This window comes from Mesorhizobium sp. ORM8.1 (assembly GCF_053005525.2).
This window is the reverse complement of the sequence record NZ_CM132600.1, coordinates 3,551,660-3,609,330: the sequence shown is the minus strand read 5'-3', so window position 1 is coordinate 3,609,330 and position 57,671 is coordinate 3,551,660. Positions and strand designations below refer to the sequence as shown.

Genomic DNA, 57,671 nt, shown 5'->3' with positions numbered 1-57,671 from the left:
CGCGGATTTCCTCCGGCTTCACCGCTTCCTTGGCAATCAGCGCTTCACCTTCGTTTAGGTGCCGTTCCAAGACGGAATGGATAAGGCTTTCGTCAAGCCCGCCCACCGGTTGGTTGATGGTGTTGACGAAGTCGTGCCGCAGATCGGCGACGACGCAGCCTAATGCGTTGGTGATGCCTGGCCGCGCCGGCACCAGCACTCTGGGCAGGCCGAGCTCGCGCGCAAGCGCTGTCGCATGCAGCGGTCCGGCGCCGCCGAAGGCAAACAGCGCGAAATCGCGCGGGTCATGGCCGCGCGACACCGAGACCATGCGGATGGCGCCGGCCATCTTCATATTGCCCAGCCTGAGCACCGCGCCTGCTGCCTCGACGCCGGAAAGGCCGGTGCGTTTGCCGATCTTGTCCTCGAAGATACCGGTGACGCGCTCCACGGTAACCGGATTGTCGACCGCGAGCAGCTTCTTCGGCGCCAGCCGCCCAAGCACCAGATTGGCGTCGGTGATGGTCGGCTGCGTGCCGCCGCGCCCGTAGCAGATCGGGCCGGGATTGGCGCCGGCGCTTTCCGGGCCGATCTGGATCAGTCCGGCCGCGTCGACGCGCGCGATCGAGCCGCCGCCGGCGCCGACCGTATGCACCGCCACCATCGGCACGTGGATCGGCATCGCATATTCGATCTCGATCTCATTCGACACGGCGGGCTCGGCGTTGCGGATCAGCGCCACGTCGGTCGAGGTGCCGCCCATGTCGTAGGTGACGAGGTCGCCGAAGCCGGCGCGTTTTCCGCTGTAGGCGGCGGCGATCACACCGGAAGCCGGGCCCGACATGACGGTCTTGGCCGATTCCAGCGTGACGAAGCGGGCCGAGATCATGCCGCCATTGCCGTTCATGATCAGGAAGTCGCGCGCATAGCCTTGTGCCGCGAGTTCCTTGCGCAGCCGCTCGACATAGCGTTCGAGGATCGGCTGCACCGAAGCGTTGACCGCCGCCGTCACGCCGCGCTCGAACTCACGTGCTTCCGAAAGCAGCGCATGTCCGGCGGTGATGTGGCCGTTCGGCCAAAGCTCGGCGGCGATCTCGACCGCGCGCCGCTCATGCGCCGGATTGGCGTAGGAATGCAGGAAATGGATGACCAGCGACTCGCAGCCGGCGGCAAGCAGCGTCCTCACCGCATCGCGCATCTCGGCTTCGTCGAGCGGAATGCGGACCGGGCCGGACGCCTCGACCCGCTCCGACACTTCCAGCCTGAGATCGCGCGGGATGATCGGCACGAAGGTTCCCGTCATGCCATAGGGTTGCGGCCGGGTGCGCCGTCCAAGTTCGATCACGTCGCGAAAACCGCGCGTGGTGATCATGCCGGTCCTAGCCAGACGCCGTTCCAGAACGGCGTTGGTGGTGGTCGTCGTGCCATGCACGATAAGGTCGATGCCGTCGATCGGGAAACCGGTCGCGCCAAGCGCCGAGACCACGCCGAATGCCTGATTTTCAACCGTCGTCGGCGTCTTGGCGATATGCACCTTGCCGCCCGCCTTGCCGTCGATCAGAAGCAGGTCGGTAAAAGTTCCGCCGACATCGATGCCGGCCACAACGCTTCCAGCCGCCGCTGAAAATTTCTCATTCATTGCCGAAACCCGAAATGCCAGGACTAAGGATATGCCTTGGATTGGAAAGCTGTTTTACGCCACGATCTTGACCTGAATATCATTTGTATACTAATAAGTTTCTGACACAAGAGCTTACCGCTTGGCAGTGTGTGAAGAGCACGTTGGGACCTGACCGTTCGGACGCGCAGGAGAGAATTTGGCGCCTGAGCGTTTCGCCGGCGTCGGAAAGTTGGGTTTGATGAACACCACATCCACGTTGAACGTCGCCGGCGCCCGGCCGCTGCAGTTCCCGATCCCGGCCAATGTCTATGCCGAAACCGTGGTGTCGGTGAAGCATTACACCGACCGGCTTTTCTCGTTCCGCATCACCCGGCCGCAGTCGCTGCGCTTCCGCTCCGGCGAATTCGTCATGATCGGCCTGCCCAATGCCGAGAAGCCGGTCTTCCGCGCCTATTCCGTCGCCAGCCCGGCCTGGGACGAAGAACTCGAATTCTTCTCGATCAAGGTGCCTGACGGTCCGCTCACTTCCGAGCTGCAGAAGATCCAGGTCGGCGACACCGTCATCATGCGCCAGAAGTCGACCGGCACGCTGGTGCTCGACGCGCTGACGCCAGCCAAACGTGTGATCATGATCTCGACCGGCACCGGCATCGCGCCCTTCGCCAGCCTGCTGCGCGATCCCGATACCTATGAGAAGTTCGACCAGGTCATCCTCACCCACACCTGCCGCGACAATGCCGAGCTCATCTACGGCCAGGAACTGGTGGCGGCGCTCGAGAGCGATCCGCTGATCGGCGAGCTGACCGGCGGCCGCGTCACGCTCTACAATTCGACGACCCGCGAGGAGTCGGCGCGCATGGGCCGCATCACCGCGCTGATCGGCTCCGGCAAGTTCTACGCCGATCTCGGCATCGAGAAGCTCAATCCGGAGACCGACCGCATCATGATCTGCGGCTCGATGCATATGCTGAAGGACGTCAAGGAACTCGCCGAGAGCCTTGGCTTCCAGGAGGGCTCGCTCAGCCATCCGGCAAGCTTCGTCGTCGAGCGCGCCTTCGTCGGCTGAGGCCTGCTCCTCACTTCGATAAATCGAGTTTTTGACCTTCCGGTCAAAAACTAGCTGCTTTCGCGGCCTTTTTCGGCTATCCCTTGCTTGAGGACTCGTGAAGCGTAACTTCGCGGGCTATCCTTGTGCGTGTCGCCCGCAAGTGTGGAGCGGGTTGCGACGCGCGTCAGGACATAAAGCGCACGTCGCTGAATGAAAGGGCAGGAGATGAGCACGATCCGCGAGGCTGGCGCAGGTGCCGGTGCGTCCAAGGTGATGCCGCTGCCGGCGCGCGCCGCCGCCAACACGCCTGTGCTGAGCGAGCATGGCATTGCCCGCAACCCCGGCATGAAACTCGACCTCGGTTTCCTGGAATCGGTGCGCAGCGTCAACCGTTCGGCGCTGGAGCGCCGTGTCGCCACGCTGACCAAGCGGCGCTCGATCAAGGCCGACAACCAGGCCGCCTGGCTGTTGCGCGCGATAGCCTGCATGGATCTCACCACGCTGAACTCCAACGACACCGACGAGCGCGTGCGTCGGCTCTGCGCCAAGGCGATCAACCCGTTGCGCCGCGATATCATGGAGGGTCTGGGCATATCAGGCGAAACCATCCGCCCGGCAGCCGTCTGCGTCTATCACCCTTTTGTCGCCACGGCGGTCGATGCGGTGCGCGGCACCGGCATCCATGTCGCCGCGGTCTCCACTGCCTTCCCGCACGGGCTTGCACCGCTTTCGACCCGCCTGCAGGAGATCGAGGCCTCGGTGAAGGACGGCGCCGACGAGATCGACGTCGTCATTCCGCGCGGCCTGGTCTACGGCGCCAAATGGCGCGAGTTGTTCAACGAGATCGTCGCCATGCGCGCCGCCTGCGGTGACGCGCATCTCAAGGTCATCCTCGGCACCGGCGACCTCGCCACGCTGCGCAATGTCATGCTCGCCTCGATGGTGGCGATGATGGCCGGCGCGGACTTCATCAAGACGTCGACCGGCAAGGAAAGCGTCAACGCCACGCTTCCCGTCGGTCTTGCCATGGTGCGCGCCATCCGCGCCTATTTCGAAGAGACCGGCTACCTCATCGGCTTCAAGCCGGCCGGCGGCATCTCGACCGCCAAGGTCTCGCTCGACTGGCTGGTGCTGATGAAGGAGGAACTTGGCCGGCCATGGCTGGAACCGGACCTGTTCCGCTTCGGCGCCTCCAGCCTGCTCACCGACATCGAACGCCAGCTCGAACACCATTTGACCGGCCACTATTCGGCCAACCACCGCCACGCGATGGCGTAGCTCCCACCCTCCCCCTTGTGGGGAGGGTCGCCGCGCAGCGGCGGGGTGGGGGTCGAAAGAACAAACGGCCTGTCCAATGAACGAAATCATCAGCCAGTTACCCCCACCCAGATCGGCTTTGCCGATCGACCCTCCCCGCAAGGGGAGGGTGAAGGAGGCACCACATGAACATCCTCGAACGCTATCACGCCATGGAATACGGCCCGGCGCCGGAAGCCCGCAACGAGGCGGACGCCTGGCTCGCCGCCCGCGATTTCTCCAAGGCGCTGTTCATCGACGGCGCCTGGAAGGCAGCCGCAAGCGGCAAGACTTTCGAGACCAGCGACCCGTCTTCCGGCAAGCTGCTGGCCAAAGTGTCCGACGCCGGTTCCGCCGACATCGACACGGCTGTCGCAGCGGCGGCCAAGGCGCTGCCGAAGTGGAGCGCCTCCTCGGGCTATGCCCGGGCAAAAGTGCTCTACGCCGTCGGCCGTGCCATGCAGCGCCACCAGCGCCTGTTCGCGGTGCTGGAATCGATCGACAACGGCAAGCCGATCCGCGAAAGTCGCGACATCGACGTGCCGCTGGCGATCCGCCATTTCATCCATCATGCCGGCTGGGCGCAGGCGCTCGAGAAGGATTTTCCCGATCACAGGCCGGTCGGCGTCGTCGGCCAGGTCATTCCGTGGAATTTCCCGCTGTTGATGCTGGCCTGGAAGATCGCGCCGGCTCTGGCCGCCGGTTGCACGGTGGTGCTGAAGCCGGCCGAGTTCACCCCGCTCACCGCCATCCTGTTCGCCGAAATCTGCGAGCGCGCCGGCGTGCCCAAGGGCGTCGTCAACATCGTCCAGGGCGGACCGGAAGCGGGCGCGGCCATCGTCAACCATCCCGGTGTCCAGAAGATCGCCTTCACCGGCTCGTCCGAGGTCGGCAAGATCATCCGCAAGGCGACGGCAGGATCGGGCAAGAAACTGTCGCTCGAACTTGGCGGCAAATCGGCCTTCATCGTCTTCGAGGATGCCGATCTCGACAGCGCCGTCGAAGGTCTCGTCGACGGCATCTGGTTCAACCAAGGCCAGGTCTGCTGCGCCGGCTCGCGCCTGCTGGTGCAGGAAGGCATTGCCGAGGCCCTGATCGCCAAGGTCAAGGTCAGGATGAGCCGGCTGCGCGTCGGCAGCCCGCTCGACAAGAACACCGATATCGGCCCGCTGGTCGACCGCACCCAGCTCGATCGCGTCAAGGGCCTGATCGCCGAGGGCGCCAGGCAGGGCGCCGACTGCTGGCAACCGGACGCCACGCTGCCGGCCACCGGCTATTATCATCTGCCGACGCTCGCCACAGGTGTCTCGCCGGCTAACATTCTCGCGCAGGAGGAAGTCTTCGGACCGGTGCTCGCCACCATGACCTTCCGCAACACCGAGGAAGCGATCGAACTCGCCAACAACACGCGCTATGGGCTGGCTGCTTCCGTTTGGAGCGAGAACGTCAACCTCGCCCTGCATGTCGCGCCGCAATTGAAGGCCGGCGTGGTGTGGGTCAACGGCACCAACATGTTCGATGCAGCCTGCGGCTTCGGCGGCTACCGCGAAAGCGGCTATGGCCGCGAGGGTGGCCGCGAAGGCATGTTCGAATATCTGGCCGTGAAGCTTCCCGCGGGTCCGGTCATCAAGCCGGCAGCCGCGGGTTCAGCCCAACCGGTCGAGCAGGCCGATGGTTCGGCCATCGATCGCACGGCAAAGCTGTTCATCGGCGGCAAGCAGGTGCGCCCGGACGGCAACTATTCGCTCGGTGTCGCCACCGCCAAGGGCAAGCTTGCCGGCGAAGTCGGCCTCGGCAACCGCAAGGACATCCGCGATGCGGTTTCGGCCGCGCGCGCCTGCAAAGCCTGGCCGGAGGCGACGCCTTATAATCGCAGCCAGGTGCTGTACTATCTCGCCGAGAACCTTTCCGGTCGCGCCGGCGAGTTTGCCGCCCGGCTGACCGAACTGACCGGCGCCAACGCCAAGGCCGCGCGGGAAGAAGTAGAGCTGTCGATCGAGCGCCTCTTCCTCTATGCCGGACTTGCCGACAAGTTCGAGGGCCGCGTGCACCAGCCGCCGGCCCGCGCCGTCACGCTTGCGCTGCACGAGCCGGTCGGCGTCGTCGGCATCGTTGCGCCGGATAACCAACCGCTGCTCAACTTCATCTCGCTGGTCGCACCCGCGCTTGCCTTGGGCAATACGGTGGTGGCTGTTCCGTCGGAGCGTCATCCCTTGCTCGCCACCGACCTCTACCAAGTGATCGAATATTCCGACGTTCCGGCCGGCGCCATCAACATCGTCACCGGTCGTACGGCGGAGCTTGCCGGCGTGCTGGCCAAGCATGACGACGTCGACGGGCTCTGGGTGTTCGCCGATGCCGAAACCTGCGCCAAGGCGGAGGCCGAGTCCATCGGCAACCTCAAGCGTGTCTGGACGGGCAATGGCCGTAGCCTCGATTGGGCCTCGGACGGTGCTGCCGGTGAGGCGATCCTGCGCCGCGCCATCGAGGTCAAGAACGTCTGGGTGCCCTACGGCGACTGATCGCCTTGAGGCATCTGAACGAACCCGGCAGGATGTTTTATTGTCCTGTTGTCGTACATGTCGTTGCATCCGGGCAAGCGATATGCGTTCAAGCAGCTATCGCGAAGGTGAACGCGTTCGGGCTTGACGCTCGTGCGCTTGCTCTTTAACGAGAAAAAACATCTTTATTGTGAAGCCGACAGGCCGCATGATGCTGGCGTCTGGCACACGACGCTGCTACCGGCCACCGATAAAGGGCGGATGCATGAGAGCAATTCCAGGAAAAGTGCAAAGCGGTTTTCCGTCCGGAATTGCGTAAAAACAACGAGGTAGAGCGGTTCGCCGTTTCCATGAAACGGTAAAACGCTCCAGGCGAGGAGACAAGCGTGGCGGATCTGGCAGGCAAGGTGGCCGTCATCACGGCAGCGGCGCAAGGCATCGGGCGGGCGAGCGCGCTGGCCTTCGCCAAAGCGGGCGCCATAGTCCATGCCACCGACATCAACGAGCAAGCGCTGGCCGAGCTCGGTAAGACGCCGCGAATCAAGACCCGCAAGCTCGACGTGCTCAACGACGAGGCCGTCGCTGCCGCTTTCGCCGAAATCGGTCGCGTCGACGTGCTGTTCAATTGCGCCGGCTTCGTCCATTCGGGCTCAATCCTGGAAATGAAGGACGAAGACCTCGATTTCGCTTTAAACCTCAATGTCCGCGCCATGATCCGCACGATCCGCGCCGTGCTGCCCGGCATGTTGGAGCGCGGCGACGGTTCGATCATCAACATGGCGTCGCTGGCAAGCTCGCAGAAAGGCGTGCCGAACCGCTTTGCCTATGGCCTGACCAAGGCGGCGGTGATCGGCCTGACCAAGGCGGTCGCGGCCGACTACGTCGCCAAGGGCATACGCTGCAACGCCATCTGCCCGGGCACCGTCGAAAGCCCGTCGTTGCAGGATCGCATGCACGCACAAGGCGATTACGAAGCCGCCCGCGCGGCCTTCATCGCCCGCCAGCCCATGGGCCGGCTCGGCACGCCGGAAGAGATCGCCGATCTCGCCGTCTATCTGGCCGGCGCCACCTACACATCGGGGCAGGCCTATAACATCGACGGCGGCTGGTCGATCTGAGTTCTGCAGGAAGAAATGCTCGGCGCTTGCTGCGGGTAAGATCGATGGCTAGAGCAATTCCAGGAAAAGTGTGAAACGGTTTTCCGTCCGGAATTGCTCCAAAACAAAGGAGATAGAGCGGTTCGCCGTTTCCATGAAACGGTAAAACGCTCTACGGTCCATTCGGTACCGACGGAAGCGCTACCATAGCGGATTATTGCAAACGGCCTTCGGGCTGCAAGATGGAGAAAAAGATGAAGTTGTTGCGCTATGGCGAAGCTGGCAGCGAAAAGCCCGGCTTGCTCGATGCGGATGGGACGATCCGCGATCTTTCGGCTCACGTCGCCGATATCGCCGGCACCGCGCTTCATCCGGCCTCGCTGGAGATGATCGCCAAACTCGATCCGAAATCGCTGCCGGCGGTATCGGGCAAGCCGCGCATGGGCGCCTGCGTTGCCGGCACGGGAAAATTCATCTGCATCGGCCTCAACTATTCCGACCACGCCGCCGAGACCGGCGCCACCGTGCCGCCGGAGCCGATCATCTTCATGAAGGCAAGCTCGGCGATTGTCGGGCCGGATGACGACGTGCTGATCCCGCGCGGCTCGCAAAAGACCGACTGGGAGGTCGAGCTCGCCGTAGTCATCGGCAGAAAAGCCAAATATGTCAGCGAGGACGACGCGCTGGATTATGTTGCCGGCTATTGCGTCGCGCATGATGTTTCCGAGCGTGCCTTCCAGGCCGAGCGCCAGGGTCAGTGGACCAAGGGCAAGTCCTGCGACACCTTCGGCCCGACCGGCCCGTGGCTGGTGACCAAGGACGAGGTCTCCGATCCGCAGAACCTCAAAATGTGGCTGACCGTCAATGGCAAGACCATGCAGAACGGCTCGACCAAGACCATGGTCTATGGCGTCAAATATCTGGTCTCCTACCTCAGCCAGTTTATGTCGCTGCATCCAGGCGACATTATTTCGACAGGCACGCCGCCCGGCGTCGGCCTCGGCATGAAGCCACCGGTGTTTTTGAAGGCGGGCGATGTGGTCGAGCTGGGCATCGAAGGCCTGGGCCAGCAGAAGCAGACGTTTAAGGCGGACGTTTAGGCACTACTTCTCCGTCCTCTTCTTGTGGAAGTTCGGGAGGTGGAGACGGCTTCGCGCCTTTCCTCTCCCCGTCGATCGGGGAAGAGGTCGAGCGAAGCTCGACGGAGTGGGGGTCGACTGCTCGGCGAGACTGGTCTGGGCGCGCACTGGGTCGTGCCTGCTTTTCGGCGGCTGCGCTTGGGGCACCCGGCTTCCCCCACTCCGTCGCCGCTTCGCGGCGCCACCTCCCCCTCCGGAGGGAGAGGAAAGGAGCGCCGGCGTATCTACTTCAGCACTTTCCCATCAGCCCCAAACCGGTACGTCTTTCCCGGTTCCGGCGTCGCATAAAGCGTCGCGCCGGGCTCCGCGTCATACACCCCGAAAATACGCACGGTGATCAGCCCGGCCCTCTCGCAGTCGAGATAGAGGTTGGTGTCGGCGCCGAGATGCTCGGCATGCACCACCGTGCCCTTCCAGGCGCCGGACTTCGTGTCGACCGTCAGATGCTCGGGCCGCACGCCGATGGTCTTGGCCGCCTCGCCAAGCCTGGCGCCGTCGATGAAGTTCATCTTCGGCGAGCCGATGAAGCCGGCGACGAACTCGTTTGCCGGCGAATTGTAAAGTTCCATAGGTCCGCCGATCTGCTCGATCCGGCCGGCGTTGAGCACGACGATCTTGTCGGCCAGCGTCATCGCCTCGACCTGGTCGTGGGTGACGTAGATCATCGTTGCCTTGAGCCGCCGGTGCAGCTGCGCGATCTCCAGCCGCGTGTTGACGCGCAGCGCCGCGTCGAGGTTCGACAGCGGCTCGTCGAAGAGAAACAGTTTTGGCTCACGCACCACGGCGCGGCCGATGGCGACACGCTGGCGCTGGCCGCCCGACAATTCGGCCGGTCGCCTTTCCAGATAGGGTTCAAGCGACAGCATGGATGAGGCAATGCCGATGCGACGTTCGATCTCGGCGGCCGGGGTGCCGGCCTGCTTGAGGCCCAGCCCCATATTGTTCTTCACCGTCAGATGCGGGTAGAGCGCATAGGTCTGGAACACCATGGCGATGCCGCGCTTGGCAGGTGGCGTGATCGAGACGTCCGCGCTGTCGATCAGCACGCGACCGGAGGTCGAATCCTCCAGCCCGGCGATCACCCGCAGCAACGTCGACTTTCCGCAGCCGGAGGGGCCGACGAAGACGACGAATTCGCCGTCGGTCACCTCCAGGTCGATGCCTTTCAGCACCTCGACCGGCCCGAAGGCCTTCTTCACATTCTCGATCTTCAGCGAGCCCACGGCGTCGTTCCTGTTCTAGAGTTTCACAGCGTTGCCGCTGCGCACGCTCTCGTCGGCCGCAAGGCAGACGGCGAGCGATTTCACGGCATCGTCCATGTGGCGGGTGAGGTCGATATCCTCGCGGATGGCCTTGAGCAGGAAGGCCTGCTCGGCATCGCAGAGTTCCTGATGGCCGGGCTCGCCTTCCATCGAGAGCAACTGATCTTCCTTGGCGAACTTACCGTCCGGCCCCGTCGCGGCGCTGTGCAGGCGGATGGTCGAGGTCTTGGTGTGAGTGTCGATGTCGTCGGACTTCACACCTTCCTTCATCACGATCGACACGCAGCCCCTGGGCGAGATCACGTCCTTCACGAAGAAGGCCGTCTCCGAAATCATCGGCCCCCAGCCGGCCTCGTACCAGCCGACCGAGCCGTCCTCGAACAGCACCTGCAAATGGCCGTAATTGTACATGGTGGGCGCAATCTCGTCGGTCAGCCGCACCCCCATGCCGCGCACTTCGACCGGACGCGCATCGGTGATCTGCAGCATGACGTCGAGATAATGCACGCCGCAGTCGACGATCGGCGACGTCGTCTGCATCAGCTGCTTGTGCGTCCCCCAGGTATGGCCGGAGGATTGCTGATTGAGGTTCATGCGGAACACGTATGGCCCGCCAAGCTTGCGCGCTTCGGCGATCAACCGCATCCAGGACGGGTGGTGGCGCAGAATATAGCCGATCACCAGCTTCCTGCCGTTGGCCTTGGCAGAGTCGACGACGCGTTGCGCGTCGGCCACCGTCGTCGCCAACGGCTTTTCGACAAAGACATGGCAGCCGGCCTCGAGCGCCCGCACCGCATAATCGGCATGGCTGTCGGAATAGGTGGCGATCGCGGCGACATCCGGTTTTTCGTCGCGCAGCGCATCGTCGAACGAGCGCCTGATGCCGTAGCCGTCGAGCCCCTCGGGCAGCGGCACATCGGAGCGGTTGATCAGCGCGGCGATCTCGAAACCCGGATTGTTGTGATAGGCGAGCGCATGGCTGCGGCCCATATTGCCGAGACCGGCGACGACGACGCGAAGGGGTGTTTTATCGCTCACCTAACCACTCCAAACATTCCAATTTTTCTTGAGAGGGTGTCACCCCGCTCGGCGCTTCGCGCCGACCTCCCCATCAAGGGGAGGTAGGGCGTTAGCGCGAACTCAAACCAGTGGCGGTCAAGAACAAAGCGGCGACCTGCTACCTCCCCTCGATGGGGAGGTCGGCGCGCAGCGCCGGGTGGGGTGGAGCGCAGCACGGCGGAGAGTTGGCGAACACCGCTCACTTGACGGCTCCCGACGTGATGCCGCGGATCAGCTGCCGCGAGAAGATGACATAGAGGATCAGCACCGGCAGGATCGCCAGCGAAAGCGCCGCCAGGATCGCGTTCCAGTTGGTGACGAACTGGCCGAGGAAGAGCTGTGCGCCGAGCGTCACCGTCTTGGTCTCTTCTGACGGCGCCAGGATCAGCGGGAACCACAGATCGTTCCAGATCGGGATCATGGTGAAGACGGCGACCGTCGCCATGGAGGGCCGCACCAATGGCAGCACCAGCCGGAAGAAGATCGTGTATTCCGACAGCCCGTCGATGCGGCCGGCATTCTTCAGATCGTCGGACACCTGCTTCATGAATTCCGACAGGATGAAGATCGCCAGCGGCAGGCCCTGCGCGGTGTAGACCAGGATCAGCGAGGTCAGCGTGTTGACCAGCCCGCTCGCCACCATCAGCTGCAGGATGGCGACGGTGGCGAGGCGGATCGGGATCATGATGCCGAGCGCCAGATAAAGCCCCATCAGCGTATCGCCGCGAAAGCGATATTCCGAAAGCGCGAAAGCGGCCATGGCGCCGAACAGAAGCACGAAGAACAGCGATCCGACGGTAACGACAAAGCTGTTCTGGAAATAATGGATGAAGTCGCCCTGACCGATCACTGTCGTGTAGCCGATCAGGTCGAAGGTTTTTGGCGTCGGCGGCGTCAGCGGCGCGCCGAAGATGCCGGCGCGGGATTTGAAAGAGTTCATGATGACCAGGATCACCGGAAACAGCGCGATCGCCGTGTAGGTCAAAAGGATCGCGTGGGCGCCGATGGTGCGGGGAAGGGAGCGGGTCGCTGTGCTCATGGCGCGCCTCAGAACTGGTAGCGACGCAGGCGCGTCTGGACGAGGAACAGGTAGACGCAGACGCCGCCGAGGATGATCAGAAACATCATCGTGGCGATCGTCGCGCCCATGTTGGGATCGCCGACCTGCAGCTGGAAGCCGAAGAAGGCGCGGTAGAGAAAGGTGCCGAGGATGTCGGTCGAATAGTTCGGCCCGGCGAGCGCGCCTTGCGCGGTGTAGATCAGGTCGAAGGCGTTGAAATTGCCGACGAAGGTCAGGATCGAGATGATGCCGATCGATGGCAGGATCAGCGGCAGCTTGATTTTCCAGAATTGCGCCATGCCGGTGATGCCGTCGCATTCGGCGGCCTCGATGACTTCCTCGGGGATCGACAGCAGCGCGGCGTAGATCAGCATCATCGGGATGCCGACGAACTGCCACACCGAGACCAGGCTGAGCGCGGTCAGCGCATACTGCTCCTTGCCGAGCCACGGCGTGAACAGGCTTTTCAGCCCGACGAAGTCCATCAGGTGCGGCGCCACGCCCCACAGCGGCGACAGGATCAGCTTCCAGGCGAAGCCGACGATGACGAAGGACAGGATCGTCGGCACGAAGATCGCCGTACGGTAGAACACGGCAAACCGCAGCCTCGGGCTGGAGAGCAGTGCGGCCAGAAGCACGCCGATCGGGTTCTGCACCAGCATGTGGATGATGAAGAACCAGACATTGTTCCTCAGCGCGTTCCAGAAACCCACCGACCAGTTGGGGTCGCCGAACAGCGTGCGGAAATTGCCAAGCCCGACGAAGACCTGCGATTCGCTCACATTGCGGAACAGCGAGAGCTGCAGCGTGCCGGCGAGCGGCAGGATCATGATGGCCGTGTAGACCAGCACCGCCGGCGCCAGGAAGACGCCGATATGCCAGCGAAACGGTCTTTTCGGTCGTATTTCTGCGGCCATGAGTTCGGTCCCCGCCGTCTCTCGGTTCCAGGTCAAATGATGCTAGCTGACGCCTCGATGCACGGCTTGATTGTCCCCGCCAGGTGAGGACAAGGCCTGCGATTGTCCGGCTTCGTCTTCCCCGCCAGATAAGGGTAGGACCGAGAGGCTGCGCCGACAATCGTTATCTCAAAACAGGTAGTGCGCCGGCCGGGCGAGCGCCCGGCCGGCCTGTTGTCGAGGTCTTACTTCGCCGGCTTGTACCAGCCGTCGAGACCGGTCTGCAGCTTCTTGGCGGCAGCTTCCGGCGTGTCGGTTCCGTTGATCACGTTGGCCGATTCAACCCAGGTCTCGTTCTCGAGGTTCGGCGTGCCGCGCGACAGGATCTGGTAGGTCGAGCGGATCGTCGACTTGCACTTGCCGCGCCAGGAGACGAATTCCTGTGCCAGCGGATCTGCCATCTTCACCGGCGCGGAGTTCAGGCTGAAGAAGCCCGGCAGCGCGTTGGCGTAGATGGTGGCGAAGTCCGGCGAGGCGACCCAGGACAGGAAGGTCTTGGCCGCGTCGGCATGCTTCGACGCCGCATTCAGGCCCATGCCGATATCGGTATGGTCGGAGATGTAGCAGGTGTCGCCGGCCTTCTCGACCGGCGGCGGGAAGGCGCCCATCTTGAACTGCGCCTGGGTGTTGAACAGCCCGATTTCCCACGAGCCGGCCGGATAGATGGCGGCGCGGCCGAGCGTGAACAGGTTCTGGCTGTCCGGATAGGTCTGCGCCTCGAAGCCGTCGCCGAGGTAAGGCTTCCACTTGGCCAGTTCCTCAAAGGGAGCGACCCAGTCCTTGTCGGTCAGCTTCTGGTCGCCCTTGATCAGCGCGGCGCGGCCTTCCTCGCCCTTCCAGTAGTTCGGGCCGATATTCTGGTAGCCCATGGTCGCGGCTTCCCAGAGGTCCTTGGTGCCCATCGCCATCGGGATGTAGGTCCCGTCGGCCTTGATCTTGTCGAGCACGGCGAAGAACTCGTCGCGCGTCGTCGGCACTTTTAGGCCGAGCTTGTCGAAGGCGTCCTTGTTGTAGATGAAGCCGTGGATGACCGAGGCCATCGGCACGCAGAAGCTCGTCTTGCCGTCGTCGGTCTGCCAGGCGGACTTGGCCACGGGCGAGAAGTTCTCCATGCCGGGCAGCGTGGTCAGGTCGGCAAGATTGCCCTTCTTGAACAGCTCAAGCGACTTGTCGAAGGGGCGGCAAGTGATCAGGTCGCCTGCCGAGCCGGCGGCGAGCTTGGCGCCAAGCGCGGCGTCATACTCGGTCGGGGCCGAAGGTGCGAACACCACCTTGATGCCGGGGTTCTTGGCTTCGAAAGCCGGGATCAGCTTGTCCTTCCAGATCGCAAGGTCGTCGCCGCGCCAGCTCTCGATGTTGAGCGTAACGTCATCGGCCAGCGCGATTCCCGTGGTGCCGAGAATGCTTGTGCCGAGCAGCAGTGCCGTCAGTAGTTTAGTCGTCATGTTCAGTCTCCCTGTTGACCTTTTTCAGGTTCGGTTTTGATGAGAACAGGAGCTATTGCCCCTTGCTCCCCTCGATCGCCGAAAGCGCCGGCCTGAGCTTCTGGCCGGTCCCTTCCAGTATCTTCTCGGCCGTATCGGCGTTGGCGGCGCCGGCGGCGAGCAGAATGGCGGTTTTGACAACGCCGCCGCTCTCCTCGAGCAGGCGGGCGGCATCGTCGCGGCTGCGGCCGCTGATGGCGGCGACCATGCGCACGGCGCGGTCGCGCAGCTTGATGTTGTCGGCGCTGAGATTGACCATGTAGCCGTCATGGACATGGCCAAGATGGATGGCGGCGAGTGTCGACAGCATGTTGAGCGCGATCTTCTGCGCGGTGCCGGCGCCCATGCGCGTCGAGCCGGCGATCAGTTCGGGCGGGGTTTCGAGCAGGATCGCGACATCGGCCTGCTTGAACAGGGCCGCGCCCCGGTTGTTGGCGATCGCGATGGTCGCCGCGCCCCGATGCCGCGCGTCTGCCAGCGCCTGCACCGCGTAAGGGGTCGAGCCGCTGGCGGAAATGGCGATGAGGCAGTCGCCCTTGCCGATATTGGCGTCGGCAACCGCGGCGGTAGCCTCATTGGTGTCGTCCTCCGGCCCACCGGCCAAAGTGCGGAAGGCCTCGTTGCCGCCGGCGATCAGGATGGCGATGCGGTCGCGCGCGATGCCGAATGTGCCGGGCAATTCGAGCGCATCGGCCACCGCCATCAGGCCGGAACTGCCGGCCGCCGCGTAGGCCAGCCTGCCGCCGGTCTTCAATTGCCTGGCGATGAGTTCGGCGGCCACGGCAATCGCCGGGATAGCGCCATGCACGGCCTTGGCGGCTTCGATTTGGGCATTGGCGAGGAATGCAAGGATGGCATCGGGGGCCTGGACATCCAGCCCCTCGGCGTTTTGATGAAGCGCTTCTGTGCGCGTCTCGGCCATCCATTGTCCTCCAACTGCGGGAACAATACCAAAAAATACCACTTGTCCACATCCATTAACACTTTTCGAGTGTCGCAGGTGTCCCGCTGGCAGAATGTCATGGGTTTTCAATAAAATACGCCTTAATCTTTTTTGAAACGAAAATTAACGCTTGGCTATTGGTATTTTATTGGTATTATCCGCCGCGAGGAGAAATCACGTGAATTTCGTGCTTGGCATCGATGGCGGCGGCACCAGCTGCAGGGCGGCCCTTGCGACCGTTGACGGCGCTGTCGTTGGGCGCGCCAGGAGCGGCGCTGCGAACATCCGCACTGATCTCACCGGCGCCCGCGCCAATATCGTCGAGGCGGCAAGGCAGGCCTTCGTCGCCGCCGGCAAGGATCCCGAGCTTATCCCGCACACGCCCGCCATTCTCGGTCTCGCCGGCGCCAATGTCGGCACATACCGGCAACAGCTTGAAGCGATCCTGCCGTTCAGCAAAAGCCGCGTCGAAACCGACGCCGACATCGCGCTCGAAGGCGCGGTCGGCTCGGGCGACGGCGCTATGGCCATTCTCGGCACCGGCACCGCCTATATGGCGCGCAAGCAGGGCAAGTCGCGCGCCATCGGGGGCTGGGGCTTCCAGGTCGGCGACCAGGGCAGCGGCGCCCGCATCGGCCGCGACCTGCTCGAGCAGACGCTGCTGGCCTATGACGGCATCCGTGCCGGCTCGCCGCTGACGGATGCCATGCTTGCCGTCTTCCGCAACAATCCGGAGGACGTGGTCGAGTTCACCACCAACGCCAAGCCCGGCGATTTCGGCGGCTTCGCGCCCAAGGTCTTCGACCATGCGCAAAAGGGCGATGTCGTCGCCAACTGGATCCTCGACAAGGCGGTGGCCGATGTCGAAGCGTCGCTCGACGCCCTCGATCTGGCCGATGATGCGCCGCTCTGCCTGCTCGGCGGCCTGGCGCCGCTCTACGCGCCACGCTTGTCGGCGCGCTATCAGGCGCTGCTGAAAGCCCCGCTCGACGATGCGCTCGGCGGCGCCGTGCAGATGGCGGTGCGCATCTTCGCGCCTGGTTCGGAGGCGCCGCGATGAGCGCCGCCGACCAGATCTTCGCTATGCTGAAAGAATCCTCGCAGAGTGGCGCGCCGCTTTATCTGCAACTGAGAAAAAGCATCGAGGAAGCGGTCAATCGCGGCCTGATCGGCCCCGGCGACGCGCTGCCTTCGGAACGCGACATCGCCAGCAAGGCCGACATCTCGCGCGTCACCGTGCGCAAGGCGGTGCAGGATCTGGTCAAGGGCGGGATCCTTGTCCAGCGCCATGGTTCAGGCACCTTCGTGGCGCCGCGCATGGAGCGTGTCGAGCAATCCTTGTCCCGGCTCACCTCCTTCACCGAAGACATGGCGCGTCGCGGCATGACGGTGCGCTCCGTCTGGCTCGACCGCGGGCTGTTTGCGCCATCGCCCGACGAGATGATGGTGCTCGGCCTGTCGTCGACCGAGCTCGTCGCGCGTGTTTCGCGCTTACGCGTGGCCAACGACACGCCGCTGGCGATCGAGCGCGCGGCAATTTCGGCAAGCGTGCTGCCCGATCCCGAGGCGATCGGCTCATCGCTCTACGCGGCGCTGGGATTGACCGGCAATCGCCCGGTTCGCGCCGTGCAGCGCATCTCCGCCACCAATCTCGGCGACCCCGATGCTCGCCTTCTGGAAGTGCCGCCCGGGGTTGCCGGTCTGCATATCGAGCGTATTTCCTATCTTGCGAGCGGCAAGGTGATCGAGTTCACCCGCTCGGTCTACAGGGGCGACGCCTATGATTTCGTCGCGGAACTCCGGCTGACCGGGCCGGGAGAGGAGAGCCGGCCATGATCGCCAACACCACTCATATGCGCCGCGAGATCGACGAGATCCCTGAGGCCGCCGCCCGTCTGCTCGACGGGTCGTCCGCCGTCCTTGCCGAGGCCGGCCGCGGCCTGCGCGAGCGCGATCCGCATTTCGTCGTCACCGTGGCGCGCGGCTCGTCCGACCACGCCGCTACATTCATGAAATACGCGGTCGAACTGACGGCCGGCCTTGCCGTCGCGTCGGTCGGCCCGTCGATCGCCTCGATCTACGGCGCCAAGCTGAGACTTCGCGGTTCGGCCTGCCTGGCGATCTCGCAATCCGGCAAAAGCCCCGACATCGTCGCCATGGCCGAGACGGCACGGGCCGGCGGCGCGCTGACCGTTGCCATCACCAACACAGCCGACTCGCCGTTGGCGCGGGCTTCGGATTACGCCATCGACATCCTCGCAGGGCCGGAGCGCAGCGTCGCGGCCACCAAGACCTTCGTCAATTCAGCCGTCGCCGGCCTGGCGCTGATGGCGCACAGCACCGGCGATCAGCCGCTGCTCGCCGCGCTCGCCCGGCTCCCCGAGCATTTCGAGAAAGCGATCGCCTGCGACTGGATGGCGCTGGCCGCCGCGCTCGAAAATCCGCAATCGCTGTTCATCCTCGGCCGTGGCCCGTCCTTCGCAATCGCCAACGAGGCGGCGCTGAAATTCAAGGAAACCTGCGCCATGCATGCCGAGGCCTACAGCGCCGCTGAGGTCATGCACGGGCCGCTGGCCCTGGTCGGGCCGGGTTTCCCGGTTCTGGCGCTCGCTGCCCGCGATGCGTCCGAACCTTCCGTTGCCGAGGCCGCCGATAGCGTCGCGGCCAAGGGCGCGGCCGCCTTCATCACGTCGGACAAGGCAAAGGTCGCGAGCCTTCTGCCGCATGTCGCCACTGGACATCCGCTGACCGATCCGCTGCCGCTGATCGTGTCCTTTACGGCTTCGTCGAGGCCTTCGCCCGCCATCGCGGTCTCGATCCGGACACCCCGCGCAACCTGCGCAAGGTGACGGAAACCATATGAGCGACCGTTTCGCACTCACCGGCGCCCGCATCTTCGACGGCGACGACTGGCACGACGATGCCGCCCTCGTGGTGAACGGCGATGTCGTCGAGGCCATTCTGCCTGCCGGCGCCATCCCGTCCGGCGTGACGCCCGTCGACACCGGCGGCGGTCTGCTCGTACCCGGCTTCGTCGACCTCCAGGTCAATGGCGGCGGCGGCGTCATGCTCAACGACCATCCCGATGTCGCCTCGATCGAGACCATCTGCCGCGCGCACGCGCCCTTCGGCACGACGGCGCTGCTGGTGACGCTGATTACCGATACGCCGGCGATCACCACTGCTGCCATAACAGCCGGCACCGAGGCCGCCCGGGAAAAGGTGGCGGGTTTCCTCGGTCTGCATCTGGAAGGGCCGCATCTCTCCATAGCCCGCAAGGGCGCGCATGATCCGGCGCTTATCCGGCCGATGACCGATGCCGATCAGGCAGCGCTTATCGCACTGCGCCAGGATCTGCCTGTGTTGCTGACCACGATTGCGCCGGAATCGGTTGACGCATCCCGTGTCACGGCTTTGGCCAAGGCCGGCGTCATCGTCAGCCTCGGTCATTCCGACACCGGCTACGAGACGGCCAGCGCCTTCGCCAAGGCCGGCGCCACGGTGGTCACGCATCTGTTCAACGCCATGAGCCAGATCGGCAACCGCGAACCCGGCCTCGCCGGCACGGCAATCGATGTCGGCAGCCTCTCAGCCGGGATCATCGCCGACGGCATCCACGTCCACCCGGCGACGATGATCCTGGCGCTGCGCGCCAAGCAAGGCCCGGGCAAGATCGTGCTGGTCACCGACGCCATGGCCACGATCGGCACCGACATGACGTCCTTCACGCTCAACGGCCGCACTGTCTATCGCAAGGATGGCAGCCTGCGGCTCGCGGATGGCACGCTTGCCGGCGCGGATCTCGACATGATCTCGGCGGTGCGCTTCGTCCACCGCGTTGTCGGGCTGGAACTCGCCGAAGCCTTGCGCATGGCCTCGCTCTATCCGGCGCAGGCGATCGGCCAGGCGCATCGGCTGGGCCGCTTCGCCAACGGGACAGCGGCCGACATCGTTGGCCTGTCGGAAGGGCTGGACGTCAAGACTGTCTGGATCGGCGGCAAGAAGGTTTTCGGAGCGTAGGTACTCGATCCACCGTCAATCAGGAAACCAATGCAAACGTTCGCGATTGGCCGGAGCCCCTCGCGCGTCGTCATCCTCGGGCTTGACCCGAGGATCCATTCCGTGACCTGTGGCGTAAAGTGCAACGGTGCAGAATTCTGCAACGTTAGCAGTGCTTTAGCGTCACGGAATGGGTCCTAGGGTCTGCGCGCGTCGCTTCGCTCCTTGCTCCGCCCTAGGATGACGAACGCACGATAGGTTTGGCCGATTTCCAAGGTTCGCGAGCCGCCCGACAAGCCAGTCGAGGTTCAGTCAGTAAGTCATCCATTAGCCGGCTTGGCGTAGATATCCTTATACGCCTCGCGCAAAAGGTTCTTCTGCACTTTGCCCATCGTGTTGCGCGGCAGGTCGTCGACGAAGATCACCTGCTTCGGATGCTTGTACTTCGCCAGCCGTTCGGCGATGGCCTGGACAATGTCGGCGGCGCTGATCGTCGATCCAGGCTTGCGCACCACGATCGCGGTGACGCCCTCGCCGAAGTCCGGATGCGCAATGCCGATCACCGCGCTCTCGCTGATGCCGTCGAGCGCGTCGACCTCGCTCTCGACCTCCTTCGGATAGACGTTGTAGCCGCCCGAGATGATCAGGTCCTTGCCGCGCCCGACGATGTGGACATAGCCGTCGGCATCGATCAGGCCGAGGTCGCCGGTGATGAAGAACCCGTCGTCGCGGAATTCGGCTTTCGTTTTCTCCGGCATGCGCCAATAGCCGGCAAACACGTTCGGACCCTTCACCTCGATCATGCCGATGTCGCCCTGGGCAAGCGAAATGCCTGTTTCGGGATCGGTGACGCGCAGCGAGACACCCGGCAAGGAAAGCCGACTGTGCCGGCGCGCCGCTCGCCGTCATAAGGGTTGGACGTGTTCATGTTGGTTTCGGTCATGCCGTAGCGCTCGAGGATGGCGTGACCGGTGCGCTCGCGCCAGGCCTCGTGCGTCTCGGCCAGCAGCGGCGCCGAGCCGGAAATGAACAGCCGCATGCGAATGGCAGCCTGCTCGTTCAAGCCATCCTGCTGCAGGAGCCGCACATAGAAGGTCGGCACGCCCATCAAAACCGTTGCGCGCGGCAGCAACGAAACAATGCGGACGGGGTCGAACTTGCGTTCGAACAGCATTCTGGCGCCAGCGATGAGGACGACGTTGGTGGCGACGAACAGGCCATGTGTGTGGAAAACCGGCAGCGCGTGGATCAGCACGTCGTCGGCGTTGAAGCGCCAGCAATCGGCGAGCACCCGCGCATTGGAAGCGAGGTTCTCGTGGCTGAGCATCGCCCCCTTGGAACGCCCGGTCGTGCCGGAGGTGTAGAGGATCGCGCAGAGATCGTCCGGGCCGCGTGCGACATCATGGAAATCCGACGGCAAGCGCGACGCCTGTTCCATCAGCGAGCCCTGGCCGCTGCTGCCGAGCGTTGCGGTGGCGGCGCCTGTCGTTTGCGCCAGCGCCTCGATCTCTGTTGCCCGCGCCGGATCGCAGACGATCAGCCGCGGCTCGGCGTCCCCGAAGAAATACGCCAATTCGGCCAGCGTGTAGCCGGTGTTGAGCGGCAGGAAGACGGCGCCGGCGCGCACGCAGGCCAGATAAAGCAACACCGCTTCGGGGCTTTTCTCGACCTGGACGGCGACGCGGTCGCCGGGCTGGACGCCCATCTGCAGCAGGGCATGCGCCAGCTGCGCCGATCTTGCCAGCATGTCGCCATAGGAGATCGAACGCCCGTCATCCGTCTCCATCATCAAACGGTCGGGCGCCGGCATGCGGTCGCGAAAGGCATCGAACAGATGATTGGTCATGACCGTCCCCGGCATTCCGACAAAGCCTGACGGCTCCACCATGCTTTCCAGAGCAAATAACAGATTTGCCGTTGAGAGACAGCTATTTGCGGGCGCGCCGAGCCTTGCCGGCGGCCTGCGGCGCATAGCCCTGGTTGAAGCGCTCCATGCAGAGCGCCGCCGTGAGGCGATAGTGATTGATCAAGGCTTCGACAGCGCCGTCGGCATCGCCGTCCAGCGCGCGCTCGGCGATCGTGCGATGCTCTCCGATATCGTCGCGATCTGTTCCGGCCCGCGCTGCGAGATCAGCCTGTATCGCGAGGCCTGGTCGGAAAGCTGGTCGCAGAAGCCGATCAGCCAATGCGACCGGCAGGCCGAAATCAAGGCGCGGTGGAAGGCGCGATGCAGCTTCTCCCATTCCGGATTGTTGGTCGCCGGATCGTCGGGCAGGCGCCGGTCTGCCCGCGCCAGCCGATGCAAGGCGAGCACCAGCTGCTCTTCCCATTCGGCCGTGCGATGGGCGATGGATTCGCGCAGCGCGCGTTCTTCCAGCCAGCAGCGCGTGCGCGTCAACTCTTCGAGCTCGACCGCGCTCACCGGCATCAGGAAGAAGCCGCGCTGGTCGTGGCGTCCGAGCAGGCCCTCGGCGGCCAGGCGATTGAGGGCCTCACGTACGGGCGACGCGCCGGCCCCATAGCGGGCGACGACCCATTCGACGCGCAGCTTGCTTTCGCTCTCCAGGGCTCCCCGCAGAAGGTCGTCGCGGAGCTGATGGTACACCGAGCTGGCCAGCGTGCTCTTGGCACCCTTGCCCTCGCCCCCATCGCCGGTCCCGTATGTCAAACTGGCTCCTGTCCCTGCCTTCGCCTCGTCAGGGGTGCTGGCGAAGCAATATCCCGCAAAACTATCATACCGTTGGGCTTTTCTGCCTCAAGCGGAAGATGACGGTATTCGACTTTAAGACGAGTGAGTGGTCCAATTATCCAATGAAGTAAAGCGCAGTCGGGAAAAGATGAGATTTATCGACAGGTTGATATATTGAACAACGGTTCAACAACAGGCGGGTTTGTACAGCGCGCGCCGAGAGAGTGGAACCAGAAGCGTTTAAGTGACAGCCCTGTCTGCCGCCGAGCGGATCGCTTCGATGTTTGCCCGATAGGCTTCGACACTGTCGCCTTTGAACACGGCGGCGCCCGCGACCAGCACACTGGCGCCGGCCGCCGTCACCAGCGGCGCCGTCTCCGGCGAAACGCCGCCGTCGATCTCGATGCGGATCGGACGATCGCCGATCAGGGCTTTCACACGCTTCACCTTGTCGACGATGGCCGGGATGAAAGCCTGCCCGCCGAAGCCCGGATTGACGGTCATGATCAGGATCAGGTCGAGCCGGTCGAGCACATATTCGATGGCCGTTTCCGGCGTCGCCGGATTGAGCGCGACTCCAGCCCGCTTGCCGAGGGTCTTGATGGTCTGCAGCGAGCGGTCGAGATGCGGGCCGGCCTCGGCATGCACCGTCATGCCGTCGCAGCCGGCCTCCGCGAAGGCCGCGAGATAGGGATCGACCGGCGCAATCATCAAATGGCAGTCGAAGAAGGCTTTGGTGCGGTTGCGGATCGCCTTGATCACCGGCGGGCCGAAGGTGATGTTGGGCACGAAATGGCCGTCCATCACGTCGAGATGGATCCAGTCGGCGCCCGCGGCCGCGACCGCTTCGACTTCATCGCCGAGCTTCGAGAAATCCGACGCCAGCACCGACGGCGCGATCAGGGTTTTCTTGCTCATGGTGCAAATCTCCCGGCGGTCCTGCGCGTGTTGTCGCGCCTGTCAGGGCGATTGCCTAATGCATGTCGCCCAAAAGTGACCTCGGTTTTGGGAAGACGACATGCATAAAACAAAGACCTAAAGCGCGTCGCGTGGATCCGTTTCCACGCGACGCGCTTTAGACCATGATCCGGCCAAGGGGAAGCATGTTTTCGAGGGCGTCTCGGTGTCCTTGCCCGATCGGCCATCTTCGATGTGGAAAGAAAACCCGCCGGATCGCTCCGGCGGGTTCGTCTTCAGCCGACAAAGAATTACGGCTTGAAGTTCTGGATGTTGGCGCCGTTCGGGTCCTGCAAAAGGCGCCGTGGCTCCCGCTGCGGGAGCTGAAGCAGCAGGTTCGGGTTGAGCAACATGCCGGGGTTGATCTCTATCCCCGGCCGCCGACGGATCGGCGTGCAATCCGGGAACCGTCCGGTTGTGCCCACCGGGCAGCGCCGCTTGATGAACACCGGCTGGCACTGTCCGTCGATATACCGCGAGCCGGGAGCGCAGTCTTGCGGCGGCTTGCGGCAGGCGCCGTCGCGAACCTCGGTTCCACGCGGGCAGACGCAGTCGCCCCGCTTGTTGTGGGTCTGGCCGCGGATCGTGCACTGCTCTTGGCTTGGCTTCGGCCGCTGGCAGGTTCTGCCGCGCACCTCCATGCCGCTCGGGCAGACGCAGTCGCCGTTACCGTCGCGGGACTGACCCCGGATACGGCACTGTGCGGGCGGCAGCCTGTCCGGCACGCAGGCCTTGGCCACGCGGTCAAGATGCGTGTTGTCCGGGCAGGTGCAGCCATTGCCGTTCGAAGTCGGCACAGCGCCGCGCACCGTGCATTTCGGACCGACCTGGCAGACACCGTCCACCAGCTCGCCACGCCGGCATACGCAGTTGCCGTCCTGGTCGCGGTACTGTCCAGGACGCAGCGTGCACTGCGGCTCCTGAGGCTCTTCGCCCTGCACGCATTTGCCGTTCTCCAGGTCGGTGCCGCGCGGGCAGACGCAACGTCCGTCCGCGGTCCGGATCTGGCCCTGGAGCAGTACGCAACGCGGCGGTGGCGGCAGCGGCAGCAGGTTGGTGCCGCCACCCGAGCATTGGCCGTTGCGGAAGGTGGTGCCCTCCGGGCAGGCGCAGCGGCCGGCCGAGTTGAGCACCAGTCCGTTCGAGCACTGGTTCTTCACCTCATGCCTGATGGTGAAGGGGTGGCAAGCATAGGCCTTGCCGCGATCGCCCTGGACATTTGTCAGGTCGCGCGACAGCACCTCGCCGCCACCTTGCACCGGCGTGTTCGGTGGCAGCACGCCGACGCAGTTCTGCCCGCTGACCGAACCCTGCAGATTGGCGAGACGCCCATCATCGGGAAGGATCACGGTGACGTGGTGGCTATGGCTTTCGCCGGCCGCCAGCGTCAGATTGGCGATGCAGGACGCCGGCAACGTCGTCGGTTCCGGCGAGCAGCCGAAGGGCGGGTCGATCGAGGTGATCTCAACGCCTTCCAGCCGGCCAAGCCCTTCCACGCCGATCGCATCGCCGATGCGGACCGGACCGGAGAACGGGCTCTGGCCATCGTTCGTGATGGTGATCTCGAACGAGCAGGGTTGACCGGGTTGGCACTCGGCATCGCCGGTTTTCTCGACACGGAGCGTCGAGCCGCCACCCTTGGCGCAGGCCTGGTTGATCGGGTAGACGATGTCGTCGCCCGGCGCGGGCCCGTAAGAGCCGCGCGCGCAGTTTTCGAACGCGCCTTGGTCGCTGACCGTCACGTCGAAGTGCCGGCTGGTTCCGGGCGTCATCACGGCGCCGGGAATCTGGCAGGACAGCGAGTTGGCAGGCACCGGACCGCAACTCCACTCCGCACCATCGGGGGCCACGGTCTGGATCTGGACAGGCGCTCCGCCCGACACCAGCGCTGCGGCGTCGTTCACCCGCACCGGTCCGGTAGGGGCGGCGGTGCCGGTATTGGTGACCGTTATGCGGCAGGCGGTCATTCCGGCGCGAACGAGCTGTTCTCCGCCGCACACCTTGGTGATGCGCAAGCCGGGCTGACCGCCATTCGGATGGCGGATACGCTCGGTCGCGCAGGACTTGTTGTTGTCGAGGTCGACCTCGCCGGGAATGGCCTTCACTTCAGCGCAGTTCTCGACGGTGTCCGGCCGGTAGTTCGCCGGCATCACCGCCTTGACGACGATCGATGTCGTGGCACCCGCAGGCAGTGAGATGCCGGCGTTGTCGCAGCGGAACTGTCCAGGGCCGTTCGGGCCGCAGGTCCAGGGCGGGCTCGGCCCGAAGGTCGAGGAGGTCGGCGCGCCGCCGGGATAGTTGTCGCTCACCGTCAACGGGCCGTTATACGTATTGCTGCCGTTGTTGATGATGTCGATCACGAAGTAGCAGACGCCGTCGGCCGTGCAGACCGGAATGCGGGCGCGCTTCTTCAGGATCAGGTCGACCTTCTTTTCGACCGGTGGGTTGCACTGCGGGTCGCGGTCGCCACGGCGGCAGATCGGGATCGAAGCGCAGCCGCGGTCGTTGTACTGGCTGCCGAACAGCGGCTTGCCGCTGGCGTCGTAATCATAGGCGGCGCAATTGCGCAGCACGCTGCCCTGCCAGCCGCCAGCCGGCTTGAAGCCGAGCTTGAGGTTGACGGAGGCGCCGGGATTGAGCGTGGTCACCGGATAGGTGCACGTCATCGGCGTCGTTGCGGGCGCGCAGACCCAGGGCGGATTCGGCCCCGAGGTCAGCACCGAACCAGCCGGCAGCGTCACCTCGTCGAGCACGATCTTGCCGTTATAAGGCGCGTCGCCGACATTGGTGACCGTGATGGTGAAGTCGCAGCCGCCAGCCATCGTGCAACGCGGCACGTCGGCATGCTTCTCGACCTTCAGGTCCGGTTCCTTGTCCTTGGGCGGGCACCTCAGGTCACGCGGGATGACGATGTCGATGACCTGCGTGCAGCAAAGCCCCCAGCCTTCCTTCGGTCCGGCATAGGTTTCGATGCCGGTGACGATGAGGTGGATGGTCTCGCCGGGCGAGGCGCCGATGATCTTCCAGTTCAGCACGCCGCCGCCGACCGGCACTTTCTGCGTGTCGGGAACGATGCTGGTGCCGGGGGTCGTCGTCGACACCTGCACCCACTTGCCGCCCATCTCGGGGCCGACCGGCATATGGTAGATGAAAGCGCCGCCGCCGGGCACGCAATCGACCGTGCCGCGCTCGACCTTGAAGCATTCCTTGCCCGGAGGTGGCGGCGGCCGGTCGCATTTGGCGACGTCGATATGGATCGTCGTCTTGGCGCCGGTGAGGATGTTGCCGTCATCCGGCTTGCTCGGATCCTGCGACGGGATGATCGTGCCCGTGCCGGTTCCGACCGTCACCTTGATCAAGCCCTGGTTGTCGACATTGGCCGGCGCGGGAAACGCCGCCTGGTCGATCTTGGCCAGGATCTGGAAGGTGATGGTGCGTTCGTTCGGTGCGCCCGAACCGTCGAGGTCGGCGGCGGAGATACGGAAGTCGGAAACCGTCGCCGTATCGTCGGGATTGGCCGAGCTGCTGATCGTGGCTGCCGGCAGCGGTCCGCCGGAAGCGTCGGTGCCGTCGCCGGTCACATGCACGCTGACGATCTTCAGGCCGTGTGCAAGCTGGTCCTTGAACTCGATCTTGGCGTTCTTCAGCGCGGCGGCGAAGGCCGGATTGCCGAAGGCCGGCTCATTGCCGCGCAGGCCGAAGGTCAGCGTGTAGGAAACATAGTCGCAGCCCCGCTGGCCGCCCGTCTTGGTGAAGAAGGGCACGACGCGGCCAGGTTCGGGATTGATGACACGCGGATTGTCCAGGTCGAGCCTGGGCTCCGCGCCGGCAATATTGGTGATCTTGGCCGGCGCGGTGTCTTCCGCGAGTGCCGGCAAGGCCGGCATCATGGCGACCGCGATACCGGCCGCCATCAGCCAGCGCGCGCCGCGCCTGGCGTATGACAGGGGTTTCATGATCGTCTCCATGACGGTTTTCGGATCGCTCGAAGCGAGGCGGGAAAGGCTGAGATTGTTCATCTGTCCCTCCCTCAACGTTCGCAGCTGATTGCTGGCGTTCTGAGCGGCAGCGTCATCTTGCAGCAAGGGTAGTAGCCACCCTTGTCCTGGTCGGTCTTGCGGTAGAAGCAGAGCCCGACATTGACGGTGTCGCCAGGATTATGGCCGGTGATGTCGACCGTGTAGGGCTTGCCCGGCACGTGCGACATAGGGGTTGTCACCCCGACGCCGGGCGTCCTGGACTGCGCCTTGATCGAATCGCCGCCAAAGCCGGCGTGGTCATGGAGATAGAGATCGGCCTGCAGTCCGCGCGGCGTGCAGTAATAGTGCACGTCCTCGACATCGACGCAGGGAGGCAGATTGCCGGGCGGTGGAAAGTCCGGCGGATAGAACGGAGGCAGGTAGCCGCCACCCGGGATTTCCTCATAATAGCCGGCGCGACCTTCGCAAGGGCGCCAGACCCTGACGTCGCCGACATGGCCTTCGACCTCCGGGTCCTCGAAATAGCCGTCGAAGTCGACGAACCATGAGCCGAAGGGCGGAACGTTTGCCGGCTTGACCAGCGCGCTCGGCGTCAGTTGCACGCCGTGCACGGCAAGCGGCCCGCCGGCGGCGAGGCGCTCGGCAAGTTCGGGATTGTCGCGCAGTTTGTCGCCGGTGTTGACGACGGCATCGGTGCACACGCTGGTGTCGAGATTGCCGTCGGCGTCATAGCCATATTGCAGGTCGACGCCGCCGGCCGACTGTCGGTTGCCCTGCGGGAAGCCGACGGCATATTCCTGCGGCACCTCGACCCAGGTCGATTCCGTTGCCGGATCGTCCGGGTCTTCCTGCCAGTAACGGATCAGCTCGCCTTTGCCGGAATCTGCGAAGCGGCTGTAATCGTAGCGGTTTTCGACCGGGCCGCGCTGGGCCAGATACAGGAAGCCCTTGTTGTCGAAGGCGATATCGGTGACGGCGTAGTCCTTGTCGGCCTTGACCGTCAGCTCCCAGCGCGGATCGCCGGCAAATGAGCCGTCGCGCGCTATGCCGACCGACCAGATTTCGGATTTTTCGCCGACCGAATAATACAGCCGGCCGCCATGATAGGAGACGGCCCAGACGCGGCGTTCATCTTGCGTGTAGCCCCAGGTCTCGGGGTCTTCGGTATCGAAGGCGGCGCCCTGGATGTCCATGACGGCGCCGTCGTCGGCAACCGGGGCAAGGCTATGCGCCGGGCGGCCGGCAACGCCATGGTCGAATGTGTCGATGAGCTTGCCGGTGGCGTCGATGCGATGGATCAGCCCGGTGTCGAGATCGGAAGCGAAGAACTGGCGGTGGATCGGGTCGAAGGCGAGGTTGCCGATTCCAGGTCCGCTGTTGGTGTCGATATCGGCGAATTTGGAAACCGCGCCCGTGATGCCGTCGATCTTCCAGATCGTGCCCGGACCGCCGCCATTCTCGGTGCCGAACTGGCCGTCCATGAAGGTAGCGCCCGCGGTGCCGCGACGCTGCCGCTCCGGGCGCCCGTCGCTGTCGGCGTCCGGCGTGACGATCTCGATGCCGTGCAGCGAGGTCGCTGCCGCGTAAAGATTGGGAATGCCCGACGGCACGCCATCGCGCACGCCGTCGTCATAGGTGAGGCCGAAGACCTCGCCGATCTGGCCGGCGGTCACCTCGAAGGGTGGCGGCGTGAAGACGAGCTGGCCCGAGGCGGGGCCGCCGAGATGCGAAACGTCGAAAACGCGCAACGTGGCGCGTGAGGTGTCGATGAAAGTCTCGTCGACCGGATCGACCCCGGGAGGCAGGCCCTTTCCGGTCGAAATCGGGGATGATGGTGCCGGGGAAGCCGGTCACCGCCATCGAGCCGGGATAGATGATCTGGGTGTCCTGCGCCTGGGCGGCGCTGCCGAGCCACAGGCCGGCTGTCAAGACCAAGGCAAGGATTCCGCTGGTGGCTTTGATGGCGCGACGCAAACGGCGTGCGCGCGAGGGCACGAACGAGCAAGACATTGAACTCCCCCCGAAGTCTGCGGAAGGAACGTCCCGTCTTGCCGCACCAATCAGGGCAGGGCGCGGCTTTCCGGCACGTTCTTCCCCGATCGAATTGTCTGCTTTCCTCTGCCTGACGATACGCCTGCTCCTGGGCAGGGTCAACGGAATCAGCGGAAAGCCCAGCGCGTCGATCCTCTCCCGAAGGCGATGATCGCGCTGGGCTCCTGTTGTTCCCGGAGACCGTGGAGCCTCTGGGTTTCTGGTCATGGGGCTTTTGCCTTTCCGGGGCCGCACCATTGCGGCGCCTGGCCATCAGTCGCGGGCAGGAGCGGAAAGGTTCATGCAAAACGGCGGCCGGAACTGTTCGCCGTTTCACAGAAGCGGCGAACTGCGCGGGTTTTTACGTCACAGGATTCTGGGAGCGTCTCGCGGGAGGATTGTTTAAGGCCAGCACGACCGCCGGCAAACAATCACCAGATCCAGTCGCCTTTGCCCAGCACCGAAACAGCCTCGACGATCCGGCTGAAGCTGGCGCGCGCCCGGCCGACCGTGTGCCGGGCCCTCAGATAGCCATGCACCAGGCCGGGCTCTTCGAACCAATAAGCGCGCCCGCCGGCGGCAAGCACGTGGTCGCGATAGGCCTCGCCGTCGGAAGACAGCGGATCGCACTCGGCGGTGATCAGCATCGTCGGCGGCAGATTGGCGAAGTCGGCATCGGCCAGCGGGTAGAGTGTGATGTCGCCCGTAAGGTCGACGCCGCCGGTGCGGATATGCTTGTAGAATTCGAGGTCGCGCACCGTCAGCATCGGCGCTTCCGCATGCCTGAGGTACGAGCCCTTGGAACGGTCGCCGCCAAGACCGGGATAGATCAGCACCTGGCCGCTCGATTTTTTCGCATGGCCGCGTGTCGCGTGGGCAACGGCGGCGCAGAGATTGCCGCCGGCGCTGTCGCCGCAAAGCACGACAGGGCAGTCATAAGTCTTGGCAGCCCATTCGAAGGCGGCGAGCGCATCGTCGAAGGCCGCCGGATGCAGATGCTCCGGCGCCAGCCGGTAATCGACCGAGACCACCTCGTAGCCGGTGCGCGCGCAAAGCTCGGCGCAGACGTCGTCATGGCTGTCCAGCCCGCCCAGGATGAAGCCGCCGCCATGGATGTAGAGCACCATGGCAGCCTTGCTCGGCGCGGCATTGCGATAGATGCGGATCGGGATGCTGTTCGTCGTCGCGGCGATCGCAGTCGTTTCTGCAGCTACATCCTGCGGATAGCCGGCAAAGAACTCGCGGCACATGCGATCATAGATCGCGCGCTGCTGGGAGATGGTGTAGTCGATCGTATCCGGCGGATAATAGGAGTTGGTCTTCTCGATGAAGGCCCAGGTTTCGGCGTCGATCAGGGTTTTGTAGTCGGTCATATCGGATGACCAACTTTAGATGGTGGCGCCAAGGCCCCCTCTCTGTCCTGCCGGACATCTCCCCCTCAAGGGGGAGATCAGATGTCGCGACCGCTTTCGCCAATCTCCTGCGTTACAAGACGAGCGCAGAGCTCGAAGCTGCCAATCTCCCCCTTGAGGGGGAGATGCCCGGCAGGGCAGAGGGGGTGCCTCGCGCCGTCATCTCCGCAGAGTCATTTGCCCTTCCACACCGGGTCGCGCTTCTCCGCGAACGCCCGGAACCCCTCCATATTGTCTTCCGACCCGTAGAGCGCATCGACCGTCGCCAGCTGCCGGCGCGTCACGCGGTTCATCGCGTCCTGGAAGGTCAGCGATTCCGCAACCCGCGCCGTCTCCTTGATCGCGGCGAAGACCAGCGGCGGGCCGCTGGCGAGCAGCCGGGCGATCTCCCAGACGCGGTCTTCGAGTTTCTCCTTGGGCAGCACTTCGTTGACCAGGCCCCAGCGATGCGCCTCGGCGACATCCATCCAGCGGCCGGTGAGCAAAAGGTCCATGGCGACATGGTAGGGGATGCGCTTCGGCAGCTTGATCGTCGCGGCATCGGCCAGCGTGCCGGCGCGGATTTCGGGCAGCGCGAAGGAGGAGTGGTCGGAAGCGAAGATGAGGTCGCAGGACAGCGCCAGTTCGAAGCCGCCGCCCACCGCCATGCCGTTGACGCAGGCGATCACCGGTTTGTTCAGGTCGCGCAATTCCTGCAGCCCGGCAAAGCCGCCGACGCCGTAATCGCCGTCGACCGCGTCACCGCCCGCCGCTGCCTTGAGGTCCCAGCCGGCGCAGAAGAACTTGTCGCCGGCGGTCTTGACGATGGCGACGCGCAGCTCCGGATCGTCGCGGAATGCCTTGAAGGTCTCACCCATCTGCCGCGAGGTCTTCAGGTCGATGGCGTTGGCCTTCGGCCGATCGAGCGTAACTTCGAGGATCGTGCCTTCGCGGCGGGTGGTGATGACGTCAGCCATTCTTCTTTTCTCCAAGCACCATCAGGGCGTCCGCGATCCAGGCGCCCTTGCCCTCGGCGCAGACGATCAGCGGGTTGATGTCGAGTTCCTCGATCTCGCCGGCGTTCTTCTGCACGAAAGCGGCAATGCCGGCGATGGCGTCGATGGCGGCGGCGACATCGGCCTTCGGCCGGCCGCGATAGCCATCGAGCAGCGGATAGAGCTTCAATCCACGCAGTGCCGCCTCGATGTCGTCGCGGGTCGCCGGCAGCATCAGGGTGACGCTGTCGCGCAACAGCTCGACCAGCACGCCGCCTGTGCCCAGCGTCATGACAGCGCCGAACATCGGGTCGCGGGTGGAGCCAACGATCAGCTCGGCGACGCCGTCGCGCACCATGCGCTCGACATAGAGCCCGGTGCCGAGCGGCAACAGATCATGCGCCGCGGTGCTGACGGATTCGGCGTCCTTGAGGTTGAGCCTGACGGCGCCGACCTCGGACTTATGGGTGACACCCAGCGCCTTCAGCGCCACCGGGAAGCCGAGCGCCATCGACGAGATCACCGCCTCGACGGCATTGGCGGCGCGTTCTGCCTTCGGCACCGGCAGGCCGGCCTCGATCAGCCGCGCCTTGGCTTCGGCCTCGTCTGGGGTCACATGGTCGCCTCCGGCAGCGCCGGCGGCCGTCGTGTCGATCGGCTGCGCCTGCGGCTCGGCCCAGGCCCAGCCGATGAAGGCTGCGGCGCCTGCTGCGTCCATGGCCTCGGAAATGCCGAACAAGGGCACCATGCCGCGCGCCATCAGCTCGGCAGTGTATTCCTCCGGCAGGTTCTCCGGCAACGAGGAGACAATCGCGCCATGCGCCTTGTTGGTCTTCAGCGCCGATTCGAAGGCGCGCAGCGTCGCCCACCAGTCGGTGACCGAACAGCGGTCGGGGCGCGGGAAATCGAGCACCAGCATGTTCAAGTCGAAGCCGCCCGACACCATGGCGGTGAAGGTGGCGGTCATCGCCGGCTCGTTGTTCCAGATGAAGGTGTGGTAGTCCAACGGATTGGCGACCGCGACCAGCGGCCCGAGCGTCGATTTGACATGGGCGCGGTGCTTGCTCGTGAGCTCCGGGAAATTGACCCAGCGCCCCTCGGCGCTGTCGGCCATGACGGAGGCTTCGCCGCCCGAACAGCTCATCGACGACAGCCGGTAGCCGGGCAGCGGCCCGGTGACATGCAGCAGCTTCAGCGCCTCGATGAAGGCGGGAATAGAATCGACGCGCGCTATCCCGAGCCTTCGCAGGAAAGCACCGGAGGCCGCATCCGAACCGGCGAGCGATGCGGTGTGCGAGACCGTCGCCTGTCGGGCCTGCTCCGAGCGGCCGACCTTCATGGCGATGATCGGCTTCTTCAGCTCGCGTGCCCGTGCAGCCAATCTCTCGAAGCCGGCTACGGAATCGAAAGCTTCGATGTGCAGGCCGAGCGAGGTGACGCGCTCGTCCTCGATCAGGCCGAGCGCCATTTCGGACAGGCCGGTCTGCGCCTGGTTGCCGGCGGTCATCAGGAAGGCGATCGGCAGGCCGCGCTTCTGCATCGTCATGTTGATGGCGATGTTGGACGACTGGGTGATGATGGCGACGCCCTTGCCGCCTTCCTCCAGCCTGATGCCGCCGTGCTGGTCGGGCCACATTAGCGCGCCGTCGGCATAGTTGATCAGGCCGTAGCAGTTCGGTCCGATGATCGGCATCTGACCGGCGGCCGCGACCAGCTCGGCCTGCAGCCGCTCGCCATCCTCGTCATAGGCTTCGGTCTCCAGGAAGCCGGCGGCGAAGCAGACGGCGCCGCCGGCACCACGTTCGGCCAGCGCCTTGATCACCTCGATGGTCAGGTGTCGGTTGACGCCGACAAAGGCGGCATCCGGCGCGCCGGGCAATTCGGCGACCGAGCGGTAGGCCTTGCGCCCGGCGACCTCGTCCTTGGTCGGGTGCACCGGCCAGATTTCGCCGGCAAAGCCCATCTTGATCGATTGCGCAACGACGGCGGCGGCTTGCGCCCCGCCGAACACGGCGATCGATTTCGGGCGCAGGAGACGTTCAAGCTTATGCATATTCCCGTCTTTTCTTGTTTTGATGCATGTCGTTTCCGCAAAACCGCTTCGCGCCCTTGGGTGGCATGCATTAGGCCCCGAACGGCGCAGCAGCGCCCGCGAAATGATGTGGCGCTGGATTTCCGACGTGCCTTCCCAGATCCGCTCGACGCGGGCGTCGCGCCAGATCCGCTCCAGCGGCAGGTCGTCCATCAGCCCCATTCCGCCATGGATCTGGATGGCTTCGTCGGCGACGAAAGCCAGCATTTCGGTGGCCTTCAGCTTGGCCATCGCCATATCCTGATCCGTGACGGTGCCCTGATCGTACTTCCAGCCGGCTTCGAACACCATCAGGTCCGCCGCCTTCAATTCGGTCGCCATGTCGGCGAGCTTGAACGACACGCCCTGGAATTTACCGATCTGCTGGCCGAACTGCTGGCGCTGCGCGGAATATTCGATGGCATGCGACAGCGCGCGCTCGGCACGGCCGAGGCAAGTGGCGCCAACCTGCAGGCGCGTGGCGCCGAGCCACGAGTTGGCGACGTCGAAGCCCTTGTGCACCTCACCGAGCACCTGGCTTGCCGGCAAGCGGCAGTCGTCGAACTCGAGGATCGCGTTGGTGTAGCCGCGATGCGAGACGTTGCGGTAGCCGTCGCGCACCGAAAAACCCTTGGTGCCCTTGTCGACGAAGAAGGCGGTGATCTTCTTGCGCTTGCCGCGCGACGTTTCTTCCTCGCCCGAAGCCATGAAACAAATCGCGAAATCGGCTAGGTCGGCATGCGATATAAAGTGCTTGGTGCCGTTGAGCACCCAGTCGTCGCCATCCTGCACGGCGGTTGCCTTCATGCCGCGCAAATCCGAGCCGGCACCTGGCTCGGTCATCGCCAGGCAGTCCCACTTCTCGCCACGGATGCAGGGGAAAAGATACTTTTCACGCTGCTCCGGCGTGCCGGCAAGCAGGATGTTGGAAGGCCGCGCCACGCAGGTCCAGTGCAGCGCGTAATTGGCGCGGCCAAGTTCCTTCTCGTAGAGCAGCCAGCTCACCGTATCGAGGCCGGCGCCGCCGACATCGGCCGGCATGTTGGCCGCGTAAAGCCCGGCCTCGATCGCCTTGGCCTTCAACTCCTCGATCAGCTCGCGGCGCAGCACGCCGGTGCGCTCCACCTCGCGTTCATGCGGATAAAGCTCGTTCTCGACGAAGGCGCGCGTCGTCTCGACGATGAGTTTTTGTTCTTCCGAGAGACCGAAATCCATCGCCTCAGCCCTTCTTCTTGCCGCTCTTTTTCTTTGGCTTCTCGACCTTCACGGCCTTTGCCGGCTTCGCCGCTTTCTTCGCCGGCTTGGCGGCTTTTGCAGCCTTGGCTGCAGGCTTCGCCGCCAGCTTGGCCAGCTGCTTGGTATAGTCCTTGTGCAGCGCGCCGGCGCCCCAGCCCTTGCCCTTGTTCTGCTTCGACAGCGCGTCCATGATCGCGACCAGATTGTCGTCGCGGATACGTTCCAGCTCGCGGATCGACAAGCCATGCGCCTGCTCGTCCGACTGCGTGGCGATCAGGTCGACCAGCTCGTCGTTGAACTCCGGCACGTCCATCAGCTTGGTCCACGGCCATTTCAGGCACGGACCGAACTGTGCCATGAAGTGGCGCATGCCGGCTTCGCCGCCGGCGACACGGTATACCTGGAACATGCCCATCTGCGCCCAGCGCAGGCCGAAGGAATAACACATGATGTCGTCGAGTTCCTCGACGGTGCAGATGCCGTCCTTGACCAGCCACAGCGCCTCGCGCCAGGCGGCCTCGAGCAAGCGGTCACCGACGAAAGCCTCGATCTCCTTGCGCACCACCACCGGCTTCATGCCGATCGAGGCATAGAGCTCCTTGGCGACTTCGATCGCCTCGGGGAAAGTCTGCTCGCCGCCGACGATCTCGACCAGCGGCAACAAATAGACCGGGTTGAACGGATGACCGACGACCAGCCGCTCCGGATGCTTCTTCATCGCCACCTGCATGTCGGTCGGCTTGATGCCGGAGGTAGAGGAACCAACGATGGCGTTGGCCGGCGCATGGGTATCGATCTCGGCCAGCACCTTGTGCTTGAGGTCGAGCCGTTCCGGCACGCTTTCCTGGATGAAGTCGGCATCGGCCACCGCTTCGGCGATCGTCTTGGCGAAGGTCAGCTTGCCTTCCTTGGGCAGGCCGCCGGGGACCATCTGCTTGTAGGCACGGCGCGCGCCCTTCATCACTTCCGAGACCTTGCGCGACGCTTCCGGATCAGGATCGAAGATCGACACATCGATCCCGTTGAGCAGAAGCCGCGCTACCCAGCCGGCGCCGATGACACCGCCGCCGATGGCGGCCGCCTTGTTGATGATGCTCATGGTCAGGCTCCGGTTCTTGTCTTGGCTGTTTCGGGATCGATGAGGGCCACGCGCTCGCCGGCGCGGATCACCGCCGGGTCATAGGCCTTGCGGGCGAAGACTTCGAGCACGAAGGGCCGGAAGAACTCGATTGGCAGCGTCTCGTAATCGGGGTCGAAGCTCGACTGGTCCCAGCGCTCGCAGAACTGGTCGCAATCGTCGAAATAGAGGTGGCCGGCAAAGCGGTCGCGGGCATGCCGGTTACCACCGAGATGATGCGCGTAATAGAGCCGCTGGAAGTCGCCGTGCTTCTCCACCACCCAGGTGCATTGCTCGCGCACGAAGGGTTTCAGGATCGAAGCGGCGTATTCGTCGTGATTGTAGGGCGCATAGATGTCGCCGATATCGTGCAGCAGGGCGCAGGCGATCCAGTCGGTATCGGCGCCGTCGCGCCAGGCGCGCGTCGCCGCCTGCAACGAATGGCCGAGCCGGCTGATCTTGTAGCCCGACAGGCCCTCGTCGAGCTGCACCAGCGCGTCGAGCAGCCGATCGCCGGTCTTGGCGGCATAGTCGATCTCGTGGGCGGTCAGGAATTCGTAGTCTTGCCTGTCGCCATCCTTCATGGCGGTGAATTTGACGGTATCAGCCATCGCCAGCTCCCATCTCTTGTTTGAGCATGATCTTGTCCGAACCGAAGGTCAGCGAAGCAAAAACCGGTTCCCACTCATGCTCTATGCCGCGGCCGCGATCGGTGCCCGCTTGGTCAGGTTGAGCTTCTTGCGCACTTCCTCGGGTCCGAGGATCCTGGCGCCGAGATTGGTGACGATGCTTGCGGCGCGTTCGACCAGCTGGGCGTTGGTCGCCAGCACACCCTTGTCGAGCCACAGATTGTCTTCCAGGCCGACGCGCACATTGCCGCCGGCGAGCACGGCCGCCGCGGCATAGGCCATCTGATTGCGGCCGATCGAGAAGGCCGACCAGTTCCAGGTCGACGGCACGTTGTTGACCATCGCCATGAAGGTGTTGAGGTCGTCCGGAGCGCCCCACGGCACGCCCATGCAGAGCTGTACCAGCGCGTCGGGGTCGAGCACCTTTTCCTCGACCAGCTGCTTGGCGAACCACAGATGGCCGGTGTCGAAGGCCTCGATCTCAGGCTTGACGCCCAGCGCCGTCATCATGCCGCCCATGGCGCGCAGCATGCCGGGCGTGTTGGTCATCACATAATCGGCCTCGTTGAAGTTCATCGTGCCGCAATCAAGCGTGCAGATCTCCGGCAGGCACTGGCGCACATGTTCCATGCGGTTGGTGGCGCCGCCCATGTCGGTGCCTTTGTCATTGAGCGGCAGCGGCGCTTCCGGCGAACCGAACACCATGTCGCCACCCATGCCGGCGGTCAGGTTCAGGATGACGTCGACTTCTGCCGCACGGATGCGCTCGGTCACTTCGCGGTAGAGATGGACGTCGCGACGCGGCTTGCCGGTCTCGGGGTCGCGGACATGACAGTGGACGATTGCCGCACCGGCTTTGGCGGCATCGATCGCCGAATCGGCGATCTGCTTGGGCGAGCGCGGCACATGCGGCGACCGGTCCTGCGTGCCGCCGGAGCCGGTGACGGCACAGGTAATGAAAACCTCACGGTTCATCGCAAGCGGCATGAAACTCTCCTCCCAGTCGGAAACAGAGCACAGCATTGCGCGACTTGCGGGGAACTGTTTTGCGTTTTACGAAGAAGGTATGACTAAAAACGAAAAACCGACAATCTTTCGCCCCGAGCAGTCGCCACTCAGAGTGACGCTGCTGGTGTTTTCCGGGGCATCCATCATGTGCGTGGCGTGCACCGTCGATCCGCTGCGTGCCGCCAATCGCATCGCCGGCGAAACCCTGTTCGACTTCAAGCTGGTTTCGGTGACCGGGGAAGCGCCGGTCACGACATGCGGCCTGCCGGTGGCGGTCAGCGGCCGGTTCGACGCGACGGAACCAACCGATGTCCTGATCGTGGTCGCGGGCTTCGGCACGCAGAACTATGCCACGTCGGCGCTGCTTGCCGGCCTGCGCCGGGCGGCACGGTCGGCGCGCGCCTGCGGCGGCGTCGAGGCCGGCACATGGCTGGTGGCGCGCGCCGGTCTGCTGGAAGGGCGCAGCGCCACCACCCACTGGGAGGACATGGAGGATTTCTCGTCGGCCTTTCCGGGCGTCGACGTACGCCCCGATCGATACATCATCGATGGGCCGGTCTTCACCACGGGCGGTGCGTCGCCGACCCTGGACCTGATGCTGCACCTGATCCGCACCCGGCTCGGCATGGCCGTGGCGCTCGACGTGGCAAGCGCGTTCATCTACGACCAGGCGCGCGTGGCGACCGATGCGCAGCCGCTGGTCTCGCTTGGCCGGCTCGATGGCTACGATCCACGCCTGGGGCAAGCCGTCCGGCTGATGGAAGCGCATGTCGACCAGCCGCTGACCATAGAAGCCATCGCAAAGCGTGCCGGCGTGACGGCGCGCACCCTGGAAAGCATCTTTCGCAAGTCGATCGGCGAGACGCCGGGCGCCTATTATCTGAGACTGCGCCTGGGCGCGGCGCGCCGGCTGGTGGTCGACACGCGGGTGGCCATGGCGGATATTGCCGGGCGGACGGGGTTCTCGTCCGCCGCGGCATTTTCCAGAGCGTTTTCCAGAGCGTTCGGCGAAGCCCCGGTCAGGCTGCGGCGCGGCTGATTATCCAGTCCGTCGCGGCGGCGAGGTCGTCGACAAGTGCCGTGGGTGGCGGATCGAAGTGCGTTTCGTCGTCCGGGCGATACTTGCCGGTCCGCACGAGCAGCGCCGCGCCAAGCCCGGCGTTGAGCGCGCCGGCGACATCGCTTTCCGCGTCGTCGCCGACCATGACCGCGTCGGCTGCCGGGCAGTTCAAACCGGCAAGCGCCGAAAGAAAGAAATCCGGCGACGGCTTGCCGAGCACGACAGGGCCACGCCCGCTGGCGAATTCCAGCGCCGCAACGAACGCGCCGGTGTCGAGGCTGAGCAGGCCGTCGGCATCCTTGAAGGTACGGTTGATGGCCAAAGCCAGGAAATCGGCACCGGCTACCAGCTCGCGGAAAGCGCGGTTGAGGCTGGCATGGTTGAAAGATTCGCCGGCATCGCCGACGACGACAGCACGCCCGCTCCCGCCCTCCAGCCCGGAGAACTCGACCTCGAGGTCGGGGTGGACGAGCAGATGCGGCTGGCGGCCATGTCTGCGCAGCCATTCGACCGCGGCGCGCGCCGGCGTGAGCAATTCCTCGTCCGCTACCTTGATGCCCATCCCGGCAAGCTGCGCGATGATCGCGCTGCGTGGCGAGCGTGTCGTGTTGCTGACGAAGCGGAGCGGCAGGCCGGCGGCGCGCAGGCGGTCGATGGCCGCCACAGCGCCGGCTATCGGGGTGTCGCCGTCATAGACGACACCCAGAAGATCCAGGAGCACCGCGCGTATCATCGATGCAGGATGGAGAAACAGTCTCCGTTCGTCAAACCAAGGAAGAATCAGGTCGCGGAAGAATCAGGCTGCGTCGCGATCTGCGCCGACGATGCGTGAGCGCATGCTCCTGGCAAGTGCTGTTTCGAGCCGCGCGGCGACCGCGCGATCCCATTCATTTGTCTTGCGGGCGCCGTCCTTCGGATTAGGCAGCGCCATCAGTCGATCGATGATCGAACCAGCCTCGCTGGGAGAGAGCAGGGCGTCGATTTCGCGTTCGTGCTGCATACGTTTCGCCTCCTTCTTTCCTTCCCGCCACATGGCCATACTATAGGAAGTCCGTGACGGCTGTTTGAAGGCAAGAGCTGGGCGATTGATGGGCAGCGCGAGGCAAAACCTTGTCATGCGGTTTCACCCCGCGCGGAGTGCAATTTCAGGCTCGACGTCTCCCGATTGGGGCGCTGCAGGAGGCCTCAAACATACCTGTTGACGATGTTTTCCAGTAGTTCCTGACGGCCGGAGCGCGGCTGCGGTTCGATCTTCTTCTTCACCACGCGCTCGGCGATCTCCTCCAGCGTGCGCTTGCCGGAAAGCATCGCTTTGGCTTCGGCCGTGTTCCAGCCGGCATAGCGCTCGGCGAGCGGGCCGGACAAGGCCTTGTCCTCGACCATCTTCGCCGCCGCCTTGAGGCCGCGCGCGCAAGAATCCATGCCGCCGATATGGCCGATCAAGAGGTCCTCCGGATCGAGCGACTGGCGCCTGAGCTTGGCATCGAAATTGGTGCCGCCGGTCTTGAAGCCGCCGGCCTGCAGGACCTGGTAATAGGCCAGGGCCATTTCCGGCACATTGTTGGGGAACTGGTCGGTGTCCCAGCCCGACTGGTAGTCGTTGCGGTTCATGTCGATCGAACCGAAGACGCCCAAGGCATTGGCCAGCGCCAGCTCGTGCTCGAACGAATGGCCGGCGAGGATGGCGTGGCCCTGCTCGATGTTGAGTTTTACTTCCTTCTCCAGCCCGAAGCGCTTGAGGAAGCCGTAGACGGTGGCGACATCGTAATCATACTGGTGCTTGGTCGGCTCCTGCGGCTTCGGCTCGATCAGGATCGTGCCCTTGAAGCCTATTTTGTGCTTGTAGTCGACGACGAGGTTGAGGAAGCGGCCGGCCTGTTCCTGCTCGCGGCCAAGGTCGGTGTTGAGCAGCGTCTCATAGCCCTCGCGCCCGCCCCACAGCACGTAGTTCTCGCCCTTCAATCGTTTGGTGACATCGATGCAGCTCTTCACCGTCGCCGCCGCATAGGCGAACACATCCGGATCGGGATTGGTGGCGGCGCCCGACATGAAGCGGCGGTTGGAGAACAGGTTCGCCGTGCCCCAGAGCAGCTTGACACCGGTCTGCTTCATCTTGCCCGCGAAGTAATCGGCGATTTCGTCCAGGCGGGCGGCACTTTCGGAGAAATCCTTGCCTTCGGGGCGAACATCGGCGTCGTGGAAGCAGAAATAGGGCGCACCGAGCAGCGAGAACATCTCGAAGGCGACATCGGCCTTCAGTTTCGCCAGCTCCATCGTGTCGATGCCGCCGGCCTTGGGGAACCAGGGACGGTCGAAGGTCTGGCCGCCGAAGGGATCGCCGCCCGGCCAGGCGAAGGAATGCCAGTAGGCAACGGCGAAGCGCAGATGGTCCTCCAGCCGCTTGCCGGCCACGACCTCGTCGGGATTGTAGAACCGGTAGGCCAGCGGATTGGTCGAATCCGGCCCCTCATATTTGATTGTCTTGATGTCGCCGAAAAATCCGCTGCTCATCGTGTTCCTTCCTCTCACTCGGCCCGATTACCTCAGGCGTAATTGGTTTGGCTCTTTCGTCGGGCGAAAAGGGTCATGTCGAAACGATCCAACGAAGGATGAAAGAAATGACCGACCTCAACACGATCGCCCGCAATTACATCACCGCCTGGAACGAGAGCGATGCGACCCGCCGCAAGGCGCTGCTCGATACGGCTTTCACCAGCGACGCCAGCTACCGCGACCCGGTCATGCAGGGCGATGGCCACGACGGCATCGCAGCACTTATCGACGGCGTGCAGCAGCGCTTCGCCGGCTTCCGTTTCTCGCTGAAGGGCACGCCGGACGGGTTTGGCGACAGCATCCGCTTCTCGTGGACCCTTGGGCCGGAAGGTAGTGAATCCTTCATCGAAGGCACCGACATCGGCGTCATCGAAAACGGCCGCCTCAAGAGCGTCACCGGCTTCTTCGACAAAGTGCCGGCGCAGTGAGGCTAACTGGGGAGGTGGGGTGCTAGGCCCCCCTCTCTGGCCTGCCGGCCATCTCCCCCTCAAGGGGGGAGATTGGCAGCTTTGGCGCCGCCGCGCTTTTTTCAACGCTGGCGATTGGCGAAGGTCCGCGTGACGATCAATCTCCCCCTTGAGGGGGAGATGTCCGGTAGGACAGAGAGGGGGGCCTCGCGCAAACTCACGCGGTTACAGCCCTGATCGCCGGATACAGCGCCCGGTAGCGTTGATAAGCATCCGCGTACGCTCCACCAAGCCCGGCCTCCGGCTCGATCGTCGCATCTGTCCGCGGCGTGGTGCACACCGCAAGCGGATCAGCGCCCGCCGCTGCGATCAGCCCAAGCCGCGCCGCGCCGAAGGCCGCGCCAAAGTCGCCGTCGGCGGGGATGGCGACCGGCACCTGCAGCGCCGTGGCGATCGCCTTCAGCCAGTAGCGCGAGCGCGAGCCGCCGCCGATCGCGGTAACGCGGGTCAGCGTCGTGCCGGCCTTCTTCAGCGCTTCCAGGCTATCGCGGAAGGCGAAGGCAACGCCTTCGAGCACGGCCTGTGTCAGCACGGCGCGGCTCGATTCATGCGCGAGGCCGGTGAACGAGCCGCGAATGGCGGAATCATTGTGCGGCGTGCGTTCGCCAGAGAGATAGGGCAGGAAGGAGACGCCCGTCGGCGCCTTGAGCGTGTCGCCAAGCTCGTGGGTCAGGTCGCCGGCGCTCTTGCCGGTGACCTCCGACAGCCAGTTGAGCGAATCGGTCGCCGACAGGATGACGCCCATCTGGTGCCAGGTGTTGGGCAGCGCATGACAGAAGGTGTGGACAGCGCTTTCCGGGTTGGGCAGGTAGGACGCATTAGCCGCAAACAACACGCCCGACGTGCCGAGCGACACGAAAGCATGGCCAGCGCCGACCGTGCCCATGCCGCAGGCCGAGGCGGCATTGTCACCGGCGCCGCCGGCAATCGGGATGCCGGCCGCAATGCCCCATTTCGATGCGAGCTCGCCACGCAAGCCACCGGCTTTGGCCGTGCCCTCGACCAGCGACGGCATGTGCTTCTCGTCGAGCGACGTCGCCGCGAGCAGCTCGGGTGACCAGCGGCGCTGGCCGACATCGAGCCATGAGGTGCCGGCCGAATCCGACATTTCGGAAATATGCTCGCCGGTCAGCCACAGCCGCAGATAGTCCTTGGGCAAAAGCACCTTGGCCACTTTGGCGAAGACAGCGGGTTCGTTGTTCTTCACCCAGGCGAGCTTCGGTGCGGTGAAGCCCGGGAAAACGATGTTGCCGGTCAGCTTGCGGAAGCGTGGATCGGCATCGAGCGCGGCGGCCTCGACATGGCTGCGCGTATCGTTCCATAGGATGCAGGGACGCAGCACTTTGTCTGCGGCATCGAGCAGGGTGGCGCCATGCATCTGGCCGGAAAGGCCGATGCCCTTGACCGCCGCCAGCTCTTTCGGATGCGACGTCTTGAGCTCGGCGATCGCCGCCTCGCATGCCTCGACCCAATGCGCCGGATCCTGCTCCGACCAGCCGGGATGCGGCCGCGAGACGTCGAGCGAGCCATGGCCGGAACCGATGACCTTCTGGTCTTCATCGATCAGCAGCGCCTTGACGCCCGAGGTGCCCAGGTCGAGGCCGAGATACATGATATCCTCCCATTGCCATTAATTTTTTCGGATCTCGAAAAAATCTGGCTCGCCAGTTTTTAGGACAAGATCCGTCTCGGGTCAATTCTCAGACAAATTGGCCGCGCGCCGCGAGAAGAGCGCTGACAGCGGGCTATCCGGCCGCGCAAGTTGGCGCTCGGCCGACAATGCCCGCGCCAATGCCGCGTCGCCGGCGCGCAACGCCGCCTCGATCAGCGTGAGATCAATGACGTCGCGTTGAGCATGGCTGCCGCCGAAGCGATGGGCGATCGAGCGGATCGGCCGGATCAGGCGCACCGTCTCGCTGTAGTTGCCCTCGCCAAAGGCCCTGATCGCCAACGTCAGCGGATGGCCGACATCCCTGGTGAAGGCGGCGTTGTCGTCATCGCCGCGCATCGCTTCGTGCTGGGCCTCGAGCAACGTCCTGGCCGGCGCCTCCAGTCCGGCGCCGACAAAGGCCATCATCGCATGGGCGTCGTTGAAGGCATAATTGCCGGCACCGGCCTTCGGCCAGTTGGCGGCAAGGCCTACCCAGCGGTCGCCGACATCGAAGCCGCCGAGATGAAGCCGCCACAGGATCGCCGAAGCGTCGACCATGTTGAGCGCCATCGTCGACGGTGTGCCGTAGATCGGCCCGTCATAAAGCTCAAGTACGTTGCCGGTCTCGCCGAGATCATAGTGAAACAGCGCCAGATGCCACCAATTGTGCACCTGCAGGAAACTGTCCCGCGTCCACGCTTCGGGATTGGTCCGCATCCATGCGATGCCATCCTTTTGCCGGCTCTGCATTTCCATGACATGGGCGACGGCATGCTGCGCCCAACCGTCGCGCGGCTCGATGTCGACTGCCTGCCGACCTAGCCTCTCGGCGCGCGCATAATCGCCCATTTCCTCCAACCCGAAGGCCTGCATGCCGAGAATGGCATGGTAGCCCGGCATATTCCTTTGCCAGGACGGCAGCGCGCGTCCAATGCGGTCGCGCAGCATGCGGGCGTTGCCGGTGAAGAAGTCGACCTGGTGTCCAGTCTGCAGCGCCACTGCGTCGAGCGGGAAGTCGATGGCGATGTCTTCGAGCAGACGCGAGGCCTCGTGCCAGCGTCCGGCGGCGAGATGGCCAAGCGCCGCGACATGCGCCTGCTCGCGCGCCGTGGCGGCAAGCGGCAGCGCCGCCTCGTGGCACGCCTTGGCCACTGCTGTCGCCTCGCGCTCGGTGGCGAGGCCGAACAGATAGCCCTTGAACACATGCGCCATGACGAAGCCCGGATCCGCCGCTATGGCGCGATCGACGGAAGCGACGGGGTCGCCGATGAAGCATTGCAACTCACGGACAGCCTGGCTGTAAGCCGTGAAACCGGCCTCCGTCGCGCCTGACAAGGTCAGGCCGAATGCGTCCATGACTGCCATGCCGGCCCTTCGGTGCTCTCAGAATTCCAGATGCACCGACAATCCTAGACATAGGCGGCCGCCACGCCAAGCGATGTCTCGGCCGACCGATATCGAAGCTCGTTCCGCCGCCTTCGCAGTTTATCAACCATGCAAGACAGATTAGGCTTTGTAAAAGCCGTCCAATTGTGTCTTCATTGCGGCGCCGGGTGGGGAGCTTGAAATCGCGAGTCGAGAGGGACGCGATGCGGCACCTGAAGAACAGACTTCCGAACAGTCATTTCGGAAGGGCGAAGGTAATTTTTGCTTTTGCCAGGCGAAAGACGCATCGCCAACATCCTTGCTTTATTAGCTTGCTTGCAAGTACAGCGATGGGATTGCTGTCCAGTTCCCCGGCCTTCGCCGCATGTGTGCTCGGCCCACCCGCGGGCAACACCGCTTATATCTGCGACAGCGGCAATTCTGGCGGCAGCCTTACCGACACCGATGGCGACAACACGCTGACCTTCCCCGCCGGCGGCACCGGGCAGGTGAGCGGCAACGTGACCTTCGGCGCCGGCACCGATCGCATCGACATGCAGTCCGGCGCCATCACCGGCGCTGTCGACCAGGGCGGCGGCGCCGACTTTTTCACCATCGGCGCCGGCACTGTCACCGGCAACGTCCAGCAAGGCGCCGGCATCGACGATTTCAACATGAGCGGCGGCCAGATCGGCTCGCTCAACCAGGGCGACGCGCTCGACACCTTCACCATGAGCGGCGGCCGCATCGTCGATTTCTTCGACGATGGCGACCGCGCCGTGATGACCGGCGGCCGCATCGGCCGCGTCAACATGAAGCTCGACAAGAACTACTTCAACATGTCCGGCGGCGTCATCGACCGCAACCTCGTCACCGGTTTCGACCAGGACACCATCATCCTCTCCGGCGGCACGATCGGCGGCAACATCAGCGTCAGCGGCGGTAACGACAGCGTGACGATCACCGGCGGCACCGTCGGCGGCGATGTGCTGATGAGCGTCGGCGCCGACAGTTTCGTCTGGGATGGCGGCGGCATCATCTATGGCAGCGTCGATCTCGGCGGCGACAACGACACCGCCAAGCTGAGCAACCTCACCAACGCCAATCTTGGCGGTGCCGATGCGATCACCGGTGGTGCAGGCACCGACACGCTGACCTTCGACAACGTCAAGCTGGATGGGATCGCCAGGCTCCAGAACTGGGAGACCATCAACGCCACCAACGACACCGAGCTGATGCTGGACGGCAATCTGGTGCTCGGCGACAGCGGGACGGGCACCGGATCGCTGAACGTCGATAAGGCAAGCACGCTCTATGGCGGCGGCTTCAACGCTTCGATCCAAGCCTTCACCGCGGGCCAACTGGCATCGGTCGTCAATGCCGGCCGCATCGACCTGACCAATGGCAGCACCGGCGCCACCGACCGGCTGACGATCAACGGCAACTATACCGGGCTCGGCGGCCTGCTGCTCATCCAGACCGAGCTCGGCGACGATTCCTCCGCGTCAGATCGGCTCGTCCTGTCCGGTGGCGCGGCCTCCGGCTCGACAGGCATAGCCGTCGTCAATGTCGGCGGCGCCGGCGCCCAGACTGCGGCTGACGGCATCATGGTCGTCCAAGCGACCAACGGCGCCACATCGTCCGCCAGCGCCTTCGCGCTCGATGCTCCGGTCGCGGCAGGCGCCTTCGAATATTACCTGTTCAAGGGCGGCGTCAGCGCCGGCAGCGAGGAGAACTGGTACCTGCGCTCGACGCTGACAACGCCGGCAACGCCGGCTGCCGCGCCCGGGGCGCTTGAGCCGGCGCCGGAGCCCGAACCAAAGCCGCCCCAGACCGAAGCGCCGCCGCCGCCGTCCGAATTGCCGCCGGTGCCGGCGCCGACCGATGGCGACATCAACAATCCGCCGGTCGATCCGACGCCGCCGGTGCAGGCCGGCGATCCGGAACCCGAGGCGCCTCCTGCTCCACCTGAGGCGCCACCGCCCGATCCGCCACCACCGCCGCCGCCCGTACCGACAGAGGTGCCCAATCTGCCGACACCCGCGCCGGGCGAACAGATCCTGCTCTACCGCATAGAGGTGCCGGTCTATTCGGCCGTGCCACCCGTCGCCCAGCATCTTGCGATGGCAACGCTCGGCACCTTCCACGAGCGCCGCGGCGAACAGGGCCTGTTGTCGTCCGACGCGGATCTGCAGCCGGCCTGGGGCCGCATCTTCGGCCAGGACGCCAAGATGGACTGGTCGGGAACCGTCTCGCCCTCCTTCGACGGCACGCTGTTCGGCTTCCAGGCCGGCTTCGACGCAATCGGCCGCGAAACCGCGTCAGGCGATGTCGACCGCGCCGGCCTGTTCATTGCCTATGCCAACATGAACGGCGACGTGCGTGGCCAGGCGCTCGGCCAGGATGATCTCGGCGTCGGCAAGATCGATCTCGGCGGCACCAGCGTCGGCGGTTATTGGACACGGCTAGGCAAGGGCGGCTGGTATCTCGATGGCGTGCTGATGGCGACCTTCTACAGCGGTTCGGCCACCTCGTCCCGCGACATTGGCATCGACGTCAAGGGCACCGGCGTCACCGCGTCGCTCGAGGGCGGCTACCCGATTGCGCTCGGGCAAGGCTGGACGCTGGAGCCGCAGGCGCAGCTCGTCTGGCAGCATGTCTCGCTCGACGATGCCAGGGACCGGTTCTCGTCCGTCTCCTTCGACTTAGACGATAGCGTGAACGGCAGGATCGGCCTCAGGCTGCAAGGCGAAACCGTGCTGAACGGCATCGCGTTGCAGCCGTATCTCAAGGCCAATCTCTGGCACGATTTCGGTGGCGCCGACCGTGTCGATTTCGAAGGCACCGACATCTCGACTGAAGGCAGATCGACATCGTTCGAATTCGGCGGCGGCGTGGTCGCCAAGGTCACCGACAAGGTCAGCATCTTCGCCACCGGCGACTACACAACCAATCTCGGCGGCGACAAGCGGCGTATCCTCGAAGGCAATCTCGGCATTAGTGTCAAATGGTGAGGCCGGTCGGTCTCACCATTTTTCCAGCAAGCCTCAGCTTCCCGAACGCATCGCCACCGTGGCGATGCCGGCGCCGACCAGCAGCGTGCCGCCGGTGCGGTTGAAGATGCGGATCGCTTTCGGATTGCGCACGATGGCGCGGGCGCGCGACGCGATCAGTGCGTAGCCGAAGGCATTGGCGAAGGCCAAAGTCAGGAAGGTCGTCTCGAAGATCAGCATCTGCGTCCAGAAATCGGCGTGCCGGTCGAGGAACTGCGGCAGGAAGGCGACGAAGAAGGTGATGCTCTTCGGGTTGAGCGCGGTGACCAGCCAGGCATGCGCCATCATCCTTGCCGCCGACACCGCGTCGGTGCGCGGCTCGGCTTTCAGCGCGCCGCCGGCGCGGAACAGCCTTATGCCGAGATAGATCAGGTAGCCGGCGCCGATCGCCTTCAGGATGGTGAACACGGTGGCCGAAGCCGCAAGCAGCGCGCCGATGCCCAGCATCGACAGCGTCATGGCGGTGAAGTCGCCAAGCGCGACGCCCACCGCCATCGGCAGCGCGGTGCGCCAGCCCTGGCCCAGCGCATAGGAGACGACCAGCAGGATCGTCGGGCCCGGGATGACAAGCAGGATGGAAGAGGCAGCGGCAAACGCGGCCCAGTTTTCGAAGGACATTTCCTTACTCCTTGAGCGCAAAGAAAAGGATAAATCCTGGGGTCGCCGAAATTGTAAAGAGGCCGTTGAAAAATCTTCAGGGACGGCTTCTTCCGGTCCGGCTGCGGCTTAACGGACGGTTAGGGTTAAGCCCAATCCGGCGCTTTCACGCTTTTTCAACCATGAATGACGAAAATGCATGCGATCCGGCCGGACTGTGCTTCCCGCCGGCAGCGTAGGGTTTGGGTAGATGCGTGAGTTGCCGCAAACGCCGCCGTCGAACGGCGAGATGATCGATACCGAAATTCAGCTTTCCCGCCGCGCCGTGCTTTCCGGCGTCGGCGCCATGGCGCTGCTCGGCATGGCCGGCTGCAGCACCACCGAGACGCTCGACCTGCCGCAAATGCAGCTCGACAACACCGTCACGGGTTCGGTGCCGCCCATGCGCCCGGCGATCAGCGTCGACAGGAACATCACCGGCCCCGACGTGATGTACGCCTCGCTCAGCGATGGCGGGTTCGAGGTGCCGGCGGTGCCCTATCAGAAGGTCAAGCCGCAGTTCCGCCGTCAGATCGTCGTCGACCAGACCGGCGAGGCTCCCGGCACCATCGTCGTCCATCTCAAGGAGCGCATGCTCTATCTGGTTCAGCCGGGCGGCGACGCCATCCGCTACGGCGTCGGCATCGGCAAGGACGGCTTCCGCTGGTCGGGCCGCGCCAACATCCAGTACGGCCGCCAATGGCCCGTATGGACGCCGCCGCCTGAAATGATCCAGCGCAAGCCGGAATTGGTGAAATGGCAGGGTGGCCAGCCCGGTGGCCTCACCAACCCGCTCGGCGCCCGGGCGCTCTATATTTATCAGGACGGCAGGGACACCGGCTACCGCATCCACGGCTCGCCGGAATGGTGGAGCATCGGCCAGGCGATGTCGTCGGGCTGCGTGCGCCTGATCAACCAGGATATCATCGATCTCTACAACCGTGTTTCGAAGCGAAATCCGGTCGTCGTCGTCTGATCCTCCATTGGTGGTGTTTCTCCCGTTGCGCGATGCCGCAAGACAGGCGAAGGTGCCCTGAAAACCTTCGCCTGGAGCCGGATGATTTCAGGTCTGTTCGACCTAAAATCTGAATCCGTCTCTAGATCAAAGAGATAGAGCATGATGTCGCCCGAAAACCGCTTCACACTTTTCGGCATCATGCTCTAGGGAGAAAAAGCATGGCCGGAACTTTCGTCATCGCGCAGGGCGGCGGCCCGACCGCCGTCATCAACCAGACGGTCGTCGGCGCCACGCTGGAGATCCGCAAGCGCCATCCCGGCGCCAAGGTGCTGGGCTCGATCCATGGCGTGCGCGGCATCCGCGACGGCAATTATGTCGACCTCTCCGCCATCCCCGAGGATCGGCTGAGGCTGATCGCCGGCACGCCGAGTGCAGCGCTGGGCTCGACCCGTGACAAGCCGGGCGCCGCCTATTGCGAGGTCATCCTCAACGGGTTGAAAAAGGCCGGCGCCGACGCCTTCATCTATATCGGCGGCAACGACACGTCCGGCACGCAGCAGATCCTGACCGATGCCGCCGGCGGCTCGATCGCCTTCGTGCATGCGCCAAAAACCATCGACAACGACCTTGAGGAAAACGACCACACGCCGGGCTTCATCTCGGCGGCGGAATTCGTCGCCGGCGCCTTCCTGTCGGTCGATCTCGATTTCCGCGCGCTGCCCGGCATCTATGTCGGTATCGTCATGGGCCGGCATGCCGGCTTCCTCACCGCCGCCGCGGCTGCCTGGCAGCTCGACGCCGACAGCGGTCCGCATCTGGTCTACGTGCCCGAGCGCGCCTTTTCGGCCAAGCGCTTCATCGATGAGGTGCGCGAAACGCTCGACCGCCACAAGCGCTGCATCGTTGCGGTTTCCGAAGGCGTCAGCACCGCCGACGGCAAGGCGTTGGTCGAAAGCCTGGTGCCGCCGGAAAAGCTCGAGCGCGACCAGCACGGCAACGTCAAGCTGTCGGGCAGCGATCTGCCGGCCGCGCTCGAACGGGCGCTTGCCGAAGGCCTGCCGGGCAAGCGCGCGCGTGTCGACGCGCTCGGCTACATGCCGCGCGGCTATGTCGGCGCGATCAGCGCCGTCGACGCCCAAGAGGCCTTCGATGCCGGCGCCTTCGCTGTCGGCGTTGCCGGGGAAGGCGGCGGCTCGGTCGCGATCCAGTATGACGGGTCGAAGACGGTGCTGAAGAAGGTGCCGCTGAAGGCCGTCGCCGGCAAGACGCGCCACATGCCCGATGATTTCATGAAGCCGGACGTCAACCAGTTGTCCGAAGCCGGCATGGCCTATCTGAAGCGGCTGGTGCCGGAGAAGTACAAGGTCGGGAAGCCGTTCGTCTGATGGGCGGTGGTCCGATGCGCGACCTTGAGGTGGGCGATTGGTTCGGCAAGGCAATTGTCGATGCCCGAACGACAATGCTGACCGAGCCCTTCGTGCATGATTTCGTGCGCGCCAATATGTGGCACCTCAAGGGCCGCGACGCCGATCTTCTGATCGATACCGGCATGGGCATCTGTCCGCTGGCGCCGGAAATCGACACACCGGCCGGCAAGCCGCTCATCGTCGTCGCCACCCACATCCATCTCGATCATGTCGGCTCGCTGCACGAATTTTCGCTGCGCATGGGGCCGAAGGCCAGCGCGGCGCGGTTCGAAACCATGGACGACGCCGTCACCTACGCCTACATGTTCCATCATCTCGACGGCGCCGTCTCGAAGCTGCCGGCGCCGGGCTGGAAGGCGGCTGACTATCGCATCGCGCCGGCGCCGCTGACGCGCGCGCTCGACGACGGCGACATCGTCGATCTCGGCGACAGAAAATTCCGCGTTCTGCATCTTCCGGGACATTCGCCGGATTCGATCGCGCTTTTCGATGAGGCCGATGGCCTGTTCTTCGCCGGCGACGCCATCTATGACGGCACGCTGATCGACGATCTGGACGATTCCGACCGCACCGCCTATTGCCGCACCATGCAGCGCCTGCTCGACCTGCCGATCCGCGTCGGCCATGGCGGCCATGGCCCGAGTTTTGATCGCGCCAGGATGCGCGAAATCGCGTCCGCTTATCTGCGCCGCAGGAGCGCTTCGCGAGCGCCGTCTGAATTAAATCTTCGTAAGGTCGACCCAAAACCCTAATTCGGGCCATTCGACGTCCTAAATCCTTCTCTGTCGAGACGGCCGGCTGCCATGCACGGCGAGACAGGTGGCCCGGTCGTCGACAAGCCAAAGGGTGCTTGCTGGAGAGCCACCCTCTCGGCGTCGGATCAATTCTCGCCCGGACAGAACGACCATGTCACCCTCAAGCATTCTTCGCAGACATCGCGTCGCCGCCCTGCTGGGCGCCGCGCTGATCATTTCGCCCGTCGTCGTTTCCTTCGCCCAGAACAATGCCGGCCTGAGCACCGTGGCCGCGACGACGCAGACGCCTGTTGCCGGCATCACGGCCCCGAACGGCTCCTTCGCGCCGGTCATCGCCGTCACCAAGCCGGCGGTGGTCACCATCACCTCGGTCGTGAAGGCACAGACCGGGGAGGAGACGACGGTTCGCCGCTTGGCGGCAACCAGCCTTTCGACCAGTTCTTCCAGCAGTTCTTCGGTGACCAGGGCATGCCGATGCCCAAGGCGCCGCCGCAGCAGCAGGCGCCGCGCTCGGAAGCTCTGGGTTCCGGCTTCATCGTCGGTTCGGATGGCACCATCGTCACCAACAACCATGTCATCGACGGCGCAAGCTCAATCAAGGTCACGCTCGACGACGGCACCGAGCTTCCCGCCAAGCTGGTCGGCCACGACGCCAAGAACGATCTCGCCGTGCTCAAGATCAAGGCCAACAAGCCATTGCCGACGATCAAATGGGGCGATTCCGACAAGCTGATGACCGGCGATCAGGTGCTGGCGATCGGCAACCCGTTCGGCATCGGCACCACGGTCACTGCCGGCATCGTCTCGGCGCGCGGCCGCGACCTGCATAGCGGGCCGTTCGACGATTTCATCCAGATCGACGCGCCGATCAACCACGGCAACTCCGGCGGTCCGCTGGTCGACGTGAACGGCAATGTCATCGGCATCAACACCGCGATCTATTCGCCCAATGGCGGCAGCGTCGGCGTCGGCTTTGCCATCCCGTCGGACCAGGCGCAGAAAGTCGTCGCCAAGCTGATGAAGGGTGGCGACATCGAATACGGCTATCTGGGCGTGCAGATCCAGCCGGTCACCCAGGATGTCGCCAGCGCCATCGGCCTCGACCACCCGGGTGGCGCGCTGGTTTCGGCGGTGACGCAAGGCTCGCCTGCCGCCAAGGCCGGTATCGAGACCGGCGACGTCATCACCGGCTTTGCCGGCCAGGAGATCAAGGATCCGAAGGACCTGTCGCGCGCCGTCGCCGATGTGTCCCCCGGCGTCAAGGAGACGCTCAATGTCTGGCGCAAGGGCAAGGCGATCCAGGTTTCCGCCGATGTCGGCCGCAACACCGATGATCAACAGACCGCCTCAAACGGCAATGAGGGCGGCAATCCGTCGTCCCAGCAGGGCATGCGCGTACCGTCGCTTGGCCTTGGCCTGACCGACCTTACCCCCGATATCCGCCAGCAACTCAACCTTGCCGACAATCAGCGCGGCGCCGTGGTCGAGCGCGTCAATCCCGACAAGGCGGCCTCGGCCGCCGGCATCCAGCCGGGCGATGTCATCGTCGGCGTCGACCAGATGCCGGTAAAGAGCGCCAAGCAGGCCAATCAGGCGATCGCCGAGGTCGGCAAGTCCGGCAAGAAGTCGGTGCTTTTGCTCATCGATCGCGGCGACGCACAGATTTTCGTCGCCGTACCTTTCGCCGCCGGCTGACAAACACAAGGGCCTGTCGGATATCCGACAGGCCCTTGCCAAAATTCCTGTTGCTCGCACCAACGTCTTCGAGAACACTACCTGCGTTGTTCTTCTGTGCAGGAGGCGTCCCATGGCTACCCGCGGCTTCTTTTCCGGACGGCGTCCTCCCTCTGACACCGACGCGCGCATTCCGCCCGGGCAGTATCTGGAGCAGGGTTTCCCGGTTCTCTCCGCCGGGCCAACGCCGCGCGTGCGCACCGAGGATTGGTCCTTCACGCTCAAGCATGGGCCTCGGCCGATCAAGAAGTGGAGCTGGCCCGAATTCAACGCCCTGCCGCAAAGCAAGATGACCCGGGATATCCATTGCGTGACGGCATGGACCAAGTTCAACACGCCCTGGCAAGGCGTGATGATCGACGACATCCTCGCCGATGCCGGCATCGAGCCGCCCACTGCCCACATGCTTGCGCTGTCGTTCGACGGCTATTCGACCAATGTGCCGGCCAAGGACCTTGTCGCGGGCAAAGCGATGGTGGCGCTGCTTTACGAGGGCAAGCCCATCACGGCCGACCATGGCGGTCCAGCCAGGCTTTGGTGCCGCATCTCTATTTCTGGAAATCGGCCAAATGGGTGAACGGCCTGCAGTTCACCGAGCGTGACGAGCCAGGCTTCTGGGAACTCCGCGGTTATCACATGTATGGCGACCCGTGGCGCGAGCAGCGCTATTCAAGTGATCCATAAGTGGCGATCCATGACGGGCGATCCATGAGCGCCGAACCGCAGTCGCCGTGGCAGACAGCTACGATCACGCGCATCGAAAAACGCACTCAGCGTGTCACCAGCTTCTGGTTTCAGCCGGCGCGGCCGTTTGTGCATCTCGCAGGTCAGCATGTCGATATCAGGTTGACGGCGCCGGACGGCTATCAGGCGCGCCGCTCCTATTCTATCGCGTCCGCGCCGGAAGCGGGCGCAGCCATCGAACTGGCGATCGAGCGGCTGGATGATGGCGAGGTTTCGCCTTTCTTTCACGACGTCGCGGCTGTCGGCGACGAGATTGAAGTGCGCGGTCCGCTCGGCGGGCATTTCATCTGGGAGACGGATGACGGCGGTCCGATCCTCCTGGTCGGAGGCGGCTCCGGCGTTGTGCCGCTGATGGCCATGCTGCGCCACCGCACCTTACAGAAATCGGCTGCGCCGATCGCGCTGGTGTTCTCGGCGCGGATCTGGGACGAGGTGATCTTCCGCGATGAACTGATCTGCCTTGACGATCGACGTGACGGCTTCGACCTGGTGCTGACACTGACCCGTGAGCAGGCCCGACGCCCGTTGGACTACTCCCGGCGCGTCGACGCCAAGATGATGATGCAAACGATCGAGCGGTTGCCGAAGACGCCCAGGCTTGCCTTTGTCTGCGGCTCCAATGCTTTCGTGTCGGCCGCCGCCGAAGCGCTGATCGATGCCGGTGTTGTGGCAGGGCTCATCCGCACGGAACGCTATGGGGTCTAGAGCAATTCCAGGAAAAGTGTGAGCGGTTTTCCGTCAGGAATTGCGCCTCAGTCCGCTGGCGAGAACGTTGCCGAAACGAGCTGGAAAGGCAGCGCGCCATAAGTCGCCACGGCCTGCTCATTGTCCCAGACCCGGAATTGACGTGACGGCCGTGCTTCAAGCACCAGGGGCTGCTCGGTGTCGCCGAGCCTCACCTTGCCATGAAAGCGCAGCGTCCGTTGGCCACCGCTCCGGCTAAGCACCATCGAGCGCAGCCGGGCAACGTGATGATCTCCGGAGTTGATCTCCATTTCGATACGTCGCCTGACCGGCGGCACTGCGACGCGCACAACGACGTCCAGCATCATTTCCCTGCCGTCGCCCTGCTGGCGCTCTATGCGATGCGAAAGCGCGGGCGGCGCGGCTGCGTTGGCGGCCTTTGCCGCCATGGATTTGCTTCGCCAGACGACATCCGGCTCGATCTGTTTCAGCCGCCCTTTCTTGCGTCGCAGCCTGAGCTGCTTGGCAAATCCACGCGACAGCCAGGTGAGCGTGCCAAAGTCGGTGCGCGGCTTGGCTTGCAGGACGGATGACAGGCGCGCCGTGCCGCGCCGATCGGCCATGTCCACCACCTGCTCAAGAACGGCCTCCGGCACCGGGATGCCGATCTCCAGCGCGAGATAGGAGAGCGCCACCGCCGCGGCAACAGGGAGGTCGCGTTTGCGCACCACAGCAAGGAACATGTCCCAATCGACGTCGCCGCCCTCGATGGCCACGGCGCAGTCGACCAGCCAGTCGCTATGCGTGTGCGCGTCGAGGCCGCCATGCGCGATGGCCAGGGCGATGCGGTCGGCAGGCGAGGGCACGAGAACGTCAACGCCGCTGAATTCGGCCTTGACCGCGCGTTGCCAGATCGCAAGATCGTCCTCGGCACTCTGCTGCGAGCCGTCATAGGCAAGCTGGTGGAGGTCGATGTCGCCGTAATTGCCCTTGAAGAAATTCATCGAGCGCAGCGACGCCAGCCGCGTGCGCAGATATTGCGGACTGACGCCGGTGGCGATCTGCCAGTCGCGGTCGCGCAGCACGTCGAAAGTCGGCTGCATATCCTGCGGCCGCACCAAAATGTCGATGTCATGCGCGACACGGCCGCGTTGCGCGGCGGCATCGAGCGCGATGCGGCTGGCGCCCTTGATCAGCATCACGCTCGCGCCGGCGTCGACCATTGCCTGCAATGCCGGCTCCGCCTCGCGCATCGCCATGCGCGATTTGGTCCACAGCATCTTCTGCAGGCCGGCAAGCCGTGGATAGGCTGGCTGTGCGGCAAGCTTGCGGCCAAAGCGATCGCAAATCGCGGCAAGCAGCCGGTGTTCGCGGAAGGAGACCTTGTCGATATCGTTGTCGCCCAGCCAGCGCGCGGCGCAAAGACCGGCTGCGTCCTCGTCGGGCAGAAGAGCCGCCTTCAGCAACTGGTCGAGCGAGCCCGTCGGCCAGGACCAGCCATAATCCGGAAAACGCCGGCCGACGCGACGCATCTTCGCCATCAACTAGAGCCCGCTTTGCTTTGGGCCCGCCGCAACATGGCAAGCCGCGCGACTTCCAGATAGCCGCGATCACGCGTCGCGTCGCGCCCGTAGGACAGGCTTCCCGGCCTGATGCGCCGCAGCGCCAGCACCTCGCGCATCATATCCAGGACAAAACCGGCTTCGCGCGCGCGGGCGATCCAGTCGATCATTTCACCGCGGCCGCCCGGCGGGTCGAGGACGGGGCCGACCGCATCGGCGACTTCGCGGCGGATCAGCATCGTCGAGCGCGACCAGCCGGGTGTCGCGACAACGTTGGGGGCATCGGGCTGTCCGTCGCGGAAATTGCGCATGTGGGTGAACACGCCGAACGTGCCGGGAGATCGCTCGAGATGCGCAAACTGTGCCTCGATCTTGCCGGGCAGCCAGAGGTCGTCGGCATCGAGCGTGGCGATAAACGGCATTGAGAGCGCGGCGATGCCGCGGGTCGTCGCGCTGCCCGGCCCGGCATTGTCCTGGCGCAGCAGCTCGAGCGGTAGATCGATGCCGCCGATCGCCGCGGGGAGATCGTCGCTCGAGCCGTCGTCGACGACCACGACGAGTTCGGGGCGCAGTGTCTGCGATGCCACCGATTGCAGCGTTTCCCTGATCGTTGCGCTGGCGTTGTAGGCCGGAATGACGACGCCGTATCTATTCATTACATGAACCGCCAATCCGCCAGTTTCTTCAGTTCGAAAATGCCGTCTATGGGCCTGAGCGACGGATCGGCCCTGCGACGCTTCATGGATTTATAGATGGCGCGCATGAACTCGCGCGATTGGACATCTTCCTGGCGCGTCATGTTGCCCGGATGCCGCCGGTAGTAAAGCGCCAACGTATCCGGCAACACGTATCGCGGTCCGATCTCGAAGCAGCGCAGCAGATAATCGGTGTCTTCGGCCTGAATGAAATCCTCGTCGAAGCGGCCGATCCGCTCGACCAGCCGACGCGAGAAGATCGCGGCCGACAGATGAATGCCGCGAACGCTGATGCTGTTGCTGTCAACCGCCGGCTCCAGGGTCTCGTCGTCGATCCTGTCGACCAGCATCATCCTGGAATAGGTGAGCGCAAGGCCGGGATCCTGCCGAAAAAGGTTCAAATCGGCCTTGAACCGTCCGGCCGGCGAGATGTCGTCCGAATCCAGAAAAGTCACCAGGTCCGTCTCCGGCCTGAGCTGACTGAGCCCACTATTGCGCGCTCGGGTCACGCCCGTGTTTTCCTGCCGGAACAGCCGGATGCAAGAGGTTTGCTCCATCATCGCGCGCACGGCTTCGGCCGACCCGTCGGTCGAGCCGTCATCGATGACGATGATGTCGAGGTCGGCGGCATCGCGCTGCCTGAGCAATGAGCGAAGTGCTGCGCCGACAAAAGCCTCGCGGTTGTGGATGGGCATGATGATGCTCAGCTTCATGCGCGAACCCGACAGAGTTGCGCCTCGGCTCGATCTGGCTGCACAACACCCAGCATTACATGATCT

At 64.4% G+C, this 57,671-nt stretch carries 39 protein-coding genes and 8 pseudogenes (2 of these 47 running past the window's edge); 18 read left to right on the top strand and 29 right to left on the bottom strand.

Going from position 1 to position 57,671, the window contains the following annotated elements; genetic code table 11:
* Positions 1–1,618: the 5' portion of a hydantoinase/oxoprolinase family protein gene (locus ACVDG8_RS18020; RefSeq protein WP_447255881.1), read on the bottom strand. 455 nt of this gene lie to the left of the window's left edge; the window shows 1,618 of its 2,073 coding nt (coding positions 1–1,618); its start codon is at positions 1,616–1,618; its stop codon lies off the left edge, out of view.
* Between the two features lie 220 nt (positions 1,619–1,838).
* On the opposite strand from ACVDG8_RS18020, the gene ACVDG8_RS18015 reads away from it, so the two are divergent.
* From ACVDG8_RS18015 to ACVDG8_RS17995, 5 genes are all read left to right on the top strand, one after another.
* The gene (locus ACVDG8_RS18015) at positions 1,839–2,666 is read left to right on the top strand and encodes a ferredoxin--NADP reductase (protein ID WP_447255880.1); all 828 of its coding nucleotides are present in this window, start codon (positions 1,839–1,841) and stop codon (positions 2,664–2,666) included.
* A 207-nt stretch (positions 2,667–2,873) separates the two neighbouring features.
* Entirely contained in the window at positions 2,874–3,926 is a 1,053-nt protein-coding gene (deoC, locus tag ACVDG8_RS18010; protein WP_447255879.1) for a deoxyribose-phosphate aldolase, read from the top strand.
* A 164-nt stretch (positions 3,927–4,090) separates the two neighbouring features.
* On the top strand, positions 4,091–6,466 hold the full coding sequence (locus ACVDG8_RS18005) for an aldehyde dehydrogenase family protein (RefSeq protein ID WP_447255878.1): 2,376 nt from the start codon (positions 4,091–4,093) through the stop codon (positions 6,464–6,466).
* Positions 6,467–6,831: 365 nt separating this feature from the next.
* Complete coding sequence (locus ACVDG8_RS18000) at positions 6,832–7,563, top strand: SDR family oxidoreductase (protein WP_447255877.1); 732 nt, start codon at positions 6,832–6,834, stop codon at positions 7,561–7,563.
* 233 nt (positions 7,564–7,796) lie between these two features.
* Positions 7,797–8,642, top strand: a complete 846-nt coding sequence (locus ACVDG8_RS17995) for a fumarylacetoacetate hydrolase family protein (RefSeq protein WP_447255876.1) — start codon at positions 7,797–7,799, stop codon at positions 8,640–8,642.
* A 263-nt stretch (positions 8,643–8,905) separates the two neighbouring features.
* On the opposite strand, the gene ACVDG8_RS17990 is transcribed toward ACVDG8_RS17995, so the two are convergent.
* From ACVDG8_RS17990 to ACVDG8_RS17965, 6 genes are all read right to left on the bottom strand, one after another.
* The gene (locus tag ACVDG8_RS17990; protein ID WP_447255875.1) at positions 8,906–9,904 is read right to left on the bottom strand and encodes an ABC transporter ATP-binding protein; all 999 of its coding nucleotides are present in this window, start codon (positions 9,902–9,904) and stop codon (positions 8,906–8,908) included.
* A gap of 15 nt (positions 9,905–9,919) precedes the next feature.
* Complete coding sequence (locus tag ACVDG8_RS17985) at positions 9,920–10,981, bottom strand: Gfo/Idh/MocA family protein (RefSeq protein ID WP_447255874.1); 1,062 nt, start codon at positions 10,979–10,981, stop codon at positions 9,920–9,922.
* A 220-nt stretch (positions 10,982–11,201) separates the two neighbouring features.
* The gene (locus ACVDG8_RS17980; protein ID WP_447255873.1) at positions 11,202–12,041 is read right to left on the bottom strand and encodes a carbohydrate ABC transporter permease; all 840 of its coding nucleotides are present in this window, start codon (positions 12,039–12,041) and stop codon (positions 11,202–11,204) included.
* Positions 12,042–12,049: 8 nt separating this feature from the next.
* Positions 12,050–12,979, bottom strand: a complete 930-nt coding sequence (locus tag ACVDG8_RS17975; protein WP_447255872.1) for a carbohydrate ABC transporter permease — start codon at positions 12,977–12,979, stop codon at positions 12,050–12,052.
* Between the two features lie 224 nt (positions 12,980–13,203).
* Entirely contained in the window at positions 13,204–14,463 is a 1,260-nt protein-coding gene (locus ACVDG8_RS17970) for an ABC transporter substrate-binding protein (protein ID WP_447255871.1), read from the bottom strand.
* A 52-nt stretch (positions 14,464–14,515) separates the two neighbouring features.
* Positions 14,516–15,424 carry an N-acetylmuramic acid 6-phosphate etherase gene (locus tag ACVDG8_RS17965; RefSeq protein WP_447255870.1) on the bottom strand — a complete coding sequence of 303 codons (909 nt, stop codon included), beginning with the start codon at positions 15,422–15,424 and terminating at the stop codon, positions 14,516–14,518.
* Between the two features lie 199 nt (positions 15,425–15,623).
* Between ACVDG8_RS17965 and ACVDG8_RS17960 the strand changes: the two genes are divergently transcribed.
* The 4 genes and pseudogenes from ACVDG8_RS17960 to nagA all read left to right on the top strand — a co-directional run bounded on the left by ACVDG8_RS17960 (position 15,624) and on the right by nagA (position 19,465).
* Positions 15,624–16,505, top strand: coding sequence for a BadF/BadG/BcrA/BcrD ATPase family protein (locus ACVDG8_RS17960; RefSeq protein WP_447255869.1), 882 nt, complete (start codon positions 15,624–15,626; stop codon positions 16,503–16,505).
* A complete protein-coding gene (locus ACVDG8_RS17955; protein ID WP_455707808.1) occupies positions 16,502–17,281 on the top strand; it encodes a GntR family transcriptional regulator in 780 nt (259 codons plus the stop codon). The genes ACVDG8_RS17960 and ACVDG8_RS17955 overlap by 4 nt, the downstream gene beginning before the upstream one ends.
* Positions 17,278–18,308, top strand: a pseudogene (locus ACVDG8_RS17950) (SIS domain-containing protein). Before ACVDG8_RS17955 ends, ACVDG8_RS17950 begins: the two are co-directional and overlap by 4 nt.
* Positions 18,305–19,465 (top strand): N-acetylglucosamine-6-phosphate deacetylase, encoded by a 1,161-nt coding sequence (nagA, locus tag ACVDG8_RS17945; protein ID WP_447255866.1) that lies wholly within the window; start codon positions 18,305–18,307, stop codon positions 19,463–19,465. The pseudogene ACVDG8_RS17950 and the gene nagA overlap by 4 nt, the downstream one beginning before the upstream one ends.
* A gap of 299 nt (positions 19,466–19,764) precedes the next feature.
* Here nagA and ACVDG8_RS17940 read toward each other — a convergent pair.
* From ACVDG8_RS17940 to ACVDG8_RS17885, 12 genes and pseudogenes are all read right to left on the bottom strand, one after another.
* A pseudogene (locus ACVDG8_RS17940) lies at positions 19,765–21,290 on the bottom strand (malonate--CoA ligase).
* 82 nt (positions 21,291–21,372) lie between these two features.
* Positions 21,373–22,112, bottom strand: a pseudogene (locus tag ACVDG8_RS17935) (GntR family transcriptional regulator).
* Positions 22,113–22,373: 261 nt separating this feature from the next.
* Entirely contained in the window at positions 22,374–23,051 is a 678-nt protein-coding gene (gene rpe, locus ACVDG8_RS17930) for a ribulose-phosphate 3-epimerase (protein ID WP_447255863.1), read from the bottom strand.
* A gap of 290 nt (positions 23,052–23,341) precedes the next feature.
* Positions 23,342–27,109 (bottom strand): DUF7929 domain-containing protein, encoded by a 3,768-nt coding sequence (locus ACVDG8_RS17925; RefSeq protein WP_447255862.1) that lies wholly within the window; start codon positions 27,107–27,109, stop codon positions 23,342–23,344.
* An 11-nt stretch (positions 27,110–27,120) separates the two neighbouring features.
* Positions 27,121–29,359, bottom strand: a pseudogene (locus ACVDG8_RS17920) (YncE family protein).
* A gap of 173 nt (positions 29,360–29,532) precedes the next feature.
* Complete coding sequence (locus ACVDG8_RS17915) at positions 29,533–30,474, bottom strand: alpha/beta hydrolase (RefSeq protein WP_447255860.1); 942 nt, start codon at positions 30,472–30,474, stop codon at positions 29,533–29,535.
* A 212-nt stretch (positions 30,475–30,686) separates the two neighbouring features.
* A complete protein-coding gene (locus ACVDG8_RS17910; RefSeq protein WP_447255859.1) occupies positions 30,687–31,469 on the bottom strand; it encodes a carnitinyl-CoA dehydratase in 783 nt (260 codons plus the stop codon).
* Positions 31,462–33,540, bottom strand: a complete 2,079-nt coding sequence (locus ACVDG8_RS17905) for an acetate--CoA ligase family protein (RefSeq protein WP_447255858.1) — start codon at positions 33,538–33,540, stop codon at positions 31,462–31,464. Before ACVDG8_RS17905 ends, ACVDG8_RS17910 begins: the two co-directional genes overlap by 8 nt.
* 75 nt (positions 33,541–33,615) lie before the next feature.
* Positions 33,616–34,773: pseudogene (locus ACVDG8_RS17900) on the bottom strand (acyl-CoA dehydrogenase family protein); the annotation flags it as partial.
* 4 nt (positions 34,774–34,777) lie between these two features.
* Positions 34,778–35,893 (bottom strand): carnitine 3-dehydrogenase, encoded by a 1,116-nt coding sequence (locus ACVDG8_RS17895; RefSeq protein ID WP_447255856.1) that lies wholly within the window; start codon positions 35,891–35,893, stop codon positions 34,778–34,780.
* 2 nt (positions 35,894–35,895) lie between these two features.
* Positions 35,896–36,522: an HD domain-containing protein gene (locus tag ACVDG8_RS17890; protein ID WP_447255855.1), complete on the bottom strand. Its 627-nt coding sequence runs from the start codon at positions 36,520–36,522 to the stop codon at positions 35,896–35,898.
* Between the two features lie 81 nt (positions 36,523–36,603).
* Complete coding sequence (locus tag ACVDG8_RS17885) at positions 36,604–37,527, bottom strand: 3-keto-5-aminohexanoate cleavage protein (RefSeq protein WP_447255854.1); 924 nt, start codon at positions 37,525–37,527, stop codon at positions 36,604–36,606.
* A 79-nt stretch (positions 37,528–37,606) separates the two neighbouring features.
* Between ACVDG8_RS17885 and ACVDG8_RS17880 the strand changes: the two genes are divergently transcribed.
* The gene (locus tag ACVDG8_RS17880) at positions 37,607–38,587 is read left to right on the top strand and encodes a GlxA family transcriptional regulator (protein WP_447255853.1); all 981 of its coding nucleotides are present in this window, start codon (positions 37,607–37,609) and stop codon (positions 38,585–38,587) included.
* Here the strand turns inward: ACVDG8_RS17880 and ACVDG8_RS17875 are convergent.
* The 3 genes from ACVDG8_RS17875 to xylA all read right to left on the bottom strand — a co-directional run bounded on the left by ACVDG8_RS17875 (position 38,568) and on the right by xylA (position 41,119).
* Entirely contained in the window at positions 38,568–39,329 is a 762-nt protein-coding gene (locus tag ACVDG8_RS17875; protein ID WP_447255852.1) for a TIGR01458 family HAD-type hydrolase, read from the bottom strand. The two genes, ACVDG8_RS17880 and ACVDG8_RS17875, sit on opposite strands and share 20 nt — an antisense overlap.
* 75 nt (positions 39,330–39,404) lie before the next feature.
* On the bottom strand, positions 39,405–39,608 hold the full coding sequence (locus ACVDG8_RS17870) for a hypothetical protein (protein ID WP_447255851.1): 204 nt from the start codon (positions 39,606–39,608) through the stop codon (positions 39,405–39,407).
* Positions 39,609–39,793: 185 nt separating this feature from the next.
* Entirely contained in the window at positions 39,794–41,119 is a 1,326-nt protein-coding gene (xylA, locus tag ACVDG8_RS17865; RefSeq protein ID WP_447255850.1) for a xylose isomerase, read from the bottom strand.
* A gap of 107 nt (positions 41,120–41,226) precedes the next feature.
* Here xylA and ACVDG8_RS17860 point away from each other — a divergent pair, with 107 nt between their 5' ends.
* Entirely contained in the window at positions 41,227–41,589 is a 363-nt protein-coding gene (locus tag ACVDG8_RS17860) for a nuclear transport factor 2 family protein (RefSeq protein ID WP_447255849.1), read from the top strand.
* Between the two features lie 196 nt (positions 41,590–41,785).
* Here the strand turns inward: ACVDG8_RS17860 and xylB are convergent, their stop codons facing one another.
* Both xylB and ACVDG8_RS17850 read right to left on the bottom strand, forming a co-directional pair.
* Entirely contained in the window at positions 41,786–43,240 is a 1,455-nt protein-coding gene (gene xylB / locus ACVDG8_RS17855; RefSeq protein WP_447255848.1) for a xylulokinase, read from the bottom strand.
* Between the two features lie 81 nt (positions 43,241–43,321).
* Positions 43,322–44,644: a tetratricopeptide repeat protein gene (locus tag ACVDG8_RS17850; protein WP_447255847.1), complete on the bottom strand. Its 1,323-nt coding sequence runs from the start codon at positions 44,642–44,644 to the stop codon at positions 43,322–43,324.
* Positions 44,645–44,994: 350 nt separating this feature from the next.
* On the opposite strand from ACVDG8_RS17850, the gene ACVDG8_RS17845 reads away from it, so the two are divergent.
* Positions 44,995–47,658: an autotransporter family protein gene (locus ACVDG8_RS17845; RefSeq protein ID WP_447255846.1), complete on the top strand. Its 2,664-nt coding sequence runs from the start codon at positions 44,995–44,997 to the stop codon at positions 47,656–47,658.
* Positions 47,659–47,691: 33 nt separating this feature from the next.
* Here ACVDG8_RS17845 and ACVDG8_RS17840 read toward each other — a convergent pair whose 3' ends face one another.
* A complete protein-coding gene (locus ACVDG8_RS17840; RefSeq protein ID WP_447255845.1) occupies positions 47,692–48,315 on the bottom strand; it encodes a LysE family translocator in 624 nt (207 codons plus the stop codon).
* Positions 48,316–48,544: 229 nt separating this feature from the next.
* Between ACVDG8_RS17840 and ACVDG8_RS17835 the strand changes: the two genes are divergently transcribed.
* From ACVDG8_RS17835 to ACVDG8_RS17810, 6 genes and pseudogenes are all read left to right on the top strand, one after another.
* Positions 48,545–49,309: a L,D-transpeptidase gene (locus tag ACVDG8_RS17835; protein WP_447255844.1), complete on the top strand. Its 765-nt coding sequence runs from the start codon at positions 48,545–48,547 to the stop codon at positions 49,307–49,309.
* A 200-nt stretch (positions 49,310–49,509) separates the two neighbouring features.
* The gene (locus tag ACVDG8_RS17830; RefSeq protein ID WP_447255843.1) at positions 49,510–50,676 is read left to right on the top strand and encodes a diphosphate--fructose-6-phosphate 1-phosphotransferase; all 1,167 of its coding nucleotides are present in this window, start codon (positions 49,510–49,512) and stop codon (positions 50,674–50,676) included.
* Between the two features lie 14 nt (positions 50,677–50,690).
* A complete protein-coding gene (locus ACVDG8_RS17825; protein ID WP_455707807.1) occupies positions 50,691–51,470 on the top strand; it encodes an MBL fold metallo-hydrolase in 780 nt (259 codons plus the stop codon).
* Positions 51,471–51,624: 154 nt separating this feature from the next.
* Positions 51,625–53,168: pseudogene (locus tag ACVDG8_RS17820) on the top strand (DegQ family serine endoprotease).
* A gap of 112 nt (positions 53,169–53,280) precedes the next feature.
* A pseudogene (locus tag ACVDG8_RS17815) lies at positions 53,281–53,891 on the top strand (molybdopterin-dependent oxidoreductase).
* 24 nt (positions 53,892–53,915) lie between these two features.
* A complete protein-coding gene (locus ACVDG8_RS17810; RefSeq protein ID WP_447255839.1) occupies positions 53,916–54,656 on the top strand; it encodes a ferredoxin reductase in 741 nt (246 codons plus the stop codon).
* Between the two features lie 47 nt (positions 54,657–54,703).
* On the opposite strand, the gene ACVDG8_RS17805 is transcribed toward ACVDG8_RS17810, so the two are convergent.
* From ACVDG8_RS17805 to ACVDG8_RS17790, 4 genes and pseudogenes are all read right to left on the bottom strand, one after another.
* Positions 54,704–56,176 (bottom strand): nucleotidyltransferase family protein, encoded by a 1,473-nt coding sequence (locus ACVDG8_RS17805; protein ID WP_447255838.1) that lies wholly within the window; start codon positions 56,174–56,176, stop codon positions 54,704–54,706.
* Positions 56,176–56,784 (bottom strand): glycosyltransferase family 2 protein, encoded by a 609-nt coding sequence (locus ACVDG8_RS17800; RefSeq protein WP_455707806.1) that lies wholly within the window; start codon positions 56,782–56,784, stop codon positions 56,176–56,178. Before ACVDG8_RS17800 ends, ACVDG8_RS17805 begins: the two co-directional genes overlap by 1 nt.
* A gap of 68 nt (positions 56,785–56,852) precedes the next feature.
* Complete coding sequence (locus ACVDG8_RS17795) at positions 56,853–57,605, bottom strand: glycosyltransferase family 2 protein (RefSeq protein WP_447255836.1); 753 nt, start codon at positions 57,603–57,605, stop codon at positions 56,853–56,855.
* Between the two features lie 55 nt (positions 57,606–57,660).
* Positions 57,661–57,671: pseudogene (locus ACVDG8_RS17790) on the bottom strand (glycosyltransferase family 2 protein); it runs 741 nt beyond the window's last position.

Coding starts and splice junctions, on each gene's coding strand:
- nagA (WP_447255866.1), top strand. CDS start 18,305: ATGAGCGACCGTTTCGCACTCACCGGCGCCCGCATCTTCGACGGCGAC.
- ACVDG8_RS17915 (WP_447255860.1), bottom strand. CDS start 30,474: ATGACCGACTACAAAACCCTGATCGACGCCGAAACCTGGGCCTTCATC.
- ACVDG8_RS17850 (WP_447255847.1), bottom strand. CDS start 44,644: ATGGCAGTCATGGACGCATTCGGCCTGACCTTGTCAGGCGCGACGGAG.
- ACVDG8_RS17995 (WP_447255876.1), top strand. CDS start 7,797: ATGAAGTTGTTGCGCTATGGCGAAGCTGGCAGCGAAAAGCCCGGCTTG.
- ACVDG8_RS17910 (WP_447255859.1), bottom strand. CDS start 31,469: ATGGCTGACGTCATCACCACCCGCCGCGAAGGCACGATCCTCGAAGTT.
- xylB (WP_447255848.1), bottom strand. CDS start 43,240: ATGTATCTCGGCCTCGACCTGGGCACCTCGGGCGTCAAGGCGCTGCTG.
- ACVDG8_RS18015 (WP_447255880.1), top strand. CDS start 1,839: ATGAACACCACATCCACGTTGAACGTCGCCGGCGCCCGGCCGCTGCAG.
- ACVDG8_RS17840 (WP_447255845.1), bottom strand. CDS start 48,315: ATGTCCTTCGAAAACTGGGCCGCGTTTGCCGCTGCCTCTTCCATCCTG.
- ACVDG8_RS17890 (WP_447255855.1), bottom strand. CDS start 36,522: ATGGCTGATACCGTCAAATTCACCGCCATGAAGGATGGCGACAGGCAA.
- ACVDG8_RS17835 (WP_447255844.1), top strand. CDS start 48,545: ATGCGTGAGTTGCCGCAAACGCCGCCGTCGAACGGCGAGATGATCGAT.
- ACVDG8_RS17795 (WP_447255836.1), bottom strand. CDS start 57,605: ATGAAGCTGAGCATCATCATGCCCATCCACAACCGCGAGGCTTTTGTC.
- deoC (WP_447255879.1), top strand. CDS start 2,874: ATGAGCACGATCCGCGAGGCTGGCGCAGGTGCCGGTGCGTCCAAGGTG.
- ACVDG8_RS17870 (WP_447255851.1), bottom strand. CDS start 39,608: ATGCAGCACGAACGCGAAATCGACGCCCTGCTCTCTCCCAGCGAGGCT.
- ACVDG8_RS17880 (WP_447255853.1), top strand. CDS start 37,607: ATGACTAAAAACGAAAAACCGACAATCTTTCGCCCCGAGCAGTCGCCA.
- ACVDG8_RS17810 (WP_447255839.1), top strand. CDS start 53,916: ATGAGCGCCGAACCGCAGTCGCCGTGGCAGACAGCTACGATCACGCGC.
- ACVDG8_RS17975 (WP_447255872.1), bottom strand. CDS start 12,979: ATGGCCGCAGAAATACGACCGAAAAGACCGTTTCGCTGGCATATCGGC.
- ACVDG8_RS17925 (WP_447255862.1), bottom strand. CDS start 27,109: ATGAACAATCTCAGCCTTTCCCGCCTCGCTTCGAGCGATCCGAAAACC.
- ACVDG8_RS17805 (WP_447255838.1), bottom strand. CDS start 56,176: ATGGCGAAGATGCGTCGCGTCGGCCGGCGTTTTCCGGATTATGGCTGG.
- ACVDG8_RS17905 (WP_447255858.1), bottom strand. CDS start 33,540: ATGCATAAGCTTGAACGTCTCCTGCGCCCGAAATCGATCGCCGTGTTC.
- ACVDG8_RS17885 (WP_447255854.1), bottom strand. CDS start 37,527: ATGCCGCTTGCGATGAACCGTGAGGTTTTCATTACCTGTGCCGTCACC.
- xylA (WP_447255850.1), bottom strand. CDS start 41,119: ATGAGCAGCGGATTTTTCGGCGACATCAAGACAATCAAATATGAGGGG.
- ACVDG8_RS17860 (WP_447255849.1), top strand. CDS start 41,227: ATGACCGACCTCAACACGATCGCCCGCAATTACATCACCGCCTGGAAC.
- ACVDG8_RS17845 (WP_447255846.1), top strand. CDS start 44,995: ATGGGATTGCTGTCCAGTTCCCCGGCCTTCGCCGCATGTGTGCTCGGC.
- ACVDG8_RS17955 (WP_455707808.1), top strand. CDS start 16,502: ATGAGCGCCGCCGACCAGATCTTCGCTATGCTGAAAGAATCCTCGCAG.
- ACVDG8_RS17830 (WP_447255843.1), top strand. CDS start 49,510: ATGGCCGGAACTTTCGTCATCGCGCAGGGCGGCGGCCCGACCGCCGTC.
- ACVDG8_RS17970 (WP_447255871.1), bottom strand. CDS start 14,463: ATGACGACTAAACTACTGACGGCACTGCTGCTCGGCACAAGCATTCTC.
- ACVDG8_RS18005 (WP_447255878.1), top strand. CDS start 4,091: ATGAACATCCTCGAACGCTATCACGCCATGGAATACGGCCCGGCGCCG.
- rpe (WP_447255863.1), bottom strand. CDS start 23,051: ATGAGCAAGAAAACCCTGATCGCGCCGTCGGTGCTGGCGTCGGATTTC.
- ACVDG8_RS17895 (WP_447255856.1), bottom strand. CDS start 35,893: ATGAGCATCATCAACAAGGCGGCCGCCATCGGCGGCGGTGTCATCGGC.
- ACVDG8_RS17825 (WP_455707807.1), top strand. CDS start 50,691: ATGCGCGACCTTGAGGTGGGCGATTGGTTCGGCAAGGCAATTGTCGAT.
- ACVDG8_RS17980 (WP_447255873.1), bottom strand. CDS start 12,041: ATGAGCACAGCGACCCGCTCCCTTCCCCGCACCATCGGCGCCCACGCG.
- ACVDG8_RS17965 (WP_447255870.1), bottom strand. CDS start 15,424: ATGGCCGAGACGCGCACAGAAGCGCTTCATCAAAACGCCGAGGGGCTG.